The following is a 57671-nucleotide window of genomic DNA, read 5'->3' as shown; positions in this document are numbered from 1 at the left end:
AACCGGCCGCCAGGTGGTCGCCACCACGCAACTGGTCGACGGTGTGGGCCAGAATCGGCCCCAGCACGGCGAGGCCGTCCCGCGCTCCGCCGGTCGACCCGGGCAGGTTGACCACAAGCGTGCGACCGGCCACGCCGGCCACCCCGCGGGACAGCGCGGCGGTGGGCACCTTGTCGCGGCTGTACGCGCGGATCGCCTCGGCGATGCCGGGAATCTCGTAGTCGAGCAGGGCCCGGGTCACGTCGGGAGTGCGGTCGGTGGGGGTGATCCCGGTGCCACCACTGGTCAGCACCACGTCGAAGCCGTCCACCACGGCCGCCCGGACTGCCTGGCCGACCGGCTCGCCGTCCGGCACGACCACCGGTTCGCTCACCGTGCAGCCCAACTCCCGCAGACCGGCGACGAGGAGCGGACCACTGGTGTCGGCGTAGACACCGGCGGCGGCGCGGTTGGAGGCAACCACCACCCGGGCGCGGATCACGACCGGTCCTCCGGGCGCTCCCACAGACCGGTCTTCCCGCCCTCCTTGCGTAGCACCCGGACCGCGTCGACGCTGGCTGCCGGATCAACGGCCTTGACCATGTCGACGAGCGCCAGCCCGGCGACCGCGACCGCGGTCAGCGCCTCCATCTCCACGCCGGTGCGGTCGGCGGTGCGGGCGGTGGCGGTGATCTCTACGCTGTCGTCGGTAAGCGCCAGGTCGACGGTGACTCCGTGCAGCGCGATCGGGTGGCAGAGCGGGATCAGGTCGGGAGTGCGCTTCGCCCCCATGATCCCGGCCAGCCGCCCGACCGCCAGGGCGTCGCCCTTGGGCAGCCCCTCCCCACGGAGCAGGTCGATCACCTCAGGGGTGGTCCGCAGCCGGCCGGCGGCCGTCGCCACCCGGCCGGTGACCTGTTTCGCGGAGACATCGACCATGCGCGCCGCGCCGGTGGTGTCGACGTGGGTGAGCTGGGCGGGTTCGGTCACGGTCGCGAGCCTATCCCCGCCGTGTGACAGGACGGTTCCGTGGCTCGGAAGGAGCGGCGCGGGGACGCCGCCCCTTCCTCACCAGCCTGCCTCGGGCTGCTGGGGAACACCCGGCGGCAGGGGTCGCGACGAGATCCGGCAACTGTCGGATCTCCCCCCGTCGGCGAACATCCGGGAGGCTAGCGACCCTGGCGATAAGAAATCGATAAGGACGATGGCCGGCGAGATCCGGCGATCAGCAGATCGGTGTGCCCTGCTTCAGCGCGGCGAGACGGCGCTCGATCTCGAACCGCTCCGGTGCTCCGGTCGCCACGATGAGCACCAGTGCCCGTTCCAGATGTCGCCGGGCTTCGGTCGGGTCCACGCTCAACAGGTGCTCGGCCAGACCGGCCAACGCCCGGGCCTGCTCGTAACGGTTGTCGATCCGCACCGCCAGATCAAGCGCTCGCCGGTGTGCCCGCAAGGCGCCGTCGAGGTCGCCGTCAGCCGCCAGCGTCAGGCCGAACTCGTTCAACGCAGTGCACTCCGCCTGCCGCTCGGCCGAATGGCCGGTGAGTTCCAGCGCCAGTTCGTGCTGCCGCCGGGCCTCCGCGAGCCGGCCCACGCCGCGATAAGCCACACCCATCACGTTGCGCGCGTCGGCCTCTCCGTATCGATGGCCCGTCTCGGCGTAGAGGATCATGGCGGATCGCAGCAACCGTAGCGCCTGAACGTGCTCGCCCTTTCGGGTCCGAACGGCGGCGATGTGGCTCAACGTGTTGGCGATCTGGTAGCGGTCGCCTTCCACCCGTGCCAAGAGCAGATGAAGGCGATGTACCCGCAGCGCTTCCTCATAGCGCCCCAAGCAGGTGAGGGCGATACCGACGTTCGGCAGATGTGTCCGAACCCGACCGATCTGCCGCATCGGAAGGTCGCGCAGTGCTGCCAGTGCGAGATCGGCGGACACCTGGAAATCACCCATCATGCAGTGTGCCACGCTCAGGTTTCCCCGGATCCGGGCAATGTCTTCACGGCGGCCTGCCGCTTCAGCCGCCACCAACGCTCTTTCCAGACACTTAATCGCCGGGTGATAGAAACCGGTTTTGGTCAGCGCCGAGGCGAGATAGTTGTTCATGATGCCTACTGCCCGACTGTCCCCCAATTGCTCTGCGGCGGCGAGCCCCAGTTCATGCGTTCGCCGAATATCTTCGAAGTACCCGCGCACATAGTAGAAGCGCCACAGCACTCGCGCTATCTTCCAAGCATAACCATGGAAGGAATTTTTTGCCGCCAGCTCGATGAGGAGATTCAGATTACTTCGCTCCCGCTCGACCCAGTTGATATCGACCGTCTCGGATCCGGGTGAGAGATCGGGGCGCTCCGGCACCACGTCGCCGATGTCCGCGTAAATGTCCATGATACTGTTCAATGACTTCGTGGCGGCGATCGACAGTTGCATGACCTGGTCAAGCAGACTGGCGAGCGCAGCCCTTCGCATCTCCTCTGAATCTGTCTCCAGGCACTTCTCGCGAGCGAACTGTCGAACCAGGTCGTGCATTCGAAAGCGACCACTATCCGATTCTTCCAGCAGGTGACGGTCGACCAGATCGTCGAGGATCTGCCCGGCTTTCGCGTAGGACAGACCGGACATCGCCGCGACCATGCTGATGCAGTAGTGCCCGGTATGGAGACCCAGTAGGCGGAACACGCGTTTACTCACCTCGTTCAACGGCTCGTACGAGGCGGTGAAGGCGGCGGCGACGCTGCGTTCACCCGTGCCGAAGCTGGCCAGCCCTGACTCGTTCGCGGCCAGACGACCGGCCAGGTCGACAAGCCGGCGGTTGCGCCGGTGAGCGAGCCGTGACCCGACCAACCGGATCGCCAGCGGCAGGTAACCACAGTTGCGGACTATCTCTGCGGCGGATTCAGGGTCTTCGTGCACCCGCTCTTTTCCAGCGCTGATCGCCAGCAGACGGAGCCCTTCCTCTGGCGACAGCACGGACAGGGACTCGGGAGGCCCGACATCCAGGTCGAGAAGTCGCCGACGGGAAGTGATCAGGATGACCGACGAGGCGGTGACCGGCAGTAGCGGAGCAACCTGGTCACTGTCAGCCGCGTTGTCGAGCACGACGACCGCACTGCGGGCGGACAATTCCCTGCGCCACAACCCTCGTCGTTCATCGACATCCACTGGAATTCGGGGGGCCGGCACACCCAACTGGCGGAGAAGCACCACGAGGGCCGTGGCGGAATCCATCGCGTTGCCCTCATCGTGACCGCGCAGGTCGATGAAGAGTCGACCATCCGGGTAAGTAGCGGCCAGGCGTCTGGCGACCTGCACCGCGAGCGTCGTCTTACCGCTTCCCGCCATCCCGTCGATCAGGTGAACGACCGGCGCCGGGCCTGCGGCGGCTCGGCTCCGGCCGATCATTCGCTCGACGAGGGCCTCCCGGCCAACAAAGTGAGCTACCGGTCTCGGTAGCCAGTCCCAGTCCGTCCCATCGATCTCAGGTGTCGTCGAGTTCCTCGAATCGTCGCTGCCTCCGGATCCCGCCGAGGGTGAGACCGATACCGGGGCCGCTCGATGCCCGACCATTTCCTGATGCAGTCGCCGAAGATCGGATCCCGGCTCGACGCCGAGTTCGGCCCGCATGACTCGGGCAGCGGATCGAAACACCGAGATCGCGCCGGCTACGTCGCCGCGCCGATGCAGCGCCCTCATCAGCAGTAGCAGCGCCGGCTCACGGGTCGGATGGGCCGCAACCGTTCGCCACAGCAGCGGTACGGCATCCTCGACGCGGTCCGCTGCGAGGTGAAGGTCCGCGAGGAGTTCGACGGCGAGAAGGTGCTGTTCCTGGGCGGCCGCCACGTGAGCAGCCAGCGAAGCCCCGAGAGGCACACCCAGCAGAGGTGGCCCGCACCAGAGCGGCATCACACCGCTCAGCAACGACCGCGCGGTCCCCGGGTCGTCGCGGTGGTTGAGCTGACGAGCCCGCTCGACCCGGTCAAGGAAGTGGAACAGATCCACGTCGTCGGCCGCGACCTCCAATCGGTACCCGCCGCGCTGACGTACCAGCACCCCATGGCCGGCATCGTGCGCCTCGAAGGTGCGCCGCAGGTTGGCGGCATAGGTCCGAACGTTCGGTACGGCCGAACGCGGTGGGTCGTCGGGCCAGATCTCATCGATCAGTTCCTCCAGGGAAACCGTCCGGCTCGGGCTCATCACCAGCTTGGCCAGGACGGTTCGTTGCTTCGGCGTACCGAGGTGCACCTCGGAGGCACCAAACGAGACCCGAAAGCCGCCAAGCACCTCAATCTTCACTTCTCGAACCCCTTGTGAGGCGGGCATTCGCGTGAGCGCACCTTAACAATCCGCATCGGATCAGGCGAGCCGCATCAAACACTCGGTCACGTCAGCAGCAACATCGGCAATGCGTGGCCACAGCCCGAAATGGCGGCGAACCAGCCATGCCGAATTGGCAAGCCGGCAGGCGGCAGCGGACAAGCCACTCGGACAAGGTCTAGGAGCGATGCGCCGGGCTGGGGACGGCTCGCGGACCCGGAGTTGACGGCTCTTTCCCCGGCGGATCCTGAGCTTCGGCCTCGGCTAAGCGCCGAGCGACGTCAAACCGCTCTGGCACCCCCATCCGCCGGAAGATCGCCAACGCCCGTGTCCAGTGTCGGCGTGCCTCCGCCGGATCAATGGACCACATGTGCTCGGCCAATCCGGTCAGGGCTCGCCCTTGTTCATAGGGATGAGCTATCCGGGTGGCCACCCGCAACGCCTCGCGGTGCAATTCGATCAACCTCGCGGCCCCGGCCGAACCGCCGAGAGTCAACGCGAGATCGTTCAAAGCCGCCGCCTCCACGTGGGGTTCGCCGGCATCGACTGCCATTTTCCGGGCGGCTTCATGCTCAAGCACCGCTTCCGTAATGCGTCCGAGACCACGTAGGGCGATCCCAAGGTCGTTCCGGACCTCAGGTTCCGCGTAACGGTGTCCGGTGCGTTGCCGCATGACGAGGGCCGTCCGCAACGCTCGCGCGGCCACGTCATACTGCCCCATGCGACACTTCACCGCACCGATGTGACCGAGCGCGTTGAGAATATGGAACTGGCTACCAAGCTGGCGTCCGAGGTACAGGTGGAGGCGGTGCGCGCGCAGGGCCTCGTCGTATCTCCCGAGCAGTGCCATCGCGAGACCGAGGTTCGGCAGGTGGGTAGCGGTCTCATGAGCGTCCGGAACAATCTGGTTCCGCATTCGCTCCAACGCCACAGCAACTGCCTTATCGGGTTCGCCGAGAAGCCAATATACTGCCACCAAGTTTGCCTGATAACGCGCGAGGTTGGATCGGTCGCCGCAGCGCTCACAAATCTCGACAGCCTTCTTGAGATGAGTTAATGCGCCCGGATAGTTACCGGTTCGCAAATAGGCGGAGGCTAGGTAGTTGTGCATCACAGCCACCGCTCGCTCGTCGCCGATCTCCTCCGCGGCCGAAAGCCCCTTAAGGCTGGTCACGACGATATCGTCATAGCACCCCCGGGTGTATAGAAACCGCCACAGAATCCGCGCCAGCCGCCACGCTTCCTGGCGCAACTCCCACTCGCGGGCCGTACCGACGAGCAACACGAGGTTGGCCCGTTCGATCTCCATCCACTTCTCGGCAGAGTCGCTCTTCATCTCAACCAGGTCGGGTCGACGCGGAGCATCGAGAGAGACGTGAAGGCGAATGCGGCCCAGTTCAAGGATCTCGGCCACAGAAAAAGTGAGATGCAGCATCAGATCGAGGAGGTCCGCCACCGCCAGCCTTCGCTCATTCACCTGGTCTACGCGATTCGACAGATCGTGGGCGTAGTGCCGGATGAGGTCGTGCATCCGATAACGCCCCGCCGTCAACTCTTCGATCAGGTGGGAGTCCAGAAGGGCGTCGAGTACGTCGGCGGTGTCGTCGAGCGGCAGGCCCGACAGCGCGCTGGCGGCCAGCAGACCGAACTCGTCTCCCGGATGCACGCTGAGCAGTCGGAACAGTCGCTGAGCGGGCTCGTTCAGTGCGGCGTACGAGGCGGCAAACGCACCGGCCACACTCCGGTCACCTGAGGTCAGGTGGTCCAGCCGGCGGGCCTTCGTTGCCAGCAACTTCGCCAGATCCGCCACCTGCCAGTTCGGACGATGCGCGAGCCGTGAACCGGCCAGCCGTATGGCCAACGGCAGGTGACCACAGCTTTCCACCACGGCCACTGCCGCCTCGGGCTCCGCAGCCACCCGCTCCGCCCCTGCTGTGGAGGCCAGTAGTGCGACGCCCTCCGCCGGCTTGAGCAGCGGCAGGGACACCGGCGGATCGACATCCAGCCCGTTGATCCGCCGGCGCGAGGTCACGATCACCAGGTTTCCCGGCACCGTGGGCAGCAGAGGCCGGATCTGCGCGGCGTCGGCCGCATTGTCCAGCACGATGATCACCCTGCGACCAGCCAGGTCGCGGCGCCACCGGTCGAGCCGGTCTCCGGGGTCCGACGGTATCCGGCCGGCGGGTGTGCCAAGTTGCCGCAGCAGGGTCGCCAGCGCCGTCGCGCTGTCCAGCTTCTCGGCAGGGTCGTGGCCCTTGAGGTCGATGAACAGCTGGGCGTCCGGAAATCGGTCGGTAAGCCGGTTGGCGACGTGTACCGCAAGTGTCGTCTTGCCGCTGCCAGCCATGCCATCGACGAGGTTGACTGCACAGTTGTGCTCGCCGGCCCGCAGGGTCGTGGACAGTAGGTGCTCAACGGCGTCGGCACGGCCCACGAAGTCCGGAACCGTCCGCGGGAGGTGGGAGAGCAGTCGTTGCTTCCGGTCAACGGCAACGGATGGCTCCCTACCCGGCGCTCCGGCTGTGTCGACTCGGCGAGACTGGCCGTCGGGCCGGGCGATACGGCGATACAACCGTTGCAGTTCCTCCCCCGGCTCGACGTTCAGTTGCTGACGCAGGATTCGACCAGCTGCGGTGTAGGCCGCCACGGCACCGGCGGAATCTCCTCCTACGTGGAGGGCCTGCATGAGCAACAGGTGGGCCGGTTCCCGCAGCGGATGCCTGATCAACAACTCCCGCAGTACCGGCAGGGCCTCGTCGTAGCGGCCGAGCCGGATCTGCAAATCGGCGTACAGCTCGGTGGCCAGCAGCCGATCCTCGGTCGCGGCGGCCACCTGGGCGGAGAGCCGGGACCCCAGGGCGATCCCGGTGAGCATCGGCCCACGCCAGCGGGCCAGCGCTCGGGACACCAGTCGCACCGCCTCCCGCTCGTCGGCTCCGAGGAGTTGCCGAGCCTCGGCCACCTCTGCTCGAAAGGCACAAAGGTCCACGTCCGAGCACTCGACATCGAGCCGGTAACCGTCACGACTGCGGATCAGCACTTCCCGATCGGGAAGCATCGCCTCCAGGCTTCGTCGCAAATTAGCCGCATAAGTACGGACATTCGGTATAGCCGAGGGAGGTGGATCTTCGAGCCACAGTTCATCGACGAGTTGTTCGACCGACACCAACTGCCCGGCGTTGCACGCGAGCATGGCCAGGACGGTCTGCTGCTTGGGCGTCCCAGGCGATAGCGCCTGTGAGCCGAGGCGCACCGCCAGACCGCCGAGAACCTGAATCTGCACCCGGCCCCTCTGACCGCATTCAAAGGATCACTGTATGCAGCTTAACGCCCTCGGCACCCGGTAAGTTGCAGCGATCGGCGGCAAGCTCAACCAAAGCGGCGATGAACTGAACAAAGTTCTCTGGTCACACTTGTTCACAAATCTGCGGCGGGCCTGCTGGCACAGGAAGGGCGACGTGATCGCCAGATTTGGACCCTTCGTAAAGCCAGCGAAACGGAAAGTGACACAACATCGCCCTATTGGCCTATTCTGCGCAATACGACATGTTTCATCGCAAAACATCCGCAAGCACCCCTAGGGTTTGGCCAGTCAAAGCAAATGCCAAGCAGCTGGGGGTCGAGATGAAGTCGAACGAATGGGGCTGATTCCAGCTTCTGGATCAGCAGTGACCGAAGTACGCTTGCGGAGCGCAGCCCCTCGGTGACGAACGGGGATGATGGGTTGGCTCTGCAAGAGCGACAGACCGGGACCGATAAGCGGTTACTGCCGCTGATCGGTCTCGTCGTCGCCCTGGCCGGTCTCTCGGGAGCCGTCTCGGTCGCACACCTGCCGAGCTACGGGGCCCTTACCGCAACCCTGATCTGGACGGCGTTGATCTCGCTTGTCGCCGTCGGCTTCACCGCCAAAGTACGAGTCAGGATCCGTGCCACCAACCACTACATCGCGTGGACCGAGACGGCCATCCTGATCGCTCTCGCCGTGGCACCGGCCTCCGTGGTCATCCTGGCCACCGGCTTCGGCGTCGCGATCGCCACGACGCTGGCACGGCTCGCACCGATCAAACGAGTCTTCGGCGTCGCCAAGAACATGCTCATCGCCACCGCCGCCGGAGTGGTCCTGCAGCTGTTCGCGTGGTCCCCGACCAGTCCCGACGTCGCGGAGACCGCAGTCGCACTGGCTGCCGCCTACCTGGCTGCGGTGCTACTTGACGAAGTCATCACCATGCCGGTCATCGCCATGGCAACCGGCACCTCCTTGCGGAAGTTGGTCCACGAGAACTGGGACGTCCGCCTGACTGCGGCCCTGACCCGTCCGGTGGTCATCATCGGCACGATCCTCGTCGTCAGAATCAACTTTCAGTGGCTTCTCGCTTTGCCGCCGCTGGTACTCAGCCTCCATCTGCTCGTATCGACGCGGGTCCGCAGCCGAACGGAGCAAAAGGCCTGGCAGCGGCTCGCTCAGACCACCGACGCGCTCAACGTGGTCGAACTGGACGAGGTCCTCACCACTGCGGTCACCCGGGCGGCGGAACTCTTCTCCGCCGACGAGGTGGAGGTCGAGCTGCGCGACGACGACCGGGTGGTACGCGGTGGCGCCGACGGCGTCACATACGACGGTCCGGCAGCCGAGCCCACCACCGTCCAGGGCGCGGTGGTCCCTGCCCGCCTGGAAGGGCACGACAAGACGGTCGACGTGGGCATGCTGCGGCTGCGCTTCCGCGGACCGGTGAAACTCTCCGAGCGGGAGCACTACACCCTCTACACCTTCGCCTCGGCGCTGTGCACCGCCATCCGCAACGCCCAGGCGTACGCCGAACTCGCCCGGGTGGCCCAGGCCCACGCGCACGACGCAACGCACGACGCGCTTACCGGTCTGCCGAACCGGCGGCACCTGCTCGACGCGGGCAACGACCACTTGAATCAACGGCACGCCGACGGGGTGACCGCCCTGGTCCTGATCGACCTGAACCACTTCAAGGAGGTCAACGACACCCTCGGCCACACCGCCGGTGACCAGATGCTGGCCGCCGTCGCCGAACGGCTGCGCGCCGCCGCCCACGCCGAGGACCTGGTCGCCCGGCTCGGCGGCGACGAGTTCGCCGTACTCCTGCGTGCCCTGCCCGCGCCCGCGGTCGCCGCACACCGCGCCGAGACGCTGCTGGCGGCGCTGCACGAACCCTTCGACATCGACGGCATGCGGCTCAACGTGGAGGCCAGCGGCGGCATCGCCGCCGCGCCCGCCACCGGCGGCATGGTCGAACTGCTGCGCCGCGCCGACGTCGCCATGTACCAGGCCAAGCGGGCCGGGCAGCGGCTGGCCAGCTACGCGTCCGCCCGGGACACCGCCGACCTGGGTCGCCTCACGCTCGGCGGAGACCTGACCCGAGCCGTGGCCGACCACGAGTTCACCGTCAAGTTCCAGCCGATCGTCGAACTCGGCAGCGGTGCGGTCATCGCCGCCGAAGCGCTGGCCAGATGGCGTCACCCCACCCACGGCATGATCGACCCGCTGCGCTTCCTGGAGACCGTCGAGCGGTCGGGCCTGCTACCGGCCTTCGCCGAAGCCATCCTCGACCAGGCCCTGATCGCCGCCGGCACGTGGCGGGACGCCGGGTTCGACGTACCCGTGGCGGTGAACGTCTCCCCCCGCAGCCTGCTCGACGCCAGGTTCCCCGGTTCGGTGCTGGCCCGCCTGCGCGCCCACGACCTGCCACCCGACCGGCTGATCCTGGAACTGACCGAGACCCTCACCCTCAGTCAGCTCGACGTCGTCGACCAGGTGCTCACCCGACTGCGCGACGCCGGCGTCCGGCTGGCCCTGGACGACTTCGGCACCGGCTACTCCTCGCTCTCCCTGCTCTCCCGGATTCCGGTGCATCAACTGAAGATCGACCGAAGCTTCGTCACCGCCATGGAATCCTCCACCGAGGCCGCCGCGATCATCCGCTCCACCCTCGATCTCGGTCGCAGCCTCGACCTCGCCGTGGTGGCCGAGGGCGTCGAGCGGGAGGCGCAGCGGCGTACGCTCTGGGAACTGGGCTGTACCGCTGGCCAGGGTCATCTCTTCGCCCGCCCACTGCCCGCCGGAACGCTGCTCGCCGCACTCCAGCGCGGCACCGGCGACCGGACCGGCTGCCTGGCGGTCGCTCTGCACGACGCCGGCGCGGTGGTTCGGCTGCCGCAGGGGCGTCGACAGGGCGGCCGGGGTCGCCACCAGCCGGCCTGACACACTTGCCCGGGTGAGCACCACCCCGACCAGCCGCCGTACCGGGTGGTGGCACCGGATCGACACGGCCACCGGAGGGCTCGCTCTCGACCTCGGCCTCTACGCCGTATCCGCCGCCTTCGCCGCGGTCACCGCGGCCACCTCCACCCTCCTGCCGCACCGCGCCTGGGGCGGCATCGCCGCACTCGGCTACCTCGGCGCGGCGATCGTCGCGCTCGGTCAACTCCTGTTGCGGCGGCACCGGTCCGGCTCGGCGTTGGCCGGACTTCCCGCACGCTGGCTGGTCACCGTCGTCACCTGGATCGCCGTCGCCCTGCTACCGCTGCTCTGGCAGAGCGTGCAGCGCGCGGCGGGACGCACCGACCGGGCCCAGGAAGAGGTGCTCGTCGTCGAGGATTCCGGGCGGCGGCTGGCGGAGACCGGCACGCCCTACCTGGGACCGGACGCCATCGCCGCGCTGCCGCCCGGCGAACAACTGCTCGGCTACACGCCGTACCAACCGGCAATGGCGCTGTTCGGGCTGCCCCGCGCGGCCACCGACGGTTGGTGGAGCGACGCGCGGGTCTGGTTCGCGATCGGCACCGCCCTCGCTCTCCTCCTCGCCGTCCGCGTCCTGCGCCGACCGGAGGGTGTGGGCGCAGCCGTCGGGCACGACGCCGCCGTGCTGCGCGGGGTGCAGGCCGCCACCGTCCTGCCGATCTGTGCGCTGACCCTCGCCACCGGCGGCGACGACCTCCCCGTACTCGCGCTCTGCCTGCTGGCCCTGGCGCTCGCCGCCACCGCCCGACCCGGTTGGGCCGGCGTCGCCGTCGGACTCGCCGGAGCACTCAAACTCTTTGCCTGGCCGGTCGCCGCGGTCCTGGTCGTCTGGGGCATCTCCCGGCGGGCCGGCCTGCGCGTCGCCGCCGGCGCGCTCGGCCTACCCGCCGCCGCGTTACTACCCACCCTGCTGGTGGACCGGGACGCCCTGGTGGAGAACGTACTGCGGTTCCCCCTCGGGCACGGCCTGGTCTCCAGCCCGGCGCAGTCCCCGTTTCCCGGCTACCTGATCGCGAACGCGCTGCCGGCGGGCCGGGGTGTGGCGGCGGCGCTGCTGGTCGCCGCCGCAGCGGCGATCGCCGTCCGACTCGTGCGCCACCCGCCCCGCACCGCCCGCGCCGCGGCGCTCGTCTGCGGGTACGGGCTGCTCGTCGCGATCCTGCTGATGCCCAGCACTAGGTTCGGCTATCTGCTCTATCCGGCGGCGTTCCTCGTCTGGGCAGCCGCACTTGACGTTCCCGGGATCCGGCAACCGGCGAGCGAAGACGGCCGGTAGGGCGTAGACCTGAGGGCATGACCACCTACCGCGACCGCAGCGAGGCGGGCCGGGTGCTCGCCGACCGACTCACCGCCCTGATCGGCGAACCGGACGTCGTCGTGCTGGGCCTGGTACGCGGCGGCGTGCCGGTCGCCCAGGTAGTCGCCGAACGCCTCGGCGCGCCACTGGACGTGCTGGTGGTACGCAAGCTGGGCATGCCGTGGGCCCCCGAGGTCGCCTTCGGCGCGCTCGGTCCGGCCGGCGTACGGGTGATCAACGACGTGGTGGCCGGGCAGCTCGGCCCCGACGACATCGCCGACGTGCAGCGCCGGGAACAGGCGGAGCTGGATCGGCGCGAACAGCTCTACCGGGCCGGCCGGCCGCCGCTGGAGCTGACCGGGCGTACCGCCGTCATCGTCGATGACGGCCTGGCGACCGGGGCCACCGCCCGAGCCGCCGTGCAGGTGGCCCGTCATCTCGGTGCCCGGCGGGTGGTGGTCGCCGTACCGGTCGGGGCCCAGCAGGCGTACGAGATGCTCGCCGCCGAGGCTGACCAGGTCATCTGTGCGCAGCGACCGGATGCCTTCACCGCCGTCGGCGCGTATTACGACGACTTCCACGAGGTGTCCGACGACGAGGTGACGGAGGCGCTGACCGCTACCCCGTGAGTCGACCAGGTACCGTCGGGTGATGAGCCTGACCTGTCCCAAGTGTCACGGAGAAATGCGTCAGTACGAGCGCAGTGGCGTCGTCATCGACCAGTGCGGCGAGTGCCGGGGGATCTTCCTCGACCGCGGTGAGTTGGAGAAGCTGTTCGAGGCGGAGGCCAATTGGAGCGCGCAGCAGGCGCCCCCCGCACCGCAGCCGATCCAGCACGCGCCGCAGCCGGGCGGCTACCAGCCGCCGCCTCCGCCGCCCGCGCCGCACCAGCCGGGTTACGGCGCCGTGCCGCCGCCACCGCCACCGCAGCACGGGTACCCGGCCCCGGCCCCCGCTTACGGCCACAGCCAGCAGCACTACGGCTACCACGGGCACTACCGCCGGAAGAAGCGCAAGAGCTTCCTCGACGACATGTTCGGCTGAGCAGCACGCCCCTGAGCGACCGGGCCGTCCGACCGGCCGGCCCGGTCCGCTGCGCTGCACCAGACCGAGCGTGACCGGCCGCGCTGGCGTCGCCGTGCCCGCCGCTGCTGAACGCGCCGGCCGACTTCAGCTGTGGGACGCTGCCCACATGAGGTCGCGAGCTTCGCACATCGCACTGGCCAGCCCCGCCGAACCAGCGGCCACCGTCGACTCCGTCAGCTACTGGCACTCGTTTCCGGGCGGCGACGGGAACGTCCGGCACGCCTGGTGGGCCCGCCGCTCCGCTGCCGCGTTCGACAGCCCGTCCGGAGTGGTCCGGCTCTGGGCCGACACCGCACCGGCCGCCGTACGCGCCGCCGGCAACGCGGATCCGGCTGGCTTCGTCACCACCCAGGGGCACGTGCTGCGGGTGGCCGACCTGCTGGACACCCTCACCACCGAAGCCGTGATCCACCACCTTGACCTGGTGCTGGACCTACCGGACGCGCCCGTACCCGGACCGGCCGCGACCCGGGTCGCGGTGGCCACCGTGGACGCCCTGCTCGGCGGCGCCGTCACCCGACCGGACGGCTGGAACGACCACGACTACCTGCTCAAGGCGACCGGGCGGCTGCCGCTCACCGAACCGGAGCGGCGTGCTGCCGGCGAATTCGCCGCCCGGTTCCCGGTGCTCGGCTGAGCGGTCAGACGATCGCCATGTCCACGAAGCGCGACAGGTGCAGCTGAGCGGCGACGGTCACCGTGTCGGTCGGACCATTCCGGTGCTTGGCGACGATGAAATCCGCCTCACCGGCCCGCGGCGACTCCTTGTCGTAGTAGTCGTCACGATGCAAAAGTATGACAACATCTGCATCTTGTTCAATTGACCCCGATTCGCGCAAATCAGATAGCTGAGGGCGCTTGTCGGTGCGCTGTTCCGGGCCACGATTCAGCTGGCTCACCGCGATCACCGGACACTCGACTTCCTTGGCCAGCAGCTTCAGGCCACGCGACAGGTCCGCGACCTCCTGCTGCCGGCTCTCGGTACGCTTAGGCGAGGTCATCAGCTGGAGATAGTCGACCACAATCAACTTGAGGTCATGCCGCTGCTTGAGCCGACGGGCCTTCGCCCGGATCTCCATCAGGTTCATGCTGGGCGTGTCGTCGACGAACAGCGGCGCCTCGCTGATCTCACCCATGCATCGGGCGAGCTTGGTCCAGTCGTCATCGGACAGTTGCCCGCTACGCAGCACGTGTAGTGGCACTCGGGCCTCGGCCGAGAGCAGCCGCATGACGATCTCGACCTTGCTCATTTCCAGCGAGAAGATCGCCGACGCCTGGTTGGCACGGATCGCAGCGTTGCGCGCGAAGTCCATGCTCGCGGTGCTGTTGTGCGTGGGAATCATTGATCGACCGGCCAAGTAAAGGTGATCCTCGTTGTCGACCGTGACGCACCGCACCGGGACACTCGGCACCGGTCGCACATCCACGATGTAGCGGGATCGGGTACCCGCCCGGCCGACCGCGTGTCGGCGCGTAGCGTGCGACTCCCGCTTCCTGGTCAACCGGAATACCTCGTCCGCCGTCGAGAAGCTCAATGTGAAAGCCGTCGAGCTTTCGGGAGTGCGGCCGTTGACTCGCTTGCGGTTGATCGAGCATCGGTAGCCCAGGCTGACGACGAGCTCGTACACATCCTCGGCCATCCGCTCCGAGGTGGTGGTGTACTGGACGTGTCCGGCTGCCGCAGCGGTACCGTCGGTGTCGAGCAGTCCCGCCAACAGCTCCCGTCGCTGTTCCTCCGACGCTCGGAGGTAGGGCTGCGGAATGTGCTTGTCGTTCAGGACACCGACGGCTCGAAGCAGCCCGGTGAACGAGCCACGCAACCGGCGGCACGATGCGCAGTGGCGGGCGCCGTTCCAGCTCGACTTCGTTGTCGTACCGCAGGTCTCGCAGCCTCCGCGGTCAGCGGTCCCGACCATGCCCCTCGACCTGGCGCCACACGTCCTTCCGCAGGTTCTTACCGCAGACGCGCAGGGAGTGAAGATGACGCCGCAGACGATGCAGCGACGATCGTCGAGTGGTGCCCGCGGTGGCAGCTTGATGCCGTAGGAGTAGGTCCCGCTTCCCGGGGCGACGATGAAGCCATCGGCTTCGACGTACTGTGCGATCTCCGGGTCCGCCGACGTGAACCGGGCACCTGCCGAGTGCCCGTCGCCCAGCCACACGCCAAGCGTGTACGGGGGGATTGGCAGGTCCTCGCGGGCGGGAAGGGACAGCGGTTGAGCATTGGTCACCGCGTGGTTTGCGCGCCCGTCAGCCGGATGCCGCAGTGTCGCGGCGATGTGTTCGGTAGTGACGGTCCGAGGGTGTGCCACGGTCGTATCGCTGTTCATGACCCGACTCACCCGGCTCAGGTGTGCGTCGAACAGGGCATGGGCGCTGTAGGCGTCGACCGTCTGACGCCAGGGCCTGCCGTTTCGCGAGTACTGACGTTCGACAGTGCCGGAGATGCCCACCTTGGCCGCCATCACGTGCAGGACGTACCGGAACCGGGATCCGGCAATCTCCACGGCTTCCCGGTGGGTGACAAGCCGGTCGGGGATGGCGGTGACAGCCCGGTGTACGGCTGCCGCCTTGGCGCGTGCCGAGGCATCCCACTGGTAGCGCGGCCGGAGCTCATTCTGTTGGCGGCGTGAGGCCCGGGTGGTCGTCGTCCACAGGTGCTCGGCATCGGCGACGATGACTGATCCGTCGGAGAACTCGACCTCGTAGCAGGGGCGATCGTGGCGCACCTCGTAGGCGTGCGTGACGGTGGTGGGGCGGCCGTCCGCACCGATCAGCTGATCGCCTACCTGCACCTCGCCCATCGTCGTCCAGCCGGTGGGGGTCGGCAGGGGTGTGTCGAGCGCGAGCGCCTTTCCGAGGCCAGGTCGCCCCGCCACAATGATCAACTGGCCGGCGTGCAGACCGTTGAGCAGGCGGTCCAGGTCGGTGAAGCCGGTTGGCACACCGGTCATCACGCCGCCCTGGGCACCGACCGCCTCGATCTCGTCGAGCGTCGGTTGCAGCATGTCGGCCAGGACCGCGAAGTCCTCGCTGACCCGGCGTTCCGTGACGTCGTAGACGGCCTGCTGAGCCAGGTCGACGATGTCGTCCACGTCCCGGCTACCACCGCTCGCGGTGCCGTAGCCGAGTTGGACGATCCGGGTGCCGGCCTCGACCAGACGCCGGAGAACCGCGCGCTCGCTGACGATGCGCGCGTAGTAGGCGGCGTTCGCGGCGGTCGGCACGCTCGCGATCAACGTGTGCAGGTACGGGGCGCCACCCACGCGGGCCAGGTCGCCGGAGTCGGCCAGCGCCGCCGCGACGGTGATGGCGTCGGCCGGCTCGCCCCTGCCGTAGATCTCCAGGATGGTGTCGAAGATGGTGGCGTGCACCGGCCGGTAGAAGTCGTTGGTCTTGAGGATCTCGACGACGTCGGCGATGGCGTCCTTGGAGAGCAGCATGCCGCCCAGGACGCACTGCTCCGCGGCGACATCCTGCGGCGGCGTCTTGTCGAACTGACCGGCGCGTGGCCCGTCACCGGACTGCTGCCCGCCGCTCGGGAACGAATCCGTCCGCCTGTCGTCGGTGACCGACACCGGGCCCCCCTCCACTGCGTCGGATCGGTTTCCAGGCTTACCGCCCGGGTGCGACATCGTCGACCGGCCGCTTCGATCGGGGGCCATCGGGTCGGCAGGCCGGTGGCAACCATACGGACTCCGAGGTCAGCCGCTCAACCGTGGCGGTGGACGAGCCTCGGGACAACCTGTGGACTCAGGTGGACAACCATGTGCGCAGCGTGTGCACAGGGTGTGGATAACGGATGGGGAATTCTCGCCGGCAAGCCAGTGACCTGCGGAAACACTTTCCCCAGCCTGTGGAGGGAATTTCCGGGTAGGGCTTTGTCCTGAACCTCCCGTAAGATCGGTGCCCTACGGCTACACCTGGACAGCGGATTGCATCTTCGGTTGAGAAGGGTCACGCTCCGGCCGTGAGTTACCGGGACTGGGCACGCGGGGAGGACGGTCCGCGCGAGCGGCGACCGACCGCCTCGTGGGCCGAGCCCGTCGAGGATTCACGGGCCGACCGTTACGGCTCCGCGGTCGAGCGCTACCGCACCCCGAGCCGTCGGCGAGCCGTCGAGCGCGGCCAGGAGGAGCCGGCCGAGCCGTATCTGCCGCGCTGGGCGCTGGAGTCGGGAGTCAGCAGCGTCGATGGTGGCGGTCGGCATGCCGCGCCGGACGACGATGACGATGACGACCGGCCGCGCTACGGCGATGGCGGCTGGCGAGCATCGGGGGCTTCCGCTTCCCGGGCCAGTCGGAGCCGGCGCTCCCCTGAAGCTGATTGGCGTGATCCGCCACCCCGCGCCATCGCCTCGTCGCCAGCGGTGGCGCCGCAGTCCGACCACACCCGTGAGTGGACCTTCGACCGTCCACAGGAGGAGGGGTACGTCGGCAGCCGCCGAGCCGAGGAGGACGATCCGGTCTCGGGTGTGGCGCCACAGAGTCGGCCTCGCCGCGCACAGTCCCGCCAACGCCAGGTGACCTGGTCCGGCCTGGAGGACGAGGGTCAGCAGACCTCCGACTCGGAGCCGGCCGCCGACCCGACGCCTCGACGTCGGCGGCGGGCGGTGGAGCCGGCGCCCGGTCCGGCGGTGGACCCGTGGGAGCGGGCGGCGGAACCGTGGGAGCGGACGGCGGAGCCAGCACCGCCCCGACCTGCGGTGGATCCGTGGGATGCCTCAGGTCTGCACGCCTGGGAGCAGCCCGCCGGCCGGGATCGTCGTGCCGATTCCAGCCCGGTCGATCCCTGGGACGCCGACAGTACGAGCCAGTGGCTGCAGTCGTCGCCGTCGGAGCAGTGGCTGGAGCCGGACAGCACGGGTCAGTGGGACCGCGATCCCGCGCTTGATCGACGGGAACGGCAGCGGGACCGCAACAGGTGGGAGGACTACTCCGAGCCGGACCGTTGGGATCGTACGGAGCGTCCCCGGTCGGATGGTGCACCCGGTGCGCAGCAGTGGTCTTGGAGCAGTCGACCCGAGCCGGAGCCGCCGCAGGAGACCTTCTGGCCGGGTACCAGGTTGGCCGGTGACGATCCGCGTTGGGTGGACGCGCCCGCTTCGGCCCCCCGGTCGCCGGTGGTGGGCTACACCGCACCGCGTCCCCGCCCGGTGTCACGGCGGCGTACCGCTGCGGTCCCGCCGGCTCGGCCGGTGGGTATGGCGGCGGTACGGCGTCGGATCGAGTCGGTGGGCAACGCCAGTTGGAACCGCCGGCTGGAAGACGACCTGCTTGATCCCGATCCGGGTGGCCCCTGGCTGCCGCTGCTCTACACCGCGGCCTGCTACGTCCTTCCGGCGGTCGTGGTCTTCGTCTGGCTGCTGACCCTGGACGGTGCCCCACCCGTGGGCTGTGTGACCGACATCAGCGGCGGTGGCTGCGAGTCGCCCCGGGCGCGGGCGTTCGGGGCGATGGTGGGCGGGCTGCCGCGCTTCGGCCTGGCCCTGGCCAGCAGCCTGGCGATCGCGACGCTGCTGCGTCGGGTGGGTACGACCTGGCGTCCGACCACTGTGGCGCTCGCTGCCGCCGTGGTGGGTGGCGGTCTCTCGACGGTGATGATCAGCGCGGTGACCGGTCAACCCATCGGTTGATCGCTCATCTGGACGAACGACGACGCAGGGCCCGCACCGGTGGACGGATGCTGTTGGTTAATTCGGGTTCTGCTGCTTCGCCCCGTCGGATCTATCCGGCGGGGCGAAGTTGTGCGAAGTGGCTGATGCGGGTGGCGGCTCGGGGTGTTTCGGTGAGGTGGGCGTCTATCCGGGCGAGGTTCATCGCGGCGCCGGTGAGTTGGTGTTGCAGGGCAGTCTTGTCCAGGCCGCGGTAGCGGGATCTGCGCAGGCCGCAGCGTTGGACGCCTTGGGAGATGGTCCCCTCGACGCCGGCGCGGATCTTGTAGCGGTGTTTCCAGTCGTCGGTCTGCTGTTGTCGTCTGGCGTTGCGGACGGTGTCGTGTTCGGTCCGGTGGCGCAGAGTGAGCTCCCGGCGTTCGGCTTTGGGTGAGCTGACGCAGTCGCGCAGGCTGGGGCAGACGCGGCAGTCGGCGGGGTTGAACCGGACCCGGATCACCGGCAGGCCGTGCTGGGAGCGCCGATGATGCCATTGCGTGCTGGTGACGCCGGTGGGGCAGGTCACCTGCTGCCGGTCCCAGTCGATAGTGAAGGCGTCCTGCCCGTGGCGGCTGCCGCGTTGCGTCGTGGTGTCGGCGCCGATAGGCCCCTGCAGGTCGACGTCGTATTGGGTGCGGGCAGCCACAACTTGAGCGGCGTTGGGGTATCCGGCATCGACCCAGTGCTCCGCGGGTAGGCAGTCACGCCCGGCGAGACCGGCGTGGATCACCTCTGCCATCACGCTGTCCGCGACGGTGGCGCAGGTGGTGGCCACGTTCGTGACCAGGTTCGGGGCGTCCGGCTCACAGGCCTCGGTGAGGTGGACCTTGTATCCGTCCCAGCAGGTGTCCCGCTTGACGCTGCCGCGTGCCTCGGCGTCATGCGGGGTGACCAGGCGTATCGCGCCCGGCGGCCGGTCTTTTGGGTCCCGCCGTCGCACCTCGCCCTCGACCAGGTGGAAGTGCTGGACCCACACCTGCCGCAGGATCTCCACCGCCTCCAGCTCCCGCGCCTGCTCAGGCGAACCGGCCGAGAACACCACCTCCAGCAGCCGCATACCGTCCGCCCCGACCCGCAACCCCACCTCGTCGCGCTTGGCACGTGCCTTGGGGAAGCGGGAGTCCTCTGCCCTGGTGGCGTAATGCCTTGAACCAGTCCGCCTCGGCCACCTCCGCCAGCCAGCCCGGAACATCCCGAGCGAGCGCGTTCAACGCCGCACGCAGTGTCTCGACGACCATCTCCAACCAACACAACTCACGAGCCGCCGACACCACGTGCGTGGAGTCGGTCCTGGCCCGACCCGTCGTCTTCAGCAGCCCCTTCTCCCGGGCTGCGGCCAACACGCCGTCCAACACCCGCCGCCCCGCGTCCGCCTGCACCAGCCGGTCCCTGAACTCCGACAACACCGAGAAGTCGAAGCCCGGATCATCCAGCTCCAGCCCCAAGGCGTACTTGAAATCGATCCTGGCCCGCACCGCCTCCGCGGCCTGCCGATCGGTGAGCCCCTCAACGAACTGCAACACCAACACCACCACCAACCGGCCCGGTGACCAGGCAGGCTTCCCCCGGACCGGGAACAAGTCCGCGAAATCAGCGTCGGTGAACAACACCCCCAACTCGTCCCGCACCCGAATCGCCAGGCCGCCCTTCGGGAACGCGGCCCGCGCCACCCGCACCGTCCCCGCCGGGATCTCCCCCAACGCCCGCGACCGCATCGACACCCGCAACCCACCCCACTACGCAAACGTCGGCCTTCAAGACCACAACCAGGTCTTGAAGGCCGACGTCACGCAGAACCCGAATTAACCAACAGCATCCGGTGGGCGGTGCGGGCCCTACGTCATTCGCCGGCCGGGACTCAGCCCTGCACGACGTTGAGGTTGAACGTGGCGGTCACCTCGGGGTGCAGCTTGATCCGCACCGGGTGCGACCCGATCGACTTGACGTGGCCGGAAACCTCCAGCCGCCGCCGGTCGAGGGCCGGACCACCGGCCGCCTTGACGGCATCGACGATCTCGGCCGGGGTGACCGAGCCGAAGAGTCGGCCACCTTCACCGGCGCGGGCCTTCAGGGTCACCTTGAGGGCCTCGAGCTGTGCCTTCACCTCGTTGGCGTGATCCAGGTCGCGGATCTCGCGGGCCGAACGGGCCCGCTTGATGAGGGTGACCTGCTTTTCCGCGCCCTTGGTCCAGGCGATCGCGAAGCCCTGCGGGAGCAGGTAGTTACGGCCGTAGCCGTTCTTGACCTCCACGATGTCGCCCGGGGCACCGAGCCCGGACACCTCCTGAGTCAGGATGATCTTCATGTCGGTGCCTCTCTCAGCGGGCCGTCGCGGTGTACGGCAGGAGCGCCATCTCACGGGCGTTCTTGACCGCACGGGCGATCTGCCGCTGCTGCTGCGAGGTGACGCCGGTCACCCGCCGAGCGCGGATCTTGCCGCGGTCGGAGATGAACTTGCGCAGCAGCGCGGTGTCCTTGTAGTCGATGTACGTGATCCCGTCCTTGTCGAGCGGGTTCACCTTCTTCTTCGGCTTGCGCAGTGCCGCAGCCTTCGCCATTGCTCTTGCTCCTGGTTTACGATCACGGGCGCTCGGCGCCATTAGAACGGAGGCTCCTCGTCGAAGTTGCCGCCACCCGAACGTGAGGGGGCCGGTGCGGCCGAAGCCCAGGGGTCGTCGAAGTTGCCTCCGCCGCCCTGGCCACCACCGCCACCACTACCGAAGCCGCCGCCACCGCCGCCGGACCGGGACATCTTCTGCACCTTCGCCGTGGCGTAGCGCAGTGACGGGCCGATCTCGTCGACCTCCAGCTCGATGACGGTGCGCTTCTCACCCTCGCGGGTCTCGTAGGACCGCTGACGCAGCCGACCCGAGACGATCACGCGGGCGCCGCGCTGTAGCGACTCCGCCACGTGCTCGGCGGCCTGCCGCCAGACGGTGCACGAGAGGAACAACGGCTCGCCGTCCTTCCACTCACCGGAGGCCTTGTCCATGAACCGGGGCGTCGAGGCGACCCGGAACTTGGCGACCGCGGCACCGGAGGGGGTGAACCGCAACTCGGGGTCATCGGTCAGGTTGCCGATGACCGTGATGGTGGTGTCTCCTGCCATGACCAACTCCTCGCGCGCTCATCCGTTCCGCCGTACAGGTTCTCAGAACCCTCCGACAGTGACGGTGAGGCTGTTCCGGATGGGGCCGGGGTGGGTTTGCTAGCGCATTTCCGGCCGGAGGACCTTCGTACGCAGCACGGACTCGTTGAGCCGCAGCTGGCGGTCCAGCTCGGCCACCGCCTCCGGCGTCGCCTGGAGGTCGATGACGGCGTAGATGCCCTCGGCCTTCTTGTTGATCTCGTAGGCGAGGCGCCGGCGGCCCCACACATCGGTCTTCTCCACCGAGCCACCCGCGGTCCTGATCACGTTCAGGTACGTGTCGAGCGACGGGGCGACGGTGCGCTCCTCGAGGCTGGGGTCGAGGATCACCATGATTTCGTAATGACGCAAGACGTGCTCACCTCCTGTGGGCTAGGCGGCCACGGTCCTTCCGTGGCAGGAGGTCGTGCGTCGTGGCCCGTTCCGGTATCGGGGGAACCCGACCGGGGACGGACAACCGGTCCAGGATACCCGGCCCTGACGATCACCATCACCGAGGTGACGGGCAGAGCGAACCGGGGGTCCGTGCCGACGTCGCTGTCGGCACGGACCCCCGGCCACGGGCCGCGGGGCGCCTGGTCCGCATTCCTTGGGTGGGACCTGGGGAGGAACGACCACACCGATGAGGTTGGACCGGAGACGCCCCGCGGAGCTTTATCACGTTGTTACCTGACGTTATCGTGGCAGCCGGTGCTTCATGGGGCAAATACCAAAATTGCTGACATTTTTGTCCCGAGTGCTGTTGTGTCGTCTTGACCTGAGGATCCATTGGCATCAACGACTGCCACCGGGTGCCGGTGACGCGGCCAGGTAGCGGGCGGTCGGCCCGCCCGTCGGTGGCGGGACGTAGGCTCGCCTGCATGCGTATCGGAGCCCACGTCGATCCGACCGACCCGCTGGCGGAGGCGACCGCCCGAGCAGCGGACGCCGTGCAGTTCTTTCTCTCCGACCCTCAGGGCTGGAAGTCGCCGCAGCCCCGCTCCGACGCGGCAGCGCTGACCGGTGCCGATGTCGACGTCTACGTGCACGCGCCGTACGTCATCAATGTCGCCACCGGCAACAACCGCATCCGCATCCCCAGCCGCAAGCTGCTGCTCGCGCACGCGAAAGCGGCCGCGGCGATCGGCGCCAAGGGCCTGGTGGTGCATGGCGGGCACGTGAACGCCGGTGACGACCCGGCGACCGGGTTCGACAACTGGCGCAAGGCGCTGTCGTACGCGGCCGAGTCGGGCGGCTTCGGGCTTCCGGTGCTGATCGAGAACACCGCCGGTGGCGAGAACGCCTGCGCCCGGCGGCTCGATGCGCTCGCCCGGCTCTGGGACGCCGTCGGTGACCAGGAGGTCGGTTTCTGCCTCGACACCTGCCACGCCCATGCCGGCGGGGAGGAACTGCTCGGCCTGGTCGATCGGGTGAAGGCGATCACCGGCCGGATCGACCTGGTACACGCCAACAATTCCAAGGACGGGTTCGGGTCGGGTCGGGATCGCCACGACAACCTGTCGGGCGGCACGATCGACCCGGAGCTCCTGGTTGCGGTGATCCGCGCGGCGGACGCGCCGGTCATCGTGGAGACGCCGGGAGGCGTCGAGGGGCAGGGCAACGACATCGCCTTCCTGCGTCGGCAACTCGACGGGGAGACCGGAGCACGATGACCACGGACCAGTCCGCCCCCGGCGGCCCCAGGCCGACCTCGCGCAACGCTCGGGCCACCGGTGGTCCGGCGCCCGGCGGCACCGACCAGCGGTACCGGCGCGACCCGGGCGACGAGGTCCGGGCGAGCGCCTCCGACGAGGCTGGCCAGGGCAAGGCCACCGGGAGCGGCCCGGCCGACGCGGATCGCACGACACGGAAGCGCACCAGCGCCGACGATGCTCCGGGCAAGAATGCTGCCGAGAAGGCCCCCGCTGGCAAGGCCGCCGACCAGGGTGGGGTTGCCGCGGGCAAGGCCGCCGCCACAGGCAAGGTTGCCGACCAGGACGAGGTCGCCCTGGGGAAGACCACCGATCAGGACAAGGCCGAGGCCGGGAGCGAGGCCGAAGCCAAGAGCAAGGTCGGCGACGAGGACGGGACAGGGCAGCAGGACGAGGCTGGAAAGAAGGACAGGGGCAGGAAGAAGGCGAGCGGTGGTGGGGCCGGCGCGGGCGACAGCGGCACGCCCGATGGCAAACCGGCAACGGACGGAAGTAAGCCCGACGGCACTCCGGCGGAGGGTGAAAGCAAGCCGGATCCGTGGGCCGCTTTCGGGCCCGCACCCGAGCCGGTGCCCACCTGGTACGGGCGGCTGGGCCGGTGGGCCAGCCGGCTGCTGATCCACGAGTGGACGCTGGCCGCCATCGCGTCGCTGGCGCTGGCCGTGCTGATGACCTGGCCGACGCTGCGTTACCCGGCACACACGCTGCCGCAGGACTACTGGGACCCGAGCCTCCAGGCCTGGCAGATGGCCTGGTCCGGGCACATCCTGCTGACCGAACCGGCCCAGCTCTGGCACGCAAACGCGTTCTTCCCGGAACGGTGGAGTTTCGCCTTCTCGGACACCCTGCTCGGGTACGCGCCGGCCGGCATGATCGGCAGCGGCCCCGAGGCCGCCCTCGTTCGCTACAACATCATGTTCGTGCTGGCGCACGCCCTCGCCACCTTCGGCGCGTACGTGCTGGCCCGGCAACTCGGCGCGAGCCGGACGGGTTCCGCGGTGGCCGGCGTCGCCTACACCTACGCGCCGTGGCTGCTGGCCCAGGCCGGCCACCTGCACGTGGTCTCCAACGGCGGCATTCCGCTGGCGCTGGCCATGCTGGCCCGGGGCCACGGCTGGTCGCTGCGGCACGGCTACCGACCGGAGCGCCGGCACGAGGGCTGGGTGTACGCCGGCTGGCTGGTCGCCGCCTGGCAGCTGAGCCTCGGGTTCGGGATCGGCCTGCCGTTCGCGTACGTGCTCGCCGGCACCGTGCTGGTGGCCGCCGTCATCTGGTACGCGAAACGAATCTTCTGGCGGCTCAAGCGCCCCTTCGGCCAGCGGTTGTTCGTCGCCGACCTGATCGGCGGGCTGATCTTCGCAGGGGTGGGCGTCCTGATGGCCATCCCGTACTTCACCGTCACCCAGCTGCACCCCAACGCGGAACGGACGATCGGCGACATCGCCGTCTTCTCGCCACCCGCCTCCGGTTTCGTCACCGCCCCGGCCGAGTCCCGCCTCTGGGGTGGGCTGCACGAAGGTGCCCGGTCGCTACTGCCGTGGCACCCGGAGATGACATTGCTGCCCGGCTTCGTGCTGTACGCGCTGGCCCTCGGCGGGCTGTTCTTCTCCATCTGGAAGGTCCGCCAACGGCTCCTGCTGCTCGCCGGGGTGCTTGTCGCGATGGCTCTGTCGATGGGTACCGAACTGTTCGGCGGTCGCTTCACCTACGTACCGCTCTTCGACCATCTGCCCGGCTGGAGCGGCATCCGGACGCCGGGCCGGTTGATGCTCTGGGCCACATTGTTGCTCGGGCTGCTCGCGGCGGGGGCGGTCAGCGCGTTCGCCGAGCGGGTCCGGGAGATCTCCGCCGAACGGATCCCCTCATGGCCGAGCCCCTGGCTGCGCCTGGCGACCCTGGTGCCGCTGCTGTTGGTGATCGCCGAGGGCACCAACACCACACCTCATCCGGTGGTGCCGGCGCAGCCAGCGGCGATGCGTTCGGTCGACGGCCCGCTGCTCGTGCTGCCCAGCGGGCAGAACCACGACCAACCGGTGATGCTGTGGTCGACCACGCGATTCCAGGACATCGTCAATGGCGGCAGTGGTTTCACCCCACGTCAGCTCGATGACGTACGCCGGGTCACCATGACCTTTCCCGACCAGACCAGCGTCGACTACCTGCGCACGCTGGGCGTGCACAACGTGCTGGTGCTGCGCGACGAGATCGCCGGCACCCCGTGGGAGGTCAGCGTCGACGCACCCGTCGACGGGCTGGGCATCACCCGCGAGGAGATCGACGACGTCGTCGTCTTCCGCCTCTGAACGTCAAGCGTCACCGGGTCACGTGGTGGCGGCCACCGGCGTCGGCGTCGGTTCGACGGCCCGGCGGTTCCGCCATCGGTCGAGCCAAGGGGCATCGGGAGTGCCGTCGAGCAGGCCGCCGTCCGGGTCGTCGGCGTAGGTGCGACGTACCGCGTCCTGCTCCGGGTGCAGGATCTCGCGTACGACCAGGAAGACCAGGGCCACCACGGCGGCGAGGCGCAGGCTCGCGGCCAGCACGAAGACGCCCTCCGGGAAGACCGGTGTGCCGGTCGACGCGCCGAGCAGCTGGCCGTAGAAGGCGATGAAGTAGCAGACCTCGGCGGCCTGCCAGACGAGGAACGCTCCCCACCTGGGCCGGGCGAGCACCACCAGCGGCAGCAGCCAGAGCACGAACTGCTGCGACCAGACCTTGCTGAAGATCAGGAAGGCGGCGACCACCAGGAAGGCGAGCTGGGCGAGTCGGGGACGTCGCGGTGCCAGCAACGCCAGCGCGCCGATGCCGAGGCAGGCCAGCCCGAACAGGGCGTACGACAGGTAGTTGAGCGTGGGGATGTTGGCGTCCAGCCACTGGAAGGGCCCGATGCTGGCGGGGTCGCCGAACTTCCCGTCCAGGTAGCGACCGATGTACCAGAAGGTGCCCCAGTCGATCGGACGCGTGGTGTTCAGCTCGAAGAAGCGGTCCCAGTTGTCCCGGTACGGGATCGCCGCCGGTAGGTTCACCAGCACCACCGTCACCGCGGCGGTGGCGATGGACAGCAGCGCGGCCCGGATCCGGTTGGCGCGTAACGCGAGCACCAGGATCGGCCCGAGAATGAACAACGGCCACATCTTCGCCGCGCCACCGAGCCCGAGCAGCACTCCGGAGAATGCCACAAGCATCGTCCCCTTCGGGCCCGGCCCGGAGCGCGCCCAGGCCAGCAGGCCCAACGCGGCGAGCCCGATGGCGAGAAAGTCCCAGTTGACGGTGGCGGTGAGCAGCAGCGCCGGGGCGAGCGCAAAGAGCGCGGCATCCCAGGGGCGGCGACGGCGCAGCGCCAGGATCACCGCCACGGTGACCACCGCGAGCGCACCGAGCACCAGGGCGTTCAGGTTGTAGAACCACTGGCCCTGGTTCATGTCGGGGTTGCCGTCGCCGGCCGAGTGGACCGGCAACCCGAGCGCCCCCATGAAGTACCCGGTCAGCACCGGGTACTCGACCGGGTGGTCCCGGTAGGGCACCGCCCCCTCATTGAGCCGTTCGGCGTAGTAGAGCGCCAACACGTCGGTGTAGCAGAAGCGGGTGTACTGCTCGTTGTTCACCCAGGCGCCATCCTGACAGGGCGACTTCTGCACCCAGTGCAGGGTCAGCGTCAGGCAGGTCAGCGCCAGGACGATCCGTACCGCCGTCCAGAACCGATTCTCCGCGCCGACGGGCCGGTCGCGGGCGACCGCGTGGTCACCGAGCGGGCCGCCGATCAGCCCGGAGAGCCCCCGGACGAAGCCGTCGGAGCGGGACGGGTGATCGGAGGCACCCGATTCATCGATGCCTGGCGTCGACTTCGTGCTCATGACCGTGCATCCTGCCGTATCCGGCGACCGCGTTGAAGCCGAAACCACAGCGAATCCCCGAGGCACTGCCGCCGGCCGAGGGATGGGCACTTCAGTCACCTGGGCACCGGCGACCGACGCTCGGCAATCGACCCTCGGCGCTCGCGGTCTGCGGCATGTCGCGGTATCCCGGACACCGGAAACCCCGACATGCCGCATCTGACGAGCCAGTACAGCGCTGCGGGCGGCCGGAATGGTTCTCCGGCCGCCCGTGGCGTCAGCGGGAGCTACTCCCGGCTCGTCGTCCTGGGTGGTAGCAGACCGCCACCGCCACCGCCCTGCTCTTGATCACGATCGGGCGGGCCGCCCGGGTTGTTGCCACCGTTGTCCCCACCGCCGGGGCCGCCATTGTTCCCACCATTGAGCTGGCAGAGGAAGTCAATGGGATTGCAGTTCTGCTGGTTGCCGCCCGGCGGGGGCGGTGGCGGGGCGGGCTCCTCGCCGTTTCCGGCGTCCTGATCGCCCACCCCGGTCACGTCGGGCAGGTCGGACGGGTCGTAGCCCTTCAGCGCGTCGTCCATGTACCGCTTCCACAGCGCGGCGGGGATGTTGCCACCGCCGACGTTGCTGCCGTTGCGGTCGACGATCGCCGGCTTCTTCGGGTCGCGGCTGCCGATCCACACCGCGGTGGCCACGTTCTCGTCGTAACCGACCATCCAGGCGTGCGCGTTCTTGTCGGTCTTGCCGTGCTGCCAGGTGCCGGTCTTGCCGGCGGCTTCGCGGTTCACCAGGCTGGCATTGTTCTTACCGGGGATCTCCTTGAGCACCGCGGTCACCTCGTCGGCGACCTCCGGCCGGATCACCTGCTGCGGCTTGAGCTTCTCGCCGGCGCCGCGCACCTTGTCCCACTTGCCGGTGGCCTTGTTCTGCTTCTCCACCATCCGGACGAAGTGCGCCTTGTTGTACTTGCCCTTGTTCGCGAGGGTGGCCAGGCCGTTGGCGTGGTCCAGAACCGTGACCGGATACTGGCCGTAGCCAATTACCCGGTCGAACTTGCTCGGTGCGAGTTCTTCGGGCTTCTCCTTCGTCAGGTCGTAGACCTTCTGCTTGTCGTCCCACATGGTGCGGATGCCGGCGCGGCGGGCCATGTCGAGGACCTTGTCGGGGCCGATGTCCTCGGTCACGTGGAAGAACGGCACGTTGTACGACTGCACCGTCGACTCCTGCAGGGTGCACCACTTCTTGCAGCCGGCGTTCCGGCCAGCGTTCACGATCGGATCGTCAAAGCCCTCTGGCTTGAACGGGGTGGCGTCCCAGTGCGACTTGACCGAGATTTCCGCGTCAATTGCCGCGGCCAGGGTGTAGACCTTGAACGACGAGCCCGGCGGGTGACCACCGACGAGGTTGCCGTTCTGATCCGTGTTGAGGCCGGCGTAGTCGAAGTCGGCACCACTGTCACCACCGTAGTAGGCGAGCACGCGGCCGGTCTTCGGGTCGACGGAGACCACCGCCGCCATCAGGTTCTTCGGCTGCCCCTTGAGCACCGAGCCCTTACGATCCGGCTGGGCCGCCGCCTCCAGCGCCTTCTGCATCTTCGGGTCGATGGTGGTGGTGATCCGGTAACCGCCCTCGCGCAGCTCGTCCACGCAGCTGGGCATGCCCTCGGCACCGGAGTTGGAGCAGAGGCCCCACTCCTCCATCTCCTTGCGGACGTAGTTGATGACGTTGCCGCGCGGAGTGGCGACCCCGAAGCCGTTGTCCTTCTTCGACTTCTCGACCTTCGGGTACTCGGTGGGCCGCTCCGGCTTGCCCGGGGCGTTGAGCCAGCCCTCCTCGACCATCCCGTTGACGACGTACTCCCACCGGGACTTCGCGTCGACCTCGTTGGTCTCCGGGTCGAAGCCCTTGTGGGTGGCGCTGGCGACCGGCTGCTTGATCAGCGCGGCGAGCACCGCGCCCTGCGCCACCGTCAGCTTCTTCGCGCTGGTGTCGAAGTACGTCTGGGCCGCCGCCTCGATGCCGTACGCACCACGACCGAAGTAGATCACGTTGAGGTAGTTCTCCATGATCTGGTCTTTGGTGTAGTTGTCGTTCAGTTTGGAGGCGAGGATCGCCTCCTTCACCTTCCGCGCGTAGCTGTCGTCCTGGAGGTTCTCGTAGGCGTTGCGGGCGTACTGCTGGGTGATGGTCGAGGCGCCCTGCTTGTCGCCGCCGGAGAGGTTGTTCCACGCGGCCCGGGCGATGCCCTTGTAGTCGACGCCCGAGTGCCGGTAGAAGTTCCGGTCCTCGGCGGCGGCCACGGCGTCCCGCACATGCTGGGGGATTTGGTCGATGGTGACGAAGGTGCGGTTCTCGTTGCCGAGCTTGGCGACAAGCGTCTTGCCGTCCTTGGCGTAGACGGTGGTGGACAGCGGCAGCGGGATCTCCTTGGGCAGCACCACGTTCGTCGAGTAGTAGGTGAACCCGACCACGCCGATGCCGGCCAGCATGATGAAGACCGCGAAGCCGGCGATCAGCATGTTCATCCGCTTGCGCTTGCGGGCGCGGGCCACCGCACCCGGATCACGGCCACCGCGACCGGGCCGGGTTGGTCCACCCGGTCCGCCAGGGCCACCCGGTCCCCCGGGGCCACCGACGCTGGCCCGGGCCACCGCGGCCCGACCGCCGACGCCACCCACGGATGCCGAGCCAACACTCGCGCGACCGGCCGATGCCGCGCCGACAGCGGCGGCGCCGACCGAGGCACGACCAGGACCGGCCGGGGACACCGGCACCGAGGCACGGCCGGCACGGCCAGGCGCGGGCGAGACCGGCACCGAGGCCCGACCGGGACCAGCCGGCGACACGGGCACCGAGGCACGGCCGGGGACTGCTGGCGAGACCGGCACGGAGGCGCGGCCGGGGCCGGCCCGGCCGACCGACGCCGCGCCGGCGGAACCGCCCCGCGGCGGAACGCTCGCCGAGCCGCCGACCGAGGCGCGTCCGCCGACCGAGGCACGGGCCGACGGGCCGGATGTCTCCGGCCCGGTCGACCAGTTGACTCCGCGCGGTTCACCACCCGGGCGGCGGTACGCGTCGTCCGCCTGCCCCGAGTCGTCCTGGCCCGGAATCCAGGCCCGGCCGCGCGAGGAGCTGGGATCGCCGTACGAGTTCATTCCTCACACCCTGCCGTCGCGGTGGGGCGCAGTCGCACCGCCACCGGTTTGCCGTGAGTTGTGACACCTGCGAGCCCGGCACGGGGGTGCCGTGGTACCGGCGTCAGATCCGCATCAATCGGACCATTCAGACCTACAAGCCGTCGGCCACCCCAGCCGCGTCGCACGCGACCGGGGTCAGCCGATCGAGCTCGAATCACCGTTGCGCCTCTCGCCTTCGCCGGACACCCGTTCCGTCAGCGGTCATGCCGCTCGCCTCACCGTGCTCCGGGTCGCCGTCGGCGACGCCGGTCAGACCGTCCCGCCCGAGCAGGTACTGCTCGGCGAGATGGTTCCAGTCACAGCCGAGGCACACCTCCACCACGAAGACCTGGAACTCACGCAGCGTCATCGCCAGCACGGTCAGCTCAGCCACATTACGGGCTTGGCCGGCCGATTGCTTGAGTTCGTCCCCGTAAATGTAGTGGACCAGGGTCAGGTTCTCGCTGCGGCAGATCGGGCACCGCTCGTCGGTGGACTCGCCGTGGAACCGAGCCGCGTTCTTCAGGTAGGGCGACGCGTCGCACAGGTCATAGGTGCCGACGCGGCCGGCGAGGAGCTCACGCAGCGCCGCTCGCTTTCGGAGCGAGTAGTCGACGACCTGGCGCTGCGTACGCATGCGGGAAAGGGTACGCGGTCTCTTCTGACGAGGCGACCACCGTGACGATCCGTGACCGGAGGACATCAGAACGGGGGTTTGCCCAGACCGGAACGAGAGGCTACGGTGCGATGTATCGGTCCGATACATCGTGGCGGTTAGCGCTCCACGCACAGGGTAAAGGGAGGGTGGCCGGTGCTCGAACTCGCCATCCTCGGCCTGTTGCAGGAGGCCCCGATGCACGGCTACGAGCTGCGCAAGGAGCTCACCGCCAAGCTCGGGGCGATCCGCGCCGCCATAAGTTACGGCTCGCTCTATCCGACCCTGCGCCGGCTGCAGGCGGCGGGATGGATCACCGAGGCCGACGAGACACCCGCCACCGCCGAGGAGGTTCCCGCGCTGACCAGCCGACGAGGTCGGGTGGTCTACGAAATCACCGCGGAAGGAAAGGAACGCTTCGCCCAGCTCATCGCACAGACCGGGCCGGAGACGTACGGCGACACCGGTTTCGGTGTGCACTTCGCGTTCTTTTCCCGAACCGACCAGGCGACCCGACTTCGCATCCTGGAAGGTCGCCGCCGCACGATCGAGGAACGTCGCGAGGGCCTTCGCGACATGCTGGGCCGGGCGGCCGAGCGCCTCGACGCGTACACCCTGGAGCTGCAGCGCCACGGCCTGGAGGCCTGTGAGCGTGAGGTCCGCTGGCTGGAGGAGCTCATCGCCAACGAGCGCTCCGGCCGTGCCCCGACGGTCCCGCACGACGGGACGGCCGGCGGCCCACGACAAGACAACAGCCCGCCTCCGCCTGGTGAGACCAGGACAGAGCGGCCGTGACAATGAAGAAGGAGGCACACGCGATGGGCTCCGTCCGCGTCGCCATCGTCGGTGTGGGTAACTGCGCCTCGTCCCTGGTACAGGGCGTCGAGTACTACCGGAATGCCGACCCCAACGACCGCGTCCCGGGTCTCATGCACGTCACCTTCGGCGACTACCACGTCTCTGACGTGCAGTTCGTCGCGGCGTTCGATGTCGACGCCAAGAAGGTGGGCATGGACCTCGCGGAGGCGATCGTCGCCAGCGAGAACAACACCATCAAGCTCTGCGACGTGCCGCCGACCGGCGTCACCGTGCAGCGCGGCCCGACCTTCGACGGCCTCGGCCAGTACTACCGCGAGATCGTCGAGGAGTCGGACGCCACGCCGGTCGACGTGGCCAAGGCGCTGCGCGACGCGCAGGTCGACGTGGTCGTCTCGTACCTGCCGGTCGGCTCGGAGCAGGCCGACAAGTTCTACGCCCAGGCCGCGATCGACGCCGGCTGCGCGTTCGTCAACGCCCTGCCGGTCTTCATCGCCTCCGACCCCGAGTGGGCGCAGAAGTTCACCGACGCGGGCCTGCCGATCGTCGGCGACGACATCAAGAGCCAGGTCGGCGCCACCATCGTGCACCGCGCCCTGGCGAAGCTGTTCGAGGACCGAGGCGTCGAGCTGCTGCGTACGTACCAGCTCAACTTCGGCGGCAACATGGACTTCATGAACATGCTGGAGCGCAACCGCCTGGTCTCGAAGAAGATCTCGAAGACCCAGTCGGTGACCTCCCAGGTGCCGCACGAGATGGCCAAGAGCGACGTGCACATCGGCCCGTCCGACCACGTGCCGTGGCTGGACGACCGCAAGTGGGCGTACATCCGCCTGGAGGGCCGCTCGTTCGGTGACACGCCGCTCAACGCCGAGCTGAAGCTCGAGGTGTGGGACTCGCCGAACTCGGCCGGTGTCATCATCGACGCCGTCCGGGCCGCGAAGATCGCGCTGGACCGGAAGATCGGCGGCCCGATCCTGTCGGCCTCGTCGTACTTCATGAAGTCCCCGCCCGTGCAGTACGCCGACCACGACGCGCATGCCGCCGTCGAGGCGTTCATCGCCGGCGAGGTCGAGCGCTGACGCGCCGACCACCAGCAACGGATTGACGATGTAGCTAATAGCACTCGAGGGCCGGGTCCGCTAGGACTCGGCCCTCGAGGTTTATTACACACGGGGCAACACGACCATGCATTGACCGAGTATGATGCACTTTCAGGAGGCTGGGGAAACGGATCTACAAGAGAAGGTGGTCCATGCACATTCGACGTAAGTTGATTGCCATGACTATGCTGATGTCCACACTCGTGCTCGCGTCCCCACCTACCGCAGCCCAGGCTGCCGCCTGGGATTGCCCCTCGGGAAGTCTCTGCATCTGGACAGGCACCTATGGAACGGGTTCCCGGTGCGCATGGTCGAACGCAGACAACGATTGGTACGGCGGCTCGGTTGCCTGTTCATGGGCAAGCAGTCGGCCTTACCGGTCCGTCTGGAATCGAGGTACCAGTAGCAGTTACTTTGGCGTATGGATCTACGGCGGCGCTAACTACACCGGTAGTTACGATTGCATCCCACAAGGCGATCGGCATTCTGCCAGCGAAGGGTACGCGCGGTCGCATCGGTGGCGGACCAATGCCTGCTGGTGAGACACTTGGATCAAGACCCCCGGTTAGTAGCGAGCGCCAGTTGTGCGTGCCGGTTTGACATTGAAATGGCGTATGGCTACTACATGCCAGCCTGAAATTGACGCCACCAGTGCCTTGGGGTCGGGCTCCACGTAGCCGGCCCCACAGGCATTCGATGGCGGAATCGCGAGCTTTGACCTCTCGCCGGGCCGAAGGTCGTTTATGCTGGTTCGCTGTGCCCTTGAGTGGACCAGCAGCCCCGCCAACGCCCGGTTCGTACGGTTGGCCCGCACCGCCTCCCGCTGCTGCCCCGACCACCGCCTATAATCACAGGTCGTGGCAGCGGACATTAGTGGCTCTCATGGGTGCGGCCCTATGCTTCTGCCTCTTCGCATGCGCGCCCCCGAGCAGTGGTCCGTCATCCAGATCAAATATAAGCACCAAGATGCCGTCGGTGGCCGAGGCCCGCTGTGCCGCCGCGGCGTCCGCACTGCCGGAGACCGCGACGAAAGCGCCCGCCCCGTCCGGCGTGTCGACCGCACCGGTACCGCTGGGCACCGGACATCCGATGGCCGATGAACGGGTACGTGAGGAGATGCTCCGCCGTCAGCAGGCCGCCAACGACGCCTTCCGGCAGCGCGGCACGCTCGAACCCGACACGGCTGCCGGCGCTCGGGCTTGTGCCACCGAGGTGCTCAAGGGCCTGAATCTGCTGACCGCCGGCGGCCGGGACGAGCCCGACGAGGACGCAGTACGGCGGGCGGTGACCGCCACCGGCCTCACCGACGTGGTCGTCAGGCCGCCCGGGCGGCTCGATCTGGGCCCCGGCGACGGGCTGATCTTTGCGGGGTGGACCGGCCGGGCGTGTGTCTTCGGCAGCGTCCGCCAGGACGACATCACGGTGGAGATCGGCACCCGGATCGCCGACGGTGGTTGCCTGCCCGCGCCGGACTGATCAGGACCAGGCGCGTTGCAGGGCCACCCGGGCCTCCAGCTCCAGCAGTTTGACCTTGCGGTCCAGGCCACCACCGAAGCCGACCAGTTTCCCGCCCGCACCGATGATGCGGTGACACGGCACGATCACCGGGATGGGGTTGCGGTTGCAGGCCACACCGACCGCTCGGGCCGCTCCCGGGTCACCGACCCGCCGGGCCACCTCGCCGTAGGTAAGTGTCTCGCCGTACGGGATGCGGGTCATCTCCCGCCACACCGCCCGCTCGAAATCGGAGCCACGCGACACGGTCACCGGCACCCCGAAGTCGGTCAGCTCGCCGGCGAAGTACGCGCGCAGTTGCGCCACCGCCCGTCGGGAGGTCTCGTCAGCCGGCTCGGTCGTCCCGTCACCGACCGGACCGAAACGCGCCCCGCAGACGCTGCCCCCGTCGGTGGCCACGGAGAACTCCCCGATCGGTGAGTCGAGCACGGTCCAACGCATCCCGCCATTCTCCACTCGTGTGCAGGGGCCGCAACGGCGAGCGCCCGCCGGAGCCTCCCGGGTCTCCGGGAGCTCCGGCGAGCGCCGGCCGTGCGCGACTGGTCAGGCGGTGGAGACGGTGAATCTCTCGCCGTTGCCCAGCCCCAGACCGGAGGACGACCACTTGATGGTCTTGTTCGAGATCAGCTGGCTGGTGCCGGACGACCCGGCGGAGACCGCCTGGCCGTCGCCCGCCCTGAGGAAGATCGTTCCGTCGATGTTGTAGTTGGCGAAGTCGAACGTCTCGTAGAGGCCCCGCCCCGTGCTGCTGGCGACCAGCGGCTTGGTGCCCTTGCTCGCCGCGGTCACGTACCTGCCGTTGGCGTGGGCCCGCAGACTGAAGAAGCCGTCACCCACGTTGATGACGTCGAACCTCGCCGCCTTGGTGACGGTCGTGCTGCTGGGGACCAGCGGCTTGGTGCTGCTGGCGGCCACCACGTACTTGCCGCTGGCCTTCGACCTGAGGCTGACGATCGGCGGCGCTGCGTCGATTGTGAACTTCTCGTTGGTGCCGATGGAGGTCTTGCTCGCCATCATCGACGAGCTGCCGGAGGTCGACGCCGTGACGTATTTTCCATTGATCTTGGACTTGAGGCTGACCGTGCCGTCGGTGTGGTTGACGATTGTGTACTTGGCCGACGTGACGATCGTCTTGTGACTCGCGATCAGCGGCTTGGTGCCGTTGCTCGGCGCCACCACGTACAGTCCAGTGGCCCTGGAGCGCAGCGCGACCAGCCCGCTACCCGCGTCGACGAAGTCGAACCGCTGCGCCGTGCCCATGCTCGTCCCGTTGTTCACCAGCGGCTTGGTGCTGCTGGCGGCGGTGACGAACTTGCCGTTGGAACGGGCCTTGAAGCCGTGCGAGTAGCGGGTCGGCGTGACCGAGCCGACGGTCAGCAGCCGGTCGATCGAACCCTTCGTGTCGTACACCCCGCCGGCGAGTCCGGTGGTGACGATCCGGTCCCGGACCTGCCTCGGCGACCAGCCCGGATTGGTGCTCAGCAGCAGCGCCGCGGCGCCTGCCACGTGCGGAGCGGCCATCGAGGTGCCGCTGAACACCGCGCTGCTGGTGTTGCTGTTGTGCCGCGCCGAGACGATGCTCGCGCCCGGCGCGAAGACGTCCAGGCATTTGCCGTAGTTCGAGAACCACGCCCGCATGTTGATCCGGTCCGTCGCGCCCACCGTGATCGCCTCCGGTACCCGGGCCGGAGACGCCTTGCAGGCGTCCATCCAGCTGTTACCGGCCGCGATCGAGTAGGTGACTCCGGACGCGATGGATCGGTTCACCGCCTCGTCGAGGGACGGGACGGCGACGACGTCACCGAGGCTCATGTTGGCCACGGCCGGCTTCTGGGCGTGCTCGGTCACCCAGTCGACACCGGCGATGACCTGTTCGGTGGTGCCGAAACCGTCGCAGTCGAGCACCCGTACGCCCACGAGCTTCACGCCCTTGGCCACGCCGTACTTGGTGCCGCCGACGGTCCCGGCGACGTGCGTACCGTGGCCGTTGCAGTCCTGGGCGACCTCGTCGGAGTCGATGGCGTCGTAACCGTGACTCGCCCTACCGCCGAAGTCCTGGTGGGCGATGTTGATCCCGGTGTCCAGGATGTACGCGGTGACCGAGCTGCCGGTGTTCGGGTACTTGTAGCTGCCGTTCAGTTTCGGCGAGGCCTGATCGATGCGGTCGAGGCCCCAGGACGGTGGGCTGCTCTGCGTGCCGCTGTTCGCCGACAGCCGCCGGACCTGCTCCACGTAGGCCACGTCGGGGTGGCTGGCCAACTTGTCCGCCTGCCGCTGGCTCATAGTGGCCGAGTAACCGTTGAGGGCGTGGCCGAACACCCGGCGGACCGTCCCACCGTTCGCGCCGGTGAGCGCCGAGGCGGCGGCCCGGACGGATCTGTTTGTCGTCCCCCGTTCCTTGAGGACGACGATGTAGCGGTCCGGCACGGCACCGACGCCTTTGCTGCCGAGCACCTCGACGCGGGGCTGGTCGGCCGGAGCAGCCATCGCGGCACCGCCGGTCACGACGGTGAGAATGGACGAAGCGGTGGCGAGGGCAAGCCCCGCCGCCGCCGAGCGGCGCAGTGCGCCACGGCGTTTCACTGGATGTGCCCCCGTCGGTCGTCGACCAGGCCCGATGGGCGGTCGGATCGATACTGGATCGTCCCGCCTCCAGCTGCGAAGCAGCGGGCTGATGGACGTGAACACATCATGGACGAACCTCGCTGGCACCGCGTCCACCGTTCGGTCGAGACGTGAGCGTTTCGACGTGCGGCTGTCGTCTCGGAACGGGCCACAGTGGACGGCGGGCGCGGTCGGCGCGATCAGCTCGCGTCGCTGATCAGTCGCGGATGCCCTCGTCGCGGGCCCAGCGCAGCAACTCCGCCTCGGCCGTGTCGCGATCCAACGGCCCACGCTCCAGCCGCAGGTCCTTCAGGTGCTTCCAGGCCCGTCCCACCACCGGCCCGGGCGGCACGCCCAGCAGCTCCATGATCGCGTTTCCGTCGAGGTCGGGCCGGACCCGGGCCAGATCTTCCTCGGCGGCGATCCGGGCGATCCGCTCCTCCAACGCGTCGTAGTCCGCCGCCAGTTGGGCCGCCTTCCGCCGGTTGCGGGTGGTGCAGTCCGAGCGGGTCAGCTTGTGCAGCCGGGGCAGCAGGTCACCGGCGTCGGTGACGTAGCGGCGTACCGCCGAATCCGTCCACTCGCCCCGGCCGTACCCGTAGAAGCGCAGGTGCAGCGCGACCAACGCGGTCACCTTCGTCGTGACGTCCTTGGGGTAGCGCAGCGCCTTCATCCGCACCTTGGTGAGCCGGGCACCGACCACCTCGTGGTGGTGGAAGCTGACCCGCCCGTCCGGACCGATCGCCTTCGTCGCCGGCTTGCCCACATCGTGCATCAGCGCGGCCATCCGGAGGATGAAGTCCGGTCCGTCCTCCTCGTACGAGACTGCGTTGCTGACCACGGTCAGCGTGTGCTCGTAGACGTCCTTGTGCTGGGCGTGCTCGTCGATCTCCAGCTTGAGCCCGGTCAACTCGGGCAGGAACCGCTCGGCCAACCCGGTGTCGACAAGCAGCCGCAGGCCGGAGATCGGGTCTGCGCCGCAGAGCAGCTTGGTGAACTCGTCGCGGATCCGCTCGGCGGTGATCCGGTCCAGGTCGGTCGCCATCCTGGTCATCGCCGCCCGCACGTCCGGGTGGACCGCGAAGCGCAGCTGCGCGGCGAAGCGGGCGGCCCGCAGCATCCGCAGCGGGTCGTCGCCGAACGACTCGGCGGGCGTGCCCGGGGTACGCACGATCTTCGCGGCCAGGTCGGTCAGGCCGCCGTACGGGTCGGTGAACCGATGTTCGGGGACACTCACCGCCATCGCGTTCACGGTGAAGTCCCGCCGTCGCAGGTCCTCGACGAGACTGGTGCCGTAGGCGACCACCGGGTTCCGACTGACCTGGTCGTACGACTCGGCGCGGAAGGTGGTGATCTCCAGTCGCAGACCGCCACGCTGGCAGCCGATGGTGCCGAACTCGCGGCCGGTCTCCCAGATCGCCTCGGCCCAGCCCCGCACGATGTCCAGTGTCTGGTCGGGGTGCGCGTCGGTGCAGAAGTCGAGATCCTCGCCGAGCCGGCCGAGCAGGGCGTCGCGTACCGAACCGCCCACGAGGTGCAGTTCGTGACCGGCGGCGGCGAACCGGCGACCCAACTCGTCGGCCACCGGAGAAACCCGGAGCAGTTCGGCGACGGCGTTGCGCTGCGCGGCGGTGAGATCGCGGCGGTCGGTGGCGTGGGATGCGGCGGTTTCGGACATCGGATCCGCAGCCTATCGGTCCTGACCGGCATCGCCTCCGCCGGGCGCGGGTAACGGGCCGGGGTTGACTAAGGTCTGTGACGTGTGGGCCGGTGCCGGCTCCGGCGTACCCCTTGGAGGCACAAATGAGCGGCGGGCTCTACCGCAGCGCGAACGCCCAGCAGGGCGGCGCGCCCGGCGGCTGGCCCGGTGACGGAGCCACGTTCATTTCCGCCGAGCCGCTCAACCAGCCCGCGATGGAGTCGACCGCACCTCCGCAGGAGCAGGTGGCGGAGGGCAGCGCCGCCGCCAACAGCGCGATCATGGCCCTGGGCAGCCTGGTCAGCCGGGGTACCGGCTTCCTGCGCAATCTGGTCATCGGCGCCGCCCTCGGTGGTGCGTTGGTCGGCGACGCCTACACCACCGCCCAGATCCTGCCGGGGATGGTCTACGAGTTCCTGCTCGGCGGCATCCTCACCAGCGTGCTGATCCCGGTGCTGGTGCGTCGGCGAAAGGCGGACGCCGACGGCGGTCAGGCGTACGCGCAGCGGCTGCTGACTCTGGCGGTGCTCGCGCTGGGCGCCGCCGCCGTGCTCGCGGTTGCCCTCGCCGCCCCGCTGACCTGGCTCTACGGCGCGGACGAGTCCGCTGACGGCTACTCGGGACTGGTCACCGACCTGGCCCGACTCATGCTGCCGATGATCTTCTTCTCCGGATTGAGCGCGCTGATCAGCGCGGTCCTCAACACCCGGGGCCACTTCGCCGCGCCGATGTGGGCACCGATCCTCAACAACCTGGTCGTCATCGGGACCGCCGGGCTCTACATCGCGGTCTTCGGTGCCGAGATCGTCGGGCCGGACGACATGACGACCGGGCGGATCCTGCTCATCGGCGGCGGCACCCTGATCGGCGTGGCCATCCAGGTCGCCGGTCTGTTGCCGGCACTGCGCAAGGTCGGCTTCCGGTGGAAGCTCCGCTTCGACTTCCGCAAGCTCGGCCTGGCCGAGTTGGGGCGGCTCGGCGCCTGGATGATCTGCTACGTCGCGGTCAGCCAGGTCGGCCTCATCGTGCTGTTCAACCTGCTGAACCGTGCCGGCAAGGAGAACGCCGCCGGTCCGCTGATCTACAACAACGTCTTCCTGCTGCTGATGACCGCGCACGGCATCATCGCCGTGTCGATCATTACCGCGCTCATGCCTCGGATGAGCGCCGCCGCTGCCGACGGCCGGTACGCCGATCTCGCCGCCGACCTGTCCCGGGGCACCCGGACCGTGTCGGCCGTGCTTGCCCCGATCGCGGTCTGCTACGCCGTGCTGGCCACCCCGATCGCGTTCACGCTGTTCCGGTGGGGAGCCTTCACCGCCGACAACGCCACCGCGACATCCCTGGTGCTGCTGGCCGCCGCACTCGCGCTGGTGCCCTTCGCGATCAGCCAGCTGTTCACCTTCGCCTTCTACGCACTGCCGGACACCCGCACTCCGGCACTGATCAACATCCCGATCGTGGCGCTCCGGATCGGGGTGCAGATCGCCCTGTTCGCAATCTTCTCGGCGAGCTTCGTCGGCGCGGGGATGATGATCGGTAACGCCATCTCGTACCTGGCCGCCGCAATCGCCTCCGCCTGGCTGCTGCGCCCCCGGGTCGGCCGGATCGGGCTGGGCGCGATCCTGCGTACTCTCGGCCGGGTTGCCGTCGCGGCGCTGGGCGCGGCCTTGGCCGGCCTGGTGGTGGTGGCCCTGCTCCCGGGCGGCGACACGCCGACGCGGTTGGAGGCGATCGCGCAGCTGCTGGTCGGTGGTGCGGTCATCGGGGGTACCTACCTCGGCCTGGCGACGGTGCTGCGGATCTCCGAGATCACCGAGGTGGTCGGCATGGTCCGCCGCCGACTCGGCCGCTGAACCCTCCACGGCTCGGCGTGCACCCAGCGTGACTGCGGATCACCAGGCTGGGGATGTACCTGTGGATAACTCCGCGCGCCGCCGCTCACCTGACGGATCAGCCTGTGGATAACCAACCGGACGGCCGAGTATGCCCGGCCGATTGACGGGAATCCGGCGCTGGCGAACCCGCCGATGCGACCGGCTCCGCCCCGGCCGGAACTGGTTGAGGTCAACCTCTAGATTGGCTGGTACAGGTACCAGCAACGTGGCCGACAACGGTGGTAACGGGACGAGTCCACCGACTGCTGACGCTGTCGTCACCGGACGGCGGGAAGATGACATGTCGGGGACCGGGCCATCCCGGGTAAGGTCGCACTCGACGGGTACGGCAGACACCGGCGCGCGGCACCGTGCTGCGACCGGCCGGCCGGTACCAGACGAAGGCGGAGCGGGAAGCAGATGCCCAGCAGCGCGGGTCCATCGATCGACACGATCACCGAGGGAGGACGGGTGACCCAGGTCGGCGAGGGTCAGGACGCGGACGAGACCACTCCGCCGGTCATGACCTTCGGTGCTCCGACGGCCGGTGAGATCCTCGCCGAACGTTACGAACTGGTCGAGCACATCAACAACGACAGCGCGGGCCGTCTGGTCTGGCGCGGGGTCGACGTCGTGCTGCGCCGGCCCGTCGCGGTCGTCATGCGCTACCCGGGTGGCGACTCCGCCACCGAGATGCTCCAGGCCGCCGTTGCCGCCAGCCGGGTCGTCCACCCCAACCTCGTCGGCGTGTACGACGCCATCGACGAAGCCGAGCGGGCCTACGTGGTACGCGAGTGGGTCGACGGTCAGTCCCTGCGGGACCTGGTCGCGAGCGGGCCGTTGGACGCCGCCCGCGCGACCGCCGTCGGTAACTCCGTCGCCAGCGCCCTGGCGGCCGTCCACGCCACCGGCATGGTGCACGGAAACGTGCACCCCGGCACGGTGATGATCAGCGATGACGGCCGGGTGGTGCTCGCGGACGCCCGCACCGACGGTGACGACAGCCAGGAGAGCGACGTCCGGGCCGTCGGGGGCATCCTCTACTTCGCGATGACCGGCTACTGGCCGCACGCCGAGGCGCCGCTGCGCGGTGCCACCGCCGGGCATGGTCGGGCGGCCATTCCCGACGCGGTACGCGATGCGAACGGGGCCGTCGCGGCACCCCGTCAGGTCCGCGCCGGCGTGCCGGCCTACCTGGACGACCTGACCATGGATCTGCTCGACGCCGAGATCGCCCCGCCGCCGTCGGACGTGCTGACGGCGGAGCTGGCCCGGCTCGACGTGCCGGACGACGACTACCTCGACAACAACGGCCCGCTGCGGTTCGCCGGCGAGACCGGCGAGGAGCCGTCTCCGTTGGCCGCGGCCGGCGGGCGGAAGGTCGCTCTGGGCATCGCCGGGTTGCTGGCGGTTGCCCTGATCGGGCTGCTGATCGGGATCAGCACCCTCGGCGACGGCAACGGTGACCCGGAGACCAACCCGGTCGCGGCGCCGACATCGAGCGCGCCGGTGAGCGAGGAGCCAGCAACACCCGCAGTCCGGAACCTCAAGATCAGCGACGCCCGGATCATCGACCCGGACAGCAACAACCGGACCGAGGTGCGCGACGCCGAGAAGGTCTTCGACGGCGACCAGGACGAGGGCTGGTCCACCGAGACCTACAACCGCAGCAACTTCGGCAACCTCAAGCGGGGCATGGGCGTCTGGATCGACCTCGGCGCCGAGCGGACCGTCAAGTCGGTACAGGTCAACCTCTCCGACCGGGGTGCCTCGGCGGAACTGCTCACCGGCACGACAAACGCTCCGTCGTCCAGTTCGGGCGACGACGAGGTCCTCACGGCGTACCTGAAGAACAAGATCGGGCAGCCCTTCGAGGAACACGACGGCACCACGATGACCTTTGACGGCTTCGACGCCGACAAGAAGTACCGCTACCTGCTTTTCTGGATCACCGAGCTGCCGCCGAACGGAGGCGGTTTCAAGATCGGGGTGCAGGAGATCACGGTCCAGGGGTCATGAGAGGTCGCCACGGCGACAACCACCGGGTCGGGTGATGGAGGTACGCGACGCCGGAGGCAACCACACGGGCACCGCTTCCGTGGACGACACGGTGAGTGACCTCGATCTGCTGCGCGCCCACGTCGCCGGTGACCGGGACGCCTTCGGTGAGTTGTTCCGCCGGCACCGGGACCGGCTCTGGGCGGTCGCCCTGCGTACGCTCGGCGACCGTGAGGAGGCCGCGGACGCCCTCCAGGACGCGCTGCTGTCCGCCCATCGCGCGGCCGGCCGGTTCCGCGGTGACTCGGCGGTCACCACCTGGTTGCACCGGATCGTGGTCAACGCCTGTCTCGACCGGATCCGCCGTCGGCGGGCCCACCCGACGGTGCCGTTGCCCGACGGAACGCACGGCCCGGAGGACGGGCCGGGCACCGGCGGCGTGGAGCCGGCCGCACCGGTACCCGACCACGACACCGCCATGGTCGTCCGGGACGCCCTGGCCGCGCTGCCGCTGGAACAGCGGGCCGCCCTCGTGCTGGTGGACGTGCAGGGCTACCCGGTGGCCGAGGTCGCGCGGATCCTCGGCGTCGCCGAGGGGACGGTGAAGAGTCGCTGCGCCCGGGGCCGAGCCCGGCTCGCGGTCACGCTTGGGCACCTGCGACCCGGCACCCGGCCGGCGACCACCGCCCGCCCGGACGTGCCGGAGGTCACCGACGGGAACCCGAAGGAACCATCGGGCGTCCGATCGGGGTCGGGGCGGTCCCGGCCGGCCGCCAACCAGCAGGAGGAAGCGTGAGCACCGGGGAGTTCAGCGAGGTCGACCACGACCTGCTCGCCGACTACCTCGGTGGCGCGCTGGACGGCACCCCCGAGCACGCTGAGATCACCCGGCTGGTGACACAGGACCCGGCCTGGGCCGATGCTCATGCTCTCCTGGGCCCGGCCGTCGACAACGTCCGCGCCGAGCTGGCCGGGTGGGGCGAGCCGACGCTGGAGCTTCCGCCGGAGATCAGCGACCGGATCAGCGCCGCTCTCGCCGCGGCTGATCCGCTCACCGCGCCCACCACCGAGGCCGCGCCGACGACCGCGGCTTCCGAGCAGGAATTGGCCACCGGGGACGGGATTGCGGCCGTCGAGGGCCCCGGCTCGGAGCCGACCGGCGGAAAGCTGACGATCGTACCGACCCAGCCGCTGGGCGGTCCCCGTCGGCCCGGCGGCCCGCTGCGGCCGGGCCAGGACCGGTCCTCGTCGTCGCGGCCGGGTCGGCGACGTCGCCGCTGGGCCCGCGTGGCCGGGCCGGTTGCCCTCGCCGCCGCCGCGGTGGTCGGGTTGGGTGCGCTCCAGCTGTTCCAGCCGGGCGGCGGGGACGACGTCGCCACCGACACCGCCCTGAACGAGCGGGCCGTCAGCCCTGCGGTGCCGCACGCCTACCCGCAGGATTCCGCGGGGCAGCCCGGCACCAAATCGGCGCCCGAGCGTGCCGCGGTCGCATCCGGCGCTCCGTACCGCGTCGTCGGCCCTCCCCAGCGCAGCGACACCGACTACACGCCGGAGGCACTGGCCGGCCTGACCCCGAGCGTCAGGCAGTTCTCCACCGACGGTGATCCGGGGCTCGGCGCGGAGAACCAGGAGCGCCTCCCCGCCCCGGGCGATCTGACCCGGCTCGGCGACCAGACCGCATTGAGCGCCTGCCTCGCCGAGATCGGTGCTGAGCACCGCGGGGGACCGCTGACCTTCGAGGTCATCGACTACGCCCGCTTCCAGGGGCTGCCGGCGCTGGTCCTTCGGTTCACCGACGCCTCCGGCACGAACTGGGCGTGGGTCAGCGGCCCGGAGTGCGGTGTACCCGGGTCCGGCTCGGACGCCCGTTACCGTACGCGGGTAGGGTGAGCCAGCGGTCGCCGGACTTTTGACCGTCCACGTGACCTGACCCACCGGGTGACCGGCTCGGGAATTCCCGCTTCGTACGATGACGTTCTGCACATCAGTTGCCGCCGCGTCGGCACTCGGATCGGCATCGGCCCGTACGCCGGTGACGACAGTCAACACGATTGGGAGACGGCAGTGGACGAGGTCCGCAACCTGGTCATCATCGGCTCCGGGCCGGCCGGCTACACGGCGGCGGTCTACGCGGCGCGTGCCAACCTCAAGCCGCTGGTGATCGAGGGCGTGCAGTCCGGCGGCGCGCTGATGACCACCACCGAGGTGGAGAACTTCCCCGGTTTCGCCGACGGCATCCTCGGCCCCGAGCTGATGGACAACATGCGTAAGCAGGCCGAGCGGTTCGGTGCCGAGTTCCTGACCGACGACGTCACCCGGGTCGAGCTGACCGACACCGGTCACCCCGGCGCGGTGAGCACCGTCTGGGTCGGGGAGACCGCGTACCGCGCCCGCGCCGTGATCCTCGCCACGGGTTCCGCCTGGCGCCCGCTCGGCGTACCCGGCGAGCAGGAGTACCTCGGCCACGGTGTCTCCTCCTGCGCCACCTGTGACGGCTTCTTCTTCCGCAACCAGCACATCGTGGTCGTCGGTGGTGGCGACTCGGCGATGGAGGAGGCCAGCTTCCTGACCCGCTTCGCCGAATCGGTGACGATCCTGCACCGCCGCGACTCGTTCCGGGCAAGCAAGATCATGGCTGAGCGGGCGCTCGGCAACGACAAGATCAAGGTCGAGTGGAACACCGTTGTGGAGGAGGTGCTCGGCGCGGACGGCAAGGTCTCCGGCGTACGGGTTCGCAACGTCCACACCGGCGAGGCCAAGGTGCTCGACGTCACCGGTGTGTTCGTGGCGATCGGCCACGACCCACGCAGCGAGCTGTTCCGCGGGCAGGTGGAGATGGACGACGAGGGGTACGTGAAGGTGCAGGCCCCCAGCACCCGGACCAGCATCCCCGGCGTCTTCGCCGCCGGTGACCTGGTCGACCACACGTACCGGCAGGCGATCACCGCAGCCGGGACCGGCTGCGCGGCCGCCCTGGACGCCGAACGCTTCATCGCCACGCTGCCCAAGAGCTGAACCAGACACAACGCAGGAGGAGGGTCAACAGTGGGAGCAACCAAGTCGGTCACCGACGCGAGTTTCACCGCAGACGTGCTGAAGTCCGACAAGCCGGTCCTGGTGGATTTCTGGGCCGAGTGGTGCGGGCCGTGCCGCAAGGTGTCGCCGCTGCTGGAGGAGATCGCCGGCGAGATGGGCGACCAGGTCAGCATCGTCAAGCTCAACATCGACGAAAACCCGGAAACCGCCCGGACATACCGCGTGATGTCGGTGCCGACCCTCACCGTCTTCAAGAACGGTGAGCCGGTGCAGTCGATCGCCGGCGCCAAGCCCAAGGGCGAACTGGTCAAGCTGATCGAATCGGCGCTCTGACCCCCAGCGACGACGTCGCCGTCGACCCCGTGCCGGTGAGCCCGGCACGGGGTCGACGCGTTTTTCGCCGCCCACCACCCCAGCGGATCGCCTAGCGCATAACCTCGAACCGGGGCCGCCGGACGCCGGTGAGCACCTGGTCCCCGCCAACGGCACCCGCTCGTCGGTGGCGGGGCCTGGCAGCCACCGACCGTGCAGAGGGGGTCGTGCGTGCGTCCGATCCGTCCCGGTGACCGGGGACCCGCAGTGACCGAGATCCGTGCGGTGTTGACCGGCCTCGACCTGCTGTCGAAGGCGACCGGCCCACACAGCGACGAGTTCGACCCGGCGACCGAACGGGCGGTCCGCGCGTTCCAGCAGTCGCGGGGTCTCAGCGTCGACGGCCGGGTCGGTGCCGAGACCTGGCGAGCCCTGGACGCCGCCCGCTGGCGGCTGGGCGCCCGCACCCTCTACCACGCGGTGCCGGTCCCCCTCACCGGCGAGGATGTCCGGTCGCTCCAGGAGCGGCTGCTGGAGATGGGCTACGACACCGGACGGGCCGACGCCATCTACGGCATCCGCACGTCCCGGGCGGTGGCGCAGTTCCAGCGTGAGGTGGGGCTCGTCCCCGACGGCACCTGCGGCCCACACACCATGGGTGCCCTGCGCCGACTGGGCCGCAAGGTGGTCGGTGGCCGGCCGCAGTGGTTGCGTGAGTCCGACGCCATCCGACAGTCCGGCCCGACCCTGGTCGGCCGGACCGTGGTGATCGACCCGGGGCACGGCGGAACCGACCCGGGCGTGGTGGTGGCGGACGGCCCGCTGCGCTGGACCGAAGCGGATCTGATGCACGACCTGGCCAGCCGGCTGGAGGGGCGCCTCGCCGCGTCCGGGGTACGGGTGCAGCTCACCCGAGGACCGTCGCCGGAGACCTGCCTGCCCGACATCGACCGGGCACAACTGGCCAACTCGCTCGGCGCCGACGTGTTCATCTCGTTGCACACCGACGGCCACGCCAACCCGATGGCCGAGGGTGTCGCCACGTACCACTACGGCACCGACAACGGGGTGAGCTCGGCGACCGGCGAACGGCTGGCCGGGCTGGTCCAGCGGGAGATCGTGGCCCGTACCGGGCTGCGGGACTGTCACACCCATGCCAAGGCGTGGGACCTGCTCCGGATCACCCGGATGCCGGCGGTCCGCGTCGAGGTCGGCTACCTCACCTCGCCGACCGACCGGGAACGGCTGATCGCTCCCCGGTTCCGCGACAAGCTGGTCGAGGCGATGGTGGCTGCGGTGCAGCGGATGTACCTGCCGATCGAACGCGACGTCCCGACCGGCTCGATCGACGTCAGCGAGCTGCGGGCGGCGGTCGCCGCCGGCACCGTGGTGGACTGAGTCGGCCCAACCCTGGGTGGCCGTCAGCCCGTCACGACGTCGGGTGGTGGTCAGCCGGCCGTCGAACGGGTGGCCGGCGTCGGTCGGACCGGGCGTAGCAGCGACTCCGGGCTCATCGAGCCGAGCAGCTTCTCCAGCGCGTACTCGACGTCGGACTTCCAACTCAACGCCGTCCGCAGTTCCAGTCGCAGCCGGGGAAACCGCGGATGCGGCCGAACTGTCTTGAAGCCCACCGAGAGGAAGAAATCGGCGGGTGCCACGCACGCCCCGCCCGGATCGGCGGAGTCACCGAACTTCGCGTCGCCGAACGCCTCGATCGCCTTGATCCCGCGCTTGGTCAGATCGCGGGCCACCCCCTGCACCAACATCCGGCCGAGGCCCCCGCCGGAGAACGCGGGCACCACGTTCGCGGTCATCAGCAACGCCGCGTCGGCGGAGACCGGAGAGGTCGGGAAGGCCATCGACCGGGGCACGTACGCCGGCGGGGCGTACATCACGAAGCCGGCCGGCATGCCGTCGACGTACACCAGTTTGCCGCAGGAACCCCATTCGAGCAGGGTCTGCGACACCCACGCCTCTTTCTCCAGCCCAGGGTCGCCGGCAGCGCAGGCGCGGTCCGCGGAAACCGGATCAAGCTCCCAGTAGACACACTGCCGGCAGGGAAGGGGCAGGTCCTCCAGGGTGTCCAGGGTCAGGCTGACCAGACGTCGCGACATTGGCGCTTCCCCACACTAGGCTCGGAGGTGGGACCGGCCCGAGCGGCACCGCCGCCGCAGCGGCCCAGACGGCGCCGCCGTGTTCCTGCCCCCGACGAGCGATCGTACGCCGCTGATCGGCGGCAGGGGAGACCATGCATGAACGTCCACCTCAGGGGTGTCTGCCGCCGGTCCGGCATGTGGACGCACGAATAATCGGAGACGCATCGGGCGGTGCAGGGCGGCTAGGATCGACATCCGGCGCGCCGTACCGCCATGGTCGCCGGTGTCCTGGGTATCCGGGACCGGAGCCGTCCGAGCAGCCATCGGGGTGATGTGATGACCGGCACGACACTCGACGACTACACCGACCGGTACGCCCGGCGGGTCCGGGGAATGACCGCCTCGGAGATCAGGGCGCTGTTCGCGGTGGCCAGTCGACCGGAGGTCGTCTCCCTCGCCGGTGGCGCGCCGTACATCGCCGCGCTGCCGCTGGACGCCGTCGGCGAGATGCTCGGTCGGCTCGGTGCCGAGCACGGCAGCACCACCCTGCAGTACGGCATCGGTCAGGGCACCCTGGAGCTGCGGGAGCGGATCTGCGAGGTGATGGCGCTCTCCGGCATCGACGCCGCCTGTGGGGCCTCCCCGGAGGACGTGGTGGTGACGGTGGGCGGGCAGCAGGCGCTCGACCTGGTGGCCCGCCTCTTCCTGGACCCGGGTGACGTGGTGCTTGCCGAAGGGCCGACCTACGTCGGTGCACTCGGCGTGTTCCAGGCCGCCCAGGCCCAGGTCGTACACGTGCCGATGGACGACGAGGGCCTCATCCCGGCGGCGCTGGAGCTCGCCATCGCGGAGCAGGCCCGGGCCGGACGCCGGGTCAAGTTCCTCTACACCATCCCCACCTTCCAGAACCCGACCGGCGTGACGCTGACCGAGCAGCGACGGGAACAGGTTCTCGACATCTGCGAGCGCGCCGGACTGCTGGTGGTCGAGGACGACCCGTACGGCCAGTTGGGCTTCGAGAGCGAGGCACCCGCGCCGCTGCGGGCGCGGCGGCGGGACGGCGTCTTCTACCTCAGCACCTTCTCCAAGACGTTCGCGCCGGGGCTGCGGGTCGGCTGGATCCTCGCGCCACACGCGGTACGGGACAAGCTGGTGATCGCCAGCGAGGCACAGATCCTCTGCCCCAGCGCGTACGCGCAGGCCGCCGTCAGCACCTACCTCGGCACCATGCCCTGGCGTCAGCAGCTGAAGGTCTACCGGGAGGTCTACCGGGAGCGGCGGGACGCGATGCTCACCGCGCTGGAGGACCTGATGCCCGCCGATACCCGCTGGACGGTGCCCGGCGGCGGGCTCTTCGTCTGGGCCACGCTGCCCGACGGGCTGGACTCGAAGGCGATGATGCCCCGGGCCATCGCCGCACGGGTGGCGTACGTGCCCGGCACCGGTTTCTACGCCGACGGCAGCGGCAACGGTCACATGCGGCTCAACTTCTCGTTCCCGCCGCCGGAGCGGATCAGGGAGGGCGTGCGCCGGTTGGCCAGCGTGATGGAACAGGACATCGCCATGCGGCGGGTGTTCGGTGCGGTCGGCGAGCCCGGCGCCCGGCGAGGCCGGACCGGCTGGGACGCGCCAGGACCAGACTTGGCATGATGCCCGGCATGGGTGTCACCGCTGCCGAAGAACCCGCCGTGTCGGGCCCCGAGACCACCGATCTCCACGTGCTCGTGCTCGCCGGCGGTCTGTCGTACGAGCGTGACGTGTCGCTGCGCTCCGGCCGCCGGGTGCTCGACGCGCTGCGTGCCGTCGGAATGCAGGCCGAGCTGCGCGATGCCGACGTGGCCCTGCTACCCGCCCTGACGGCGGACCCACCCGACGCCGTGGTGATCGCCCTGCACGGCGCCACCGGCGAGGACGGTTCGCTGCGCGGCGTCCTGGACCTGTGTGGCGTGCCGTACGTCGGATGTGACGCTCGGGCTTCCCGCCTCGCCTGGGACAAACCGTCGGCGAAGGCCGTGCTGCGCGAGGCCGGCATCGCCACCCCCGACTGGGTCGCCCTGCCACACGACAGGTTCAGCGAACTCGGCGCGGTGGCCGTGCTGGACCGCATCGTCGACCGGTTGGGGCTGCCGCTCATGGTGAAGCCCGCCCAGGGCGGTTCCGGCCTGGGCGCCGCCGTGGTCCGGGACGCGGCGTCGCTGCCGGCTGCCATGGTGGGTTGTTTCGCGTACGACTCGACGGCGCTCGTCGAACGGTACGTTCCCGGCATGGACGTGGCGGTCTCCGTGGTCGACCTGGGCGACGGTCCGCAGGCGCTACCGGCGGTGGAGATCGTGCCTCGCAACGGGGTGTACGACTACGCGGCCCGCTACACCGCCGGACGCACCACCTGGCACACCCCGGCCCGCCTGGAACCCGCCGTCGCCGAAGCGGTGGCCCAGGTCGCCCTGGCCGCCCACGCCGCCCTCGGCCTGCGTGACCTCAGCCGGGTCGATCTGATCGTCGACTCGACCGGTCAGCCACACGTACTCGAAGTCAACGTCTCGCCGGGGATGACCGAGACGTCGCTGTTGCCGCTCGCCGTACAGGCTGCCGGTCTCGATTTCGGACGCGTGATCGGAAATCTGGTCGCCCGCGCCGCAGGCCGCTGACCTTCCCCCACCCGGCACTGAATTCGGCGGTACCCGCTGCTCGGACTCCTGCCGCCGGCCACACGGGCACCGCAGTCGGCCCACCGACCCTGGAACGGAGCGATCGGTGGGCGTGCTCGGTCCAGCGCCTCAGCACGACCGGAACTGGGGCGGTGGAGATGAGGCGAATCCTGGCCGAGGCTGGCGCGACGGAGCATGGCCGAGGATGGTGCGTGGCGGAGGGCGCTCCGGTCGCATGGAGACAGGTCCGCCGCCGCCACCGTCACCAGCGCCCCGACCGCGTGCGGTGCGCGACGAGTTCGCCGCGCGGCCGACCGCGACAACACCGCCAGCCGAAGCGCCGGGCACGCCGTAGCTCCGCCAGCCGTCTCGGCAGGGCTGCCCGTCTGGGCGGTCTTATTGCCGGTCGCTCTCAGGGCCCGATTCGCCGGCCGGCGTCGCTCGACCCGCAGTAGGCGTCTCCGCTTGCTCCCTCTCCGTCTCGGCCGTCTCCGCTCCCCGCGTATTGGCGAAGGCCTCGCCCTGCGGGCCGCCCTCGCCCTGCGGATCGCTTTGGGCCGGTGGGCCGCCCTCGGCCTGCGGCGGGCCGTCCGTATCGGCGGACGGCTGTCGCGTCGGCACAGCACCAGCCGCCTCGCTGGCGGCCACGACCGCTGCTTCCTCTTGAGGCTGAGCTACGTCCCTTGCTCGCCCCACTGCCGGGTCCCCATTCGGCCCCGCTGCCGGGTCCTCAGTCGGCCCCGAAGCCGCGGCGTTCGACGCCCCCGAATCGATACCGGCGCCCGGGGTGTCAGGTGGTTCAGCTGTCTCGCCGATAGCGTCCAGGAGCGACCCTCCCTCAACCGGCTTCGTCTCGGGAGCGGCTGACTGCGCAGCCAGGCTGGACGGCGCCTGCCACTGGATGCGGGGTGGTTCGGCGAGCGGCCGCCCACCAAACTCGGCCAGCCAGGCCGCAACGAGGGCGAGGTTCTCCCGCCACTGTTCCTCCGAGATCGGCGGCAGGATCGAGTCCCAGAGCGACAGGAAGGTGCCGCGGAGCTGGAGCCGACCGTACGGCCGGGCGAGGAACCACATGTGGAGATGGGCGGACCCGTCACCCCAGCGGTTGACGTGTACCCGGGCCACCCCGTCGAGCGAGCGGATGGCGCGTTCCAGTCGTACCGTCATCACGCCCAACTCGGCGGCGAGAAGATTCGGCAGATCCCCGAGATCGAGGTGCGACCGCGACTCCAGGATGAGGACCATCGGCAGGCCGGTCGGCCGGTCCATGGCTCGTACGCGCCAGCGTTCGCCGACCCAGATGTAGGCCTCGTCGGGTGCCAGGCAGGCGGTGCATTCTCGGTGAGCCTCACCCTTGCGGGGCGGCTCGACTGGGACCGGATCGGCGAGTGGCTTGACTCGGAGGTCGCCCTCGAAGGGGAAGGACGGCCACTGGGTGAAGTCCGGGATTGAGGGAGGGGTGTCGTGCACGACGCTGACCCTAACCGAGTCCGCGACCACTGTCCCTACTCGAAACGTCTTCGACTTTCCGCAGCGCTCGAATGTCGGGACAGGGGACGCCAGATAGTTCTCCCCAGGGTTATCCACAGGCCAGCCGGTCGCCGAATTCTCGCCGCTGTCGTGCTTCGACAAGGGGTTTCGGGTCATGTTTCACGTGAAACGGCGTGAGCCTGTGGACAACTGATGTGGATAACGTCAGCGGGCCGACGACATCGACGGGCAGACGTACCGACGCGGGTGTAACGGAGCGAGGCGCGCCGGCGAGTACTGGGCACTCCGCTCAACGCCCGCACCCAACACCGTCGTTTCACGTGAAACCACGACCCGGCGCATGGCGACCAGAGCTGGGGCCGAGCGCCACCGGCCTGCTGGCCGATGGACTCAGCTTGTCGCCTCGTCGACCGGCGTGACCCCAAGAAGCGCTCCCTCGATCATCTGTCGGCCTGGTCCTGTTCCAGCCACCCGCGCCACTACGTGGTCCAGCCGGAGGGCCCGACGGCTCGGGTGAATGGAACGCGACCTTCGAGTCCGGCTTTGAAACTGCCGCCGCTTGGTCGGTCATCCCTTGGCCCTGCGCCACCCCGCCCGCCACCACTTGAGGAAGGCAACCCGGCGTCTGTCCCGCGCCCGGCACCGCGCTACACATCACCGGCGGACTCGACCAGTCTCGCCGTGCCAGGAGCGGAGACCCAGCGGTCGCTCTACCCACACCCGTGTTTCACGTGAAACGGCCACCCCGTCCGCTCGCCTGGGCCGTGCGCTCTGGGTTCCTTTGCGCCGACGCCTTCGGAGCGGACGCTGCTAGGCCCACCCCTTTTGAACGTGCGCTCTAGTTCTTCTGCGCGGACCTTCTGAGCCGACCTTTCTGAGCCGCGCAGCTACGAGCCGTGCGGCCATTCGCCCGCTCCCTACTGGGTCGCCTCCTTCTCGGCGGCTCTCTGATGGGTCGCTCCGGCAGGGCTGCGTCCGGTCCAACTCGCCGGTGGGCTGCTGCCCTGTCGGTCCGACCTAGGGCCGAGGTACGTCTCTGGCGGCCTCCGGCTGGGCGAGCTGTCTGGGCGAGCTTCCGTCGGTCGGCCGCCCGGTGCGTCCCTCGGTGTCGTCACCGACGCCCTGGCACTGCCCCACGACAGCCGCAGCCCCAGGGCCCGCCGAAACCATCTCCGTTCGGTGCCGGATTCGACAAGTCGGGTCACGGATTGCGGCATGTCGCGCCATAGCTCTGGCCCGAGGGCCCGACATGCCGCAAGTCGGGAGTCGAGCTGGCCTGCCCTCGGCGTCTGCGTGGCCATGCAGCGGAACGCCCCCGAGTGCCATCGTCGCCTGCCCACGGAGGCCGCTCGTGGCGGCTGGGACCGGTCTCTGTGGCCCGCTGCGGGCTACCCGGAAGACGACAAGGCCGCCTCGTCGCATTGGGACGAGGCGGCCTAGTGGTTCCGGTTGTTCAGTTCTCCGGTTCTTCGGGCTCTACTCCGATGATGCCGACGATCCGCTCAAGGTCGTCGACCGTCGCGAACTCAATCGTGATCTTGCCCTTGCTCCGCCCGATGTCGACCTTCACCCGGGTGTCGAACCGGTCGGAGAGGCGGTCGGCGAGGTCGGTCAGCGCCGGTGCGTGCGGCTTCGGCCGACGCTTCGCCGACTCCTTCTTGCCCGGTCCGTCATTGAGGGCGAGCGCGACGATTTCCTCGGTCGCACGGACCGACAGTCCCTCGGCGACGATTCGCAGTGCCAGTTGCTCCTGGGTCTCCGGATCCTCCAGGCTGAGCAGCGCCCGGGCGTGCCCGGCGGAGAGGACACCGGCCGCCACCCGCCGCTGCACCGGTGCCGGTAGGTTCATCAGCCGAATGGTGTTCGAGATCTGCGGCCGGCTGCGACCGATGCGCCTGGCGAGTTCCTCGTGGGTGGCGCCGAACTCCTCCAGCAACTGCTGATAGGCGGCCGCCTCTTCCAGCGGGTTGAGGTTCGCCCGGTGGATGTTCTCGAGCAGCGCGTCCCGCAGCATGGCGTCGTCCCGGGTGTCTCGGACGATCGCCGGGATGTTCTCCCGACCGACCGCCTGCGCGGCACGCCACCGGCGCTCGCCCATGACGAGCTCGAACTTCTCGCCGTCGAGTTGCCGCACCACGATCGGCTGGAGAAAGCCGACCTCCTGGATGGAGGTCTTCAGCTCCTCCAGGGCCTCCTCGTCGAAGACCTGGCGAGGCTGTTTCGGGTTGGGCACGATCGAGTCGACCGGGATCTCCGCGAAGCGCGCACCCGGCACCGGGCTCAGCGTCTCGTCAGGCTCGATGGTCGGGGACGGCACCGGCATCGGGGCCGGTGTCGCCACGGCCGTCGACCCGCTCACTCCCGCTGTCGGCGCGCCGACGGCAGCACCGGCGTTGGGTGCCGGCCCGGTCGGAATCAGCGCCCCCAGGCCCCGCCCCAGACCGCCCCGTGGACGGTTCTTCATGCCACGCCTCCCAGCGCCTCGTCCGCACTACGCATTCCGGCTCACCGGCTCCTTGACGCCCCGCTCGGCGATCTCCTGCGCGGCCTCGAAGTAGCTCGTCGCGCCCCGCGAACCGGGATCGTAGGTCATCACCGACTGGCCGTAGCTGGGCGCCTCGGAGACCCGCACGTTACGCGGAATCACCGCCTGGAGCACCTTGTCGCCGAAGTGGTTCCGGACGTCCTGCTCGACCGCGTCGGCGAGCCGGGTACGACGGTCGTACATGGTGAGCAGAATCGTGGAGACCTCAAGCTGCGGGTTGAGGTGCTGACGAACCAGGTTGATGTTGTTGATCAGCTGGTTCAGCCCCTCAAGCGCGTAGTACTCACACTGGATGGGGATGAGCACCTCCTGCGCGGCGACCAACGCGTTGACCGTCAACAGACCGAGCGAGGGCGGGCAGTCGATGAACACGTAGTCGAAGTGCCCCGGGTAGGCGGTGATGGCGCGGTCGAGACGCGACTCGCGGGCCACCACTGACACCAGCTCGATCTCGGCACCGGCGAGATCGATGGTGGCCGGCACACACCAGAGGTTGGGGATGCCCTCCACCGCCTGGGTCACGTCCTCCAGCGGCACACTGTTGATCAGACAGTCGTAGACGTCCGGCACGCCGGTGTGGTGTGGCACGTTGAGGCCGGTCGAGGCGTTGCCCTGCGGATCGAGGTCAACCACGAGCACCCGGTTGCCGTGCAGGGCCAGCGCCACCGCGAGGTTGACCGTGGTCGTGGTCTTACCCACACCGCCCTTCTGGTTCGCGACGCACATGACCCGGGTCCGGTCGGGCCGAGGCATGGTCACCTCGCCACTGGGATTCAGGATCTGCACGGCGCGCATCGCCTCCATTGCCAACGGTGGGTCATCCTCTTCGCGCGTCGGGGTTTCACGTGAAACGTACGCGGCCTCGGGCGCGGCGGACGGGTAGGACCCGTCCGCAGGTGCGGGCGTGTCGGAAGCCGGTCGAGGATCCGGCACCACCGCGGCTGTCGGGGGGTGTGCTGCCGCCACCTCGAACCGAGCAGAGGCGGAGGTGTTCCGGCGGATCGGGATCACCCGCGCGTCGGGAGACGCGTTGACCGGGCGGCCACTCGCATCCGTACCGTCGCGTCCGTCGCCGGCCCCCGACCACGGAACACCCGACGTCGGCGCGTTCCGACCGGGTTCCGGTGGGCTCTGCGGCACCTCGGAGGGCCGCCAGTTCGGATATTCGGTTTCACGTGAAACGGGGTCACCCGCTGACCCGGTCACGCGCGGATCGTCGTACCTGCCGTCGTCATGCACCTGTCATCCCTGCCCGCTTCGGATGGTCGGTCCGCACCCGTCAACCGGGCCACTCGCGTGCTCTCCGCAGAGGTACCGCCCGGCGGGAGCGGCCGGGCCCCGGAGGGAGATCCATCGCCGCCCGCTCCACACTATCGACGCGCGGCCAGCCTACGGCGCACGGGCGCGGCCGGTCCACGTCGGGTTCGTAACCCGCCGGTCGCGGCGCGCGCAGCGGAACGGGTAACCCGCCTCGGAACGCTGCAATTCGCGGCTGTCTGCGGCGTACGGGCCCAGGTCATCCGTGCGAAGCCTCCAAGAGCGCAGCTGCTCCGACTACCGTCGACGCGACCGCGACTTTCTGGACGACGTCCGGGCCGCCGGACCGACCAGTCTCTCCCGGACGATCTCAACCACCGTGGTCGGCGGCTCCACGACGCCTTCACCACACCGATGCAGTGCGGGCTGACCGCCACCAAGACGGTGCACCGCCTCGGCATGCTCGGCGATCTCCTCCGCCGCCGAGGCACCCTTCAGGGCGAGTAGTCGGCCACCGATTCCGGTGAGGGGTAGACACCAGCCCGCCAGCCGGTCCAGTGGTGCCACCGCCCGAGCGGTGACCACGTCCCCAGGCCCAACCTCCGACACCGCGACCGCTTCCTCGGCTCGACCGCGGAACACCCGTACGGAGTTGGTCAGGCCGAGCGCCTCCACCGTCTCGTTGAGGAAGGCGGTACGGCGGGCCAGCGGCTCGATGAGCGTCATCGCCAGGTCGGGCCGGGCGATGGCGAGCACCAGGCCGGGAAGGCCGGCACCCGATCCCACGTCCAGCACGGAGGCACCCGGTGGGATCAGCTCGGCCACCGCCGCGCAGTTCAGCAGGTGACGATCCCAGATCCGGGGGGCCTCGCGTGGACCGATCAGCCCCCGTACCACCCCGTCGGTGACAAGCAGTTCGGCGTAGGCCGCAGCGACGTCGAGGCGTACGCCGAAGAGCCTGCTCGCCGCTCCGGCCAGTTCGGACGGCAGCACTGCTGTGGTGGGCTGAGGCGGGACAGCCGCCGGCCCGGGCGGCGTACCACCCGGGCCGGACGCGGCAACGCCGCTGGCGTCGTCTTGCCGCACCCGTCAGTCCGCAGGACGGACGACGATGCGCCGGCTGGGCTCGACGCCCTCGGACTCGCTCTCCACCCCGTCGATGGCGTTGACCACGTCGTGGACGCACTTGCGCTCGAAGGCGGACATCGGCTCCAGCCGCACCGGCTCGCCGTGCTCCTTGACCTTCTCGACGGCGTTGCGGGCGACCGCAGCCAGTTCCTTACGCCGGTTGGCCCGGTACCCGCCAACGTCGAGCAGCAGGCGGCTCGGCGAGCCGGTCTGCCGGAACACCGCGAGCCGGGCCAGCTCCTGAAGTGCTTCGAGGGTGGCACCGCGCTGGCCGACGAGGTTCTGCAGGCGGCCACCGACGACCTCGACCACCGGGCGGCCACCCGACACCAGCTCGTCGATGTCGCCGTCGTAATCGAGGATGTCGAGCAGCCCCTCCACGTAGTCGGCCGCGATCTCGCTCTGCCGGAACAGGTCGCTCTCGCCGGGGGCCTTGCTCGGCGCCGCTTCG

Annotated in this window: 42 protein-coding genes and 1 pseudogene (2 of these 43 running past the window's edge); 21 read left to right on the top strand and 22 right to left on the bottom strand. The window is 69.2% G+C overall.

Annotation, left to right across the window (positions count from 1 at the left end):
- The 4 genes from Vse01_RS14630 to Vse01_RS14615 all read right to left on the bottom strand — a co-directional run.
- Window positions 1-481 carry the 5' portion of a MogA/MoaB family molybdenum cofactor biosynthesis protein gene (locus Vse01_RS14630; protein WP_093409400.1) on the bottom strand. The gene continues 2 nt to the left of window position 1, outside the view, so only the first 481 of its 483 coding nucleotides appear in the window; the start codon lies at window positions 479-481; its stop codon straddles the left edge of the window (only 1 of its three bases is visible, at window position 1).
- Window positions 478-969: a cyclic pyranopterin monophosphate synthase MoaC gene (gene moaC / locus Vse01_RS14625; protein WP_093409398.1), complete on the bottom strand. Its 492-nt coding sequence runs from the start codon at window positions 967-969 to the stop codon at window positions 478-480. The genes Vse01_RS14630 and moaC overlap by 4 nt, the downstream gene beginning before the upstream one ends.
- Before the next feature lie 235 nt (window positions 970-1204).
- On the bottom strand, window positions 1205-4270 hold the full coding sequence (locus tag Vse01_RS14620; protein ID WP_170863585.1) for an AfsR/SARP family transcriptional regulator: 3066 nt from the start codon (window positions 4268-4270) through the stop codon (window positions 1205-1207).
- Window positions 4271-4469: 199 nt separating this feature from the next.
- Window positions 4470-7574: an AfsR/SARP family transcriptional regulator gene (locus Vse01_RS14615; RefSeq protein ID WP_093409392.1), complete on the bottom strand. Its 3105-nt coding sequence runs from the start codon at window positions 7572-7574 to the stop codon at window positions 4470-4472.
- A gap of 441 nt (window positions 7575-8015) precedes the next feature.
- On the opposite strand from Vse01_RS14615, the gene Vse01_RS14610 reads away from it, so the two are divergent.
- The 5 genes from Vse01_RS14610 (at window position 8016) to Vse01_RS14590 (ending at window position 13579) form a co-directional block, all read left to right on the top strand.
- Window positions 8016-10520 (top strand): putative bifunctional diguanylate cyclase/phosphodiesterase, encoded by a 2505-nt coding sequence (locus Vse01_RS14610; protein ID WP_232511404.1) that lies wholly within the window; start codon window positions 8016-8018, stop codon window positions 10518-10520.
- A gap of 13 nt (window positions 10521-10533) precedes the next feature.
- The gene (locus tag Vse01_RS14605; RefSeq protein ID WP_093409390.1) at window positions 10534-11835 is read left to right on the top strand and encodes a glycosyltransferase 87 family protein; all 1302 of its coding nucleotides are present in this window, start codon (window positions 10534-10536) and stop codon (window positions 11833-11835) included.
- 17 nt (window positions 11836-11852) lie between these two features.
- Window positions 11853-12485, top strand: a complete 633-nt coding sequence (locus tag Vse01_RS14600) for a phosphoribosyltransferase (RefSeq protein WP_093409387.1) — start codon at window positions 11853-11855, stop codon at window positions 12483-12485.
- A gap of 19 nt (window positions 12486-12504) precedes the next feature.
- Window positions 12505-12900 (top strand): TFIIB-type zinc ribbon-containing protein, encoded by a 396-nt coding sequence (locus tag Vse01_RS14595; RefSeq protein ID WP_093409385.1) that lies wholly within the window; start codon window positions 12505-12507, stop codon window positions 12898-12900.
- A 148-nt stretch (window positions 12901-13048) separates the two neighbouring features.
- Window positions 13049-13579 (top strand): hypothetical protein, encoded by a 531-nt coding sequence (locus tag Vse01_RS14590; RefSeq protein ID WP_093409382.1) that lies wholly within the window; start codon window positions 13049-13051, stop codon window positions 13577-13579.
- 4 nt (window positions 13580-13583) lie between these two features.
- Here the strand turns inward: Vse01_RS14590 and dnaB are convergent, their stop codons facing one another.
- Complete coding sequence (gene dnaB / locus Vse01_RS14585; protein ID WP_198413249.1) at window positions 13584-16535, bottom strand: replicative DNA helicase; 2952 nt, start codon at window positions 16533-16535, stop codon at window positions 13584-13586.
- Between the two features lie 377 nt (window positions 16536-16912).
- Here dnaB and Vse01_RS14580 point away from each other — a divergent pair, with 377 nt between their 5' ends.
- Window positions 16913-18577, top strand: a complete 1665-nt coding sequence (locus tag Vse01_RS14580; protein WP_093409376.1) for a chromosomal replication initiator protein DnaA — start codon at window positions 16913-16915, stop codon at window positions 18575-18577.
- A gap of 91 nt (window positions 18578-18668) precedes the next feature.
- Here Vse01_RS14580 and Vse01_RS14575 read toward each other — a convergent pair.
- The 5 genes and pseudogenes from Vse01_RS14575 to rpsF all read right to left on the bottom strand — a co-directional run bounded on the left by Vse01_RS14575 (window position 18669) and on the right by rpsF (window position 22094).
- Window positions 18669-20316: pseudogene (locus tag Vse01_RS14575) on the bottom strand (IS1182 family transposase).
- A 137-nt stretch (window positions 20317-20453) separates the two neighbouring features.
- Window positions 20454-20900, bottom strand: a complete 447-nt coding sequence (gene rplI, locus Vse01_RS14570; protein ID WP_093409374.1) for a 50S ribosomal protein L9 — start codon at window positions 20898-20900, stop codon at window positions 20454-20456.
- Window positions 20901-20913: 13 nt separating this feature from the next.
- Window positions 20914-21153, bottom strand: a complete 240-nt coding sequence (rpsR, locus tag Vse01_RS14565; protein ID WP_007073789.1) for a 30S ribosomal protein S18 — start codon at window positions 21151-21153, stop codon at window positions 20914-20916.
- 41 nt (window positions 21154-21194) lie between these two features.
- Window positions 21195-21704: a single-stranded DNA-binding protein gene (locus Vse01_RS14560; protein ID WP_093409371.1), complete on the bottom strand. Its 510-nt coding sequence runs from the start codon at window positions 21702-21704 to the stop codon at window positions 21195-21197.
- A 99-nt stretch (window positions 21705-21803) separates the two neighbouring features.
- Window positions 21804-22094 (bottom strand): 30S ribosomal protein S6, encoded by a 291-nt coding sequence (rpsF, locus tag Vse01_RS14555; protein WP_093409369.1) that lies wholly within the window; start codon window positions 22092-22094, stop codon window positions 21804-21806.
- A gap of 509 nt (window positions 22095-22603) precedes the next feature.
- Here rpsF and Vse01_RS14550 point away from each other — a divergent pair.
- Together Vse01_RS14550 and Vse01_RS14545 are read left to right on the top strand one after the other, a co-directional pair.
- Complete coding sequence (locus tag Vse01_RS14550; RefSeq protein WP_093409366.1) at window positions 22604-23395, top strand: deoxyribonuclease IV; 792 nt, start codon at window positions 22604-22606, stop codon at window positions 23393-23395.
- Window positions 23392-25737 (top strand): putative glycosyltransferase family protein, encoded by a 2346-nt coding sequence (locus Vse01_RS14545; protein ID WP_232511403.1) that lies wholly within the window; start codon window positions 23392-23394, stop codon window positions 25735-25737. The genes Vse01_RS14550 and Vse01_RS14545 overlap by 4 nt, the downstream gene beginning before the upstream one ends.
- A gap of 18 nt (window positions 25738-25755) precedes the next feature.
- Here Vse01_RS14545 and Vse01_RS14540 read toward each other — a convergent pair whose 3' ends face one another.
- The 3 genes from Vse01_RS14540 to Vse01_RS14530 all read right to left on the bottom strand — a co-directional run bounded on the left by Vse01_RS14540 (window position 25756) and on the right by Vse01_RS14530 (window position 31077).
- On the bottom strand, window positions 25756-27285 hold the full coding sequence (locus Vse01_RS14540; protein ID WP_093409364.1) for a glycosyltransferase family 87 protein: 1530 nt from the start codon (window positions 27283-27285) through the stop codon (window positions 25756-25758).
- Between the two features lie 266 nt (window positions 27286-27551).
- Window positions 27552-30419: a transglycosylase domain-containing protein gene (locus tag Vse01_RS14535; protein WP_093409361.1), complete on the bottom strand. Its 2868-nt coding sequence runs from the start codon at window positions 30417-30419 to the stop codon at window positions 27552-27554.
- Window positions 30420-30615: 196 nt separating this feature from the next.
- Complete coding sequence (locus Vse01_RS14530; RefSeq protein ID WP_093409359.1) at window positions 30616-31077, bottom strand: DUF5318 domain-containing protein; 462 nt, start codon at window positions 31075-31077, stop codon at window positions 30616-30618.
- A 174-nt stretch (window positions 31078-31251) separates the two neighbouring features.
- On the opposite strand from Vse01_RS14530, the gene Vse01_RS14525 reads away from it, so the two are divergent.
- From Vse01_RS14525 to Vse01_RS14510, 4 genes are all read left to right on the top strand, one after another.
- Window positions 31252-31890: a PadR family transcriptional regulator gene (locus Vse01_RS14525; RefSeq protein WP_093409356.1), complete on the top strand. Its 639-nt coding sequence runs from the start codon at window positions 31252-31254 to the stop codon at window positions 31888-31890.
- A 23-nt stretch (window positions 31891-31913) separates the two neighbouring features.
- Window positions 31914-32993, top strand: a complete 1080-nt coding sequence (locus Vse01_RS14520; protein ID WP_093409473.1) for an inositol-3-phosphate synthase — start codon at window positions 31914-31916, stop codon at window positions 32991-32993.
- Between the two features lie 173 nt (window positions 32994-33166).
- Window positions 33167-33556 carry a peptidase inhibitor family I36 protein gene (locus Vse01_RS29800; protein ID WP_093409353.1) on the top strand — a complete coding sequence of 130 codons (390 nt, stop codon included), beginning with the start codon at window positions 33167-33169 and terminating at the stop codon, window positions 33554-33556.
- A 424-nt stretch (window positions 33557-33980) separates the two neighbouring features.
- A complete protein-coding gene (locus Vse01_RS14510) occupies window positions 33981-34490 on the top strand; it encodes a hypothetical protein (protein ID WP_093409351.1) in 510 nt (169 codons plus the stop codon).
- On the opposite strand, the gene Vse01_RS14505 is transcribed toward Vse01_RS14510, so the two are convergent.
- From Vse01_RS14505 to Vse01_RS14495, 3 genes are all read right to left on the bottom strand, one after another.
- A complete protein-coding gene (locus tag Vse01_RS14505) occupies window positions 34491-34970 on the bottom strand; it encodes a methylated-DNA--[protein]-cysteine S-methyltransferase (protein ID WP_093409349.1) in 480 nt (159 codons plus the stop codon).
- A gap of 102 nt (window positions 34971-35072) precedes the next feature.
- Complete coding sequence (locus Vse01_RS14500; protein WP_093409346.1) at window positions 35073-37112, bottom strand: S8 family serine peptidase; 2040 nt, start codon at window positions 37110-37112, stop codon at window positions 35073-35075.
- A gap of 238 nt (window positions 37113-37350) precedes the next feature.
- Window positions 37351-38811, bottom strand: a complete 1461-nt coding sequence (locus Vse01_RS14495) for a CCA tRNA nucleotidyltransferase (RefSeq protein ID WP_093409344.1) — start codon at window positions 38809-38811, stop codon at window positions 37351-37353.
- A 125-nt stretch (window positions 38812-38936) separates the two neighbouring features.
- On the opposite strand from Vse01_RS14495, the gene murJ reads away from it, so the two are divergent.
- The 7 genes from murJ to Vse01_RS14460 all read left to right on the top strand — a co-directional run bounded on the left by murJ (window position 38937) and on the right by Vse01_RS14460 (window position 47453).
- A complete protein-coding gene (gene murJ, locus Vse01_RS14490) occupies window positions 38937-40688 on the top strand; it encodes a murein biosynthesis integral membrane protein MurJ (RefSeq protein ID WP_093409341.1) in 1752 nt (583 codons plus the stop codon).
- Between the two features lie 441 nt (window positions 40689-41129).
- Complete coding sequence (locus tag Vse01_RS14485; protein WP_093409339.1) at window positions 41130-42728, top strand: protein kinase family protein; 1599 nt, start codon at window positions 41130-41132, stop codon at window positions 42726-42728.
- Between the two features lie 34 nt (window positions 42729-42762).
- Window positions 42763-43503: an RNA polymerase sigma factor SigM gene (sigM, locus tag Vse01_RS14480; protein WP_093409336.1), complete on the top strand. Its 741-nt coding sequence runs from the start codon at window positions 42763-42765 to the stop codon at window positions 43501-43503.
- Window positions 43500-44597, top strand: coding sequence for an RsmA family anti-sigma factor (locus tag Vse01_RS14475; RefSeq protein ID WP_093409334.1), 1098 nt, complete (start codon window positions 43500-43502; stop codon window positions 44595-44597). Before sigM ends, Vse01_RS14475 begins: the two co-directional genes overlap by 4 nt.
- 174 nt (window positions 44598-44771) lie before the next feature.
- Window positions 44772-45722, top strand: coding sequence for a thioredoxin-disulfide reductase (gene trxB, locus Vse01_RS14470; RefSeq protein ID WP_093409470.1), 951 nt, complete (start codon window positions 44772-44774; stop codon window positions 45720-45722).
- A gap of 30 nt (window positions 45723-45752) precedes the next feature.
- The gene (gene trxA / locus Vse01_RS14465) at window positions 45753-46076 is read left to right on the top strand and encodes a thioredoxin (protein WP_093409332.1); all 324 of its coding nucleotides are present in this window, start codon (window positions 45753-45755) and stop codon (window positions 46074-46076) included.
- A 210-nt stretch (window positions 46077-46286) separates the two neighbouring features.
- Complete coding sequence (locus Vse01_RS14460) at window positions 46287-47453, top strand: N-acetylmuramoyl-L-alanine amidase (protein WP_093409330.1); 1167 nt, start codon at window positions 46287-46289, stop codon at window positions 47451-47453.
- Window positions 47454-47503: 50 nt separating this feature from the next.
- Here the strand turns inward: Vse01_RS14460 and Vse01_RS14455 are convergent, their stop codons facing one another.
- Window positions 47504-48169: a GNAT family N-acetyltransferase gene (locus Vse01_RS14455; RefSeq protein WP_093409328.1), complete on the bottom strand. Its 666-nt coding sequence runs from the start codon at window positions 48167-48169 to the stop codon at window positions 47504-47506.
- Window positions 48170-48487: 318 nt separating this feature from the next.
- On the opposite strand from Vse01_RS14455, the gene Vse01_RS14450 reads away from it, so the two are divergent.
- Entirely contained in the window at window positions 48488-49801 is a 1314-nt protein-coding gene (locus tag Vse01_RS14450; protein WP_093409468.1) for an aminotransferase-like domain-containing protein, read from the top strand.
- Window positions 49802-49809: 8 nt separating this feature from the next.
- Complete coding sequence (locus Vse01_RS14445; RefSeq protein ID WP_093409465.1) at window positions 49810-50799, top strand: D-alanine--D-alanine ligase family protein; 990 nt, start codon at window positions 49810-49812, stop codon at window positions 50797-50799.
- 396 nt (window positions 50800-51195) lie between these two features.
- On the opposite strand, the gene Vse01_RS29360 is transcribed toward Vse01_RS14445, so the two are convergent.
- The 5 genes from Vse01_RS29360 to Vse01_RS14420 all read right to left on the bottom strand — a co-directional run.
- Window positions 51196-52248, bottom strand: coding sequence for a hypothetical protein (locus Vse01_RS29360; protein ID WP_232511409.1), 1053 nt, complete (start codon window positions 52246-52248; stop codon window positions 51196-51198).
- Between the two features lie 1495 nt (window positions 52249-53743).
- Window positions 53744-54754, bottom strand: coding sequence for a ParB/RepB/Spo0J family partition protein (locus Vse01_RS14435; protein WP_093409326.1), 1011 nt, complete (start codon window positions 54752-54754; stop codon window positions 53744-53746).
- 27 nt (window positions 54755-54781) lie between these two features.
- Window positions 54782-56074, bottom strand: coding sequence for a ParA family protein (locus Vse01_RS29625; protein WP_093409323.1), 1293 nt, complete (start codon window positions 56072-56074; stop codon window positions 54782-54784).
- Window positions 56075-56389: 315 nt separating this feature from the next.
- The gene (rsmG, locus tag Vse01_RS14425; protein ID WP_373870676.1) at window positions 56390-57070 is read right to left on the bottom strand and encodes a 16S rRNA (guanine(527)-N(7))-methyltransferase RsmG; all 681 of its coding nucleotides are present in this window, start codon (window positions 57068-57070) and stop codon (window positions 56390-56392) included.
- A 111-nt stretch (window positions 57071-57181) separates the two neighbouring features.
- On the bottom strand, window positions 57182-57671 hold the 3' portion of the coding sequence (locus tag Vse01_RS14420) for a Jag family protein (protein ID WP_093409318.1). The gene runs 98 nt beyond the window's last position; the window shows 490 of its 588 coding nt (coding positions 99-588); the start codon falls outside the window, past its right edge; the stop codon is at window positions 57182-57184.

The organism is Micromonospora sediminimaris (assembly GCF_016863575.1).
GTDB lineage: Bacteria > Actinomycetota > Actinomycetes > Mycobacteriales > Micromonosporaceae > Micromonospora > Micromonospora sediminimaris.
This window is presented reverse-complemented; position numbering and strand designations above follow the sequence as displayed.

Bases quoted from the DNA above. Each gene is read 5' to 3' on its own strand.
- Vse01_RS14600 (WP_093409387.1), top strand. From the start codon at position 11,853: ATGACCACCTACCGCGACCGCAGCGAGGCGGGCCGGGTGCTCGCCGAC.
- Vse01_RS14590 (WP_093409382.1), top strand. From the start codon at position 13,049: ATGAGGTCGCGAGCTTCGCACATCGCACTGGCCAGCCCCGCCGAACCA.
- rplI (WP_093409374.1), bottom strand. From the start codon at position 20,900: ATGAAGATCATCCTGACTCAGGAGGTGTCCGGGCTCGGTGCCCCGGGC.
- rpsR (WP_007073789.1), bottom strand. From the start codon at position 21,153: ATGGCGAAGGCTGCGGCACTGCGCAAGCCGAAGAAGAAGGTGAACCCG.
- Vse01_RS14560 (WP_093409371.1), bottom strand. From the start codon at position 21,704: ATGGCAGGAGACACCACCATCACGGTCATCGGCAACCTGACCGATGAC.
- Vse01_RS14550 (WP_093409366.1), top strand. From the start codon at position 22,604: ATGCGTATCGGAGCCCACGTCGATCCGACCGACCCGCTGGCGGAGGCG.
- Vse01_RS14545 (WP_232511403.1), top strand. From the start codon at position 23,392: ATGACCACGGACCAGTCCGCCCCCGGCGGCCCCAGGCCGACCTCGCGC.
- Vse01_RS14540 (WP_093409364.1), bottom strand. From the start codon at position 27,285: ATGAGCACGAAGTCGACGCCAGGCATCGATGAATCGGGTGCCTCCGAT.
- Vse01_RS14535 (WP_093409361.1), bottom strand. From the start codon at position 30,419: ATGAACTCGTACGGCGATCCCAGCTCCTCGCGCGGCCGGGCCTGGATT.
- Vse01_RS14530 (WP_093409359.1), bottom strand. From the start codon at position 31,077: ATGCGTACGCAGCGCCAGGTCGTCGACTACTCGCTCCGAAAGCGAGCG.
- Vse01_RS14520 (WP_093409473.1), top strand. From the start codon at position 31,914: ATGGGCTCCGTCCGCGTCGCCATCGTCGGTGTGGGTAACTGCGCCTCG.
- Vse01_RS29800 (WP_093409353.1), top strand. From the start codon at position 33,167: ATGCACATTCGACGTAAGTTGATTGCCATGACTATGCTGATGTCCACA.
- Vse01_RS14510 (WP_093409351.1), top strand. From the start codon at position 33,981: ATGCCGTCGGTGGCCGAGGCCCGCTGTGCCGCCGCGGCGTCCGCACTG.
- Vse01_RS14505 (WP_093409349.1), bottom strand. From the start codon at position 34,970: ATGCGTTGGACCGTGCTCGACTCACCGATCGGGGAGTTCTCCGTGGCC.
- Vse01_RS14495 (WP_093409344.1), bottom strand. From the start codon at position 38,811: ATGTCCGAAACCGCCGCATCCCACGCCACCGACCGCCGCGATCTCACC.
- murJ (WP_093409341.1), top strand. From the start codon at position 38,937: ATGAGCGGCGGGCTCTACCGCAGCGCGAACGCCCAGCAGGGCGGCGCG.
- Vse01_RS14485 (WP_093409339.1), top strand. From the start codon at position 41,130: ATGCCCAGCAGCGCGGGTCCATCGATCGACACGATCACCGAGGGAGGA.
- sigM (WP_093409336.1), top strand. From the start codon at position 42,763: ATGGAGGTACGCGACGCCGGAGGCAACCACACGGGCACCGCTTCCGTG.
- Vse01_RS14455 (WP_093409328.1), bottom strand. From the start codon at position 48,169: ATGTCGCGACGTCTGGTCAGCCTGACCCTGGACACCCTGGAGGACCTG.
- Vse01_RS14450 (WP_093409468.1), top strand. From the start codon at position 48,488: ATGACCGGCACGACACTCGACGACTACACCGACCGGTACGCCCGGCGG.
- Vse01_RS14445 (WP_093409465.1), top strand. From the start codon at position 49,810: ATGGGTGTCACCGCTGCCGAAGAACCCGCCGTGTCGGGCCCCGAGACC.
- Vse01_RS14435 (WP_093409326.1), bottom strand. From the start codon at position 54,754: ATGAAGAACCGTCCACGGGGCGGTCTGGGGCGGGGCCTGGGGGCGCTG.